We start from the raw sequence: 47,044 nt of genomic DNA, 5'->3' as shown, positions 1-47,044 counted from the left end.
CACGACTGAGCCCGGCCACCGCCACGACGTCCCACTCCAGGCCCTTGGCGGCGTGGGGGGGGGGGGGCGGCCCCCCCCCCCCCCCCCCCACCCCCGCGCCCCCCCCCCCCCCCCGCGCCGCGGCCGCCGCGGGGGGGGGGGGGGGGCGCGCCCCCTCCCCCCGCCCCCCCCCACCGCTGTCACCACTGTGCCGGAGGCGGGGGCGGCGACACGGGCGGCCGGTCGTCGCAGGTGATGGTGTTGGGCAGCAGCCACGGCGCGAGCCACCCGCCGTCGTTACCGCCGAGGTCGGTCAGTGTGAACTCCGAACCGGCCGGGGTGAAGTGGAACGATCCGCAGTTGTTGACGCCGACCGCGCCCACGTTGCGAGCGTCCACGTTGGCGAACGAGGCGGACCCGGCAGCGCGGGCGCTGAGCACCGAGGTGCCGGTGCCGTCGACCCGGACGTCCCGGAACCGGGCGTCGGAGATCGAGTAGAGGTCCTTCACCGGCCAGTCGCTGACCAGCATGATCGCGTTGTACGTGTTGTCCAGGTACGCGTCGCCGGTCACCTCGATGGGCGCCTCGATGCTGCGATCCAGGGCGAAGACCCAGATCGCGCCCAGCCCGATGTTCCAGTTCAGCTCGTACGTGCCGGCGCGGGCCGTGGTGTTGTTCGTGAAGCGCAGGTGCCCGGTGAACGGCTCCGCGCCGAAGCGGGCCCCGGCGTGCAGGCCGCTGCCCTCGCGTACCGGGTCGGCGACCAGGTTGTGCGAGACGGTGGTGTCGGTGCCGCCGTAGATGGCGATGCCGTTGGCAAGGGTCGGTGACTGCACGGTGTTGTGGTCGAACGTGTTCCGTACGTTGGCCGTCTTCTCCGACCACATCGCCAGGCCGTCGTCGCCGGTGTTGCGGACGAAGTTGTGCGACACGAGGGAGTCGGTCACGCCGGTGTGGAAGTTGAGCGCGTCGGCGATCTGGTCGACGATGATGTTGTTGGTGACGCGGACGTTGCGCATCGGGCCGTCGAACCACAGACCTGCCTTGGTGTGGTGCAGGTAGAGCCCGTCGATCGTGGAGTCGCTCATCGCACCACCGATCGCGTTGACCTGGTCGGTGTCGATGCGTTCCCGCACGTCGCCCTCGATGGCGAAGCCGGAGAGGTGCACGTTGCGGCTGCCGCCGTCGGCGGCGTCCCGCCCATAGAACCCGACCCCGGTGTGCACGGAGCCGTCCGGCGCGGGAGTCGGCAGGGCGACCTCGCGGCCCTTGATCGTGGTGTACCAGTTGCCGGCGCCCTCGATGGTCACGTCGTCGACGATGATGTGCCGGTTGACCTGGTAGGTGCCCGGCGGGATGTAGACCTTGAGGTGGGCGCGCCGAGCGAAGGCGATGGCCCGGTCCAGCGCGTCGGCGGAGTCCCGCCGGCCGGTGGGGTCGGCGCCGAAGGCGAGCACGTTCGCCGCGAGCAGTCGGACGTGCGGCGGTGCCACCAACTCGGAGTCGAGCAGGTCGATGACCGTCCAGGCGGCGGCGCTGCCGGGCGGCGCGGTGAGCCGGACCTTGTCGCCGGCCCGGTAGGTACGCCCGAGCAGCAGCCGCTGCTCGTCGTAGAAGTGGGTGGGCCGGAACGGCTTGTTGATGCTCGGGTACGGCGTGGTGGCCGACGGCACGCACTGGCACTCGGTGATCCACCAGTCCGGGTGCAGCAGCCCGGCCTGCGGGTCGTTGGTGAACGGGTACTGGTTGTAGAGCCACGAGTACTGCGATGTGAGCGTCATGGTGCGCAGGTGCTTGCCGTTGACGGCGACCCGCAGCGGCGCGGTGATCCCGCCACCCTGCGGCGCGTCCGGGATGCTGTACCGCACGGTGATCCCGTTCGCCGCGCTGGGCAGGACGAATTCCACGTACTCCCCGGGGGTGAGCCGGACCGCCCGGCGGCCGGAAGCCTCCGCGGGCAGCGTGTAGGCGGTGCGGTCGGGCCCGATGATCTCGCCGTTGGTGCGGGCGTTCTCCGCTTCCTGCTCAAGGAAGTCGACGTCCGCGCCGCGTCCGGCGACCAGTGCCGGATCGAGGGCGGCCCGGGTGACCACCGGCTGCGCGCCGGCGGACGCGGGTGGACTGGCGACGGCCGCGGTGGGTCCGGCGACCAGCACGGCGAGACCGGCCGCGAGCGCGACGGCGGTGCCGCTGGGCCGGCCGGGGCGTCCCCGCGCCGGCGTGAGGCTGCGAAACATCGGTGACCCTCCTGGGTGGGTGGTGGTGGAGGTCCGCCCGGCGTCCCCCCGACGCCCGACATTGATCGTCATGATGCAGCACCAGACAGGGCGCTGCAAGACAACTATCGAACAACGAAAATAAACGACTATCAGGCCGCAAGAAATGGACGGTCGTCGAGTTGAGGTGCCGCGCGTCGCCTGCCCCCACCAGCTCACGCCCGGCGTAGGCTGATCCGCGTGGATCAAGAAGACCGGATTGCCCTCTTCCTCGACTACGAGAACCTCGCGTTGGGCGCGCGCGACCATCGTGGCGGCGCAGCCTTCGACTTCCGGCCCATCGCCGACGCGCTGGCCGAACGAGGTCGGGTGGTCGTCCGACGGGCGTACGCCGACTGGTCCTACTTCGACGAGGACCGCCGGATGCTCACCCGGTCCCACGTCGAGCTGATCGAGATCCCGCAGCGGATGGGCGCGTCCCGTAAGAACGCCGCGGACATCAAGATGGCCGTCGACGCGATCGAGTTGGCGTTCGAACGCGACTACATCTCCACCTTCGTGATCTGCAGTGGTGACAGCGACTTCACCCCGCTGGTGCACAAGCTGCGCGAGCTGAACAAGCGGGTCATCGGCGTCGGGGTCGAGGGGTCCACCTCGGGGCTGCTTCCCCCGGCGTGCGACGAGTTCCTGTACTACGACCGCTTGGAGGGCGTGGACATCCCGCCGGCCCGTGGTCGGCGCGCTCGTCCCGCCACCCGGCAGGCCGGCGCGGACCAGCGCCCACCCGAGCCCGAGCCGGAGCAGGAGCAGGAGCGTCGTACACAGGACGCGGAGCCCGATCGGGATGTGGACGCCCTCGCGGTGCTCGTCGCCCAGTCGGTCGCCGGGTTGCAGGGCAGCGCCAACGGTGAGGTCACCGCCTCCCGGCTCAAGCGGACCCTGTTGCGCAAGGACCCCACCTTCAGCGAGTCCGACTACGGCTTCCGCACCTTCGGCGAACTGCTGCGCCACCTCGCCGAGCGCAACGTGATCGAGCTGGCCGAGGGGCCGGCGAAGGGTGACCCCGAGGTCTCACTGCCCGAGCACGGCGACCGGGAGGTGGCGTTCGGTCTGCTCCGGGGCGTCGTGGCGGACCTCGGTAGTGGCGGCAACCCGGTGGCGTTGTCCGGGTTGAAGAACCAGGTGCGCCGGGCCCGCCCCGACTTCAGCGAGAAGAAGCTCGGCTACCGCAGCTTCCTACAGTTCTGCAAGGCCGCCGCCACCGCCGGCGTACTGGACCTGCGCTGGAGCCCCGAAGCCGACGACTACCTCCTGACAACCCAAACCTGACCGCCCCGCCGACCCGCGCCCCGCCGACCCGCGCCCCGCCGACCCGCGCCCCGCCGCGCCCCGCCCGCCTGAGCTGATCAAGAGGTTTCCGTCAGTGGGAACGCGATCCCTGACGCGAACTTCTTGATCAACAGGGTTGGGGATTGCCGGCGGGCTGCACGGTAGAGCTTCCTGATTCGCAACTCAGGAGCGGGAGAACCGCCCGTTATGGTTTCGAACCGCCAACGGTTGGCCCGAAATGCGCCTGGATTGTCGCCCTTGCCCCGGTCCGGGCATACCTGCGCCGTACCCTCCGCGCGGGAATTGCTATACGGTCGGCGAATGAAGGTGGAGGAGCACTGGTGGAACGGAGACACGACCCCGCGCGGGCGCCGGGACGTGTACATCCGTACTGACGGGCAGGGTTGGGAGGTCCGCGCCCAGATCGGTGGGGCGTCGGGTCGTGAGCGGGTGCAGCAGTGCCCAAGCCGGGCCTCGGCGGCCATCCTCGCCGACGCCTGGCGCGGCACCCACCCATCCTGGCGCGAGCTAAAGCAGCGCTGATCCGGCACCGGGCCGGGTCGGCAACGTTCCTGGGCTACAGCCCGGCGCGCCCGCCGACCGGGCCCGGCGCTCGGTTACCACTCCACAACTCGGCTGGCCGGCTCAACTACTCCTCATCAAGTGATGAAAAGTAGGTCCCGGGGCGCGGATTGAGCTACCTGATCAAGGGATGGCGGCGGATCTCCGTGTCCCCGCCCTCAGGTCGGGTACCCGGAGGGCTGCCGGTCGCGCCCGATGGAGGTCGCCCATGTCGCAGGGTCCCGATGAGGAGAACTCCAGGATCGACGAGGAGGTCCGAGAGGCCGAGCGTCGGCTCGCCAACCTCGGCGCCTCGTCGGACGACGCGCTGACCGACGACGACGCCCGCGCGCCGGACGGTGCTCCCACCGAGGAGAACGCCGATTAGGGCCTGCCCGGCGTCCTGCCGGACAGGCCCCATGATCGGCTCAGCGCTTCAGCGTGAAGGTGAAGTCGCCGGAGAGCTTGCCGCTCAACCGGAACGCCGAAACGACCTTGCCCTCCATGATCAGTCGGTCGATCTCGCCGCGCGACAGACGGCAACCCTCAGCGATCAGTCGGGTCGGCCGGACCGGGACCCGTGCCGCGTTGCGGACCGCGACGTCGATCACGTCGAGGTCCAGATGCTCCGATCCGCCGGTGTCGAGACGCCAGGCGTCGGTCCAGTCCAGGGCGAATCGATTCCGGTGCTGGACGGCCGGATCCTGGAGCAGTTCGGCGACCAGGCCGCCATTGTTGGCATGGAGCCGGTCCAGCAGTTCGGGTGGGATGGTGCGCACTGTCATCCGTTCCAGGACGGTGAGTTTCGCCGTCTCCCCACACTCGGTGCAGAGCACGAGAAGCCAGACGTCGAGGAGCTTGTGGTTGGCGTTGACACGGAACTTGCCGCTCGCCCGAAGGCGTTGGGACGGGCACGCGTGGCAACGGCGGTTGACGATCGGCAGGCAGGTGGGCACGACGGCCCAGTGAATGAGCACAGAGGTACACCGGTTTCAGTGAGAAGTCCGCAGCAAAAAGGAGCGCGGCGCACAGGCGCGACGCGCGACAGATCAGCTCTCGGGAGGTCTCACAGGGTGTACAACGGCACGTCCTTACCTAGACGACCTGGTTGCGCAGCACGGTAACGGCGCACGGCGGCGCCGCTCCACTGGTTTTACGCTTCAGGAGCCCGGGTGGCGGGACGAACGAACCGGTCAGGCCTTCGGGACCGGCAGGACCACGCCCTCGGCCGCCGACCGGTGGGCCAGCTCGATCAACTCGACAGTGTGGACGGAGTCCCGTGGGTCCACCGGCATCGGCGTGCCATCGCGCAGCGCAGCCGCCACCTGGGCGTAGAAGCTCTGGTACGCGCCGGGTTCGGTCGGCACCGGCCGCAGGTCACCGTCGACGCCGAGCAGGCCGTAGCGGTCCGGCGGAACCTCACCCCAGCCCGGCTGGTCCGGGCGGCCACCGTCGTGCAGCGCCGCCTCCTGCACGTCCAGCCCGTAGCTGGTGTAGCCGGCCCGGTCGCCCAGCACCCGCAGGCGCGGCCCGAGCTGAGCGGTCACCGCACCCATCCACAGGTGCGAGTGGACCCCGTTGGCGTGGGTCAACGCCACGAAGGCGTCGTCGTCGACGGCCGCGCCCGCGCGGCGACGGTCCACCTCCGCGTACACCCGCTCGACCTGGCCGAACAGCTGCACCGCCTGGTCGACGAGGTGGGCGCCGAGGTCGAAGAGTGCGCCGCCGGCTTCCTCCGGACCGGCAAGCTCCCGCCAGCCCGGCTTGATCGTCGGACGGAACCGCTCGAACCGGGACTCGAAGCGCAGCACCTGCCCCAACTCGCCCTGCTCGACCAGGCGGCGGACGGTCAGGAAGTCGCCGTCCCAGCGCCGGTTCTGGAAGACCGTCAGCGGCACCCCACGCTCGGTCGCCTCGTCGATCAGCGCGCGGCCCTCCGCGGCGGTCGGGGAGAGGGGCTTGTCGACGACGACCGGCAGGCCGGCGGCGAGCGCCGCGCGCGCCATCGGCACGTGCTGCCGGTTCGGCGTCGCCACCACGACCAGGTCCAGGGCGTCCGGGGTACGCCACACCTCGTCGGCGTCGTCGACCAGGCGGGCGTCCGGGAAGTGCTGCCGCGCCTGTTCGCGTCGCTGCGGATCACGGGTCACGATGGCGTCGAGCCGCAGCCCGGGGGTCGCGGCGATCAGCGGCGCGTGGAACACCCGGCCCGCCAGCCCGTACCCCAGCAGACCAACCCGCAGCGCCTTCGCCATGCCGTGCCCCCGTCTCCCTGGTCCGCGCCCTGACCTGGCGCCGGTACCGCTGAGAAGAATCTACGCCGGGCCCGATCTCGGCCCGGTGCCGGTCAGGTAACCGGGTCGGCGCGCAGGTAGGTGAGGACCGCGAGCACCCGCCGGTTGGTGTCGTCGCTGGGGGGCAGGTCGAGCTTCAGCAGGATGTTGCCGACGTGCTTGCCGACCGCCGCCTCGCTGACGTGCAACCGGCCGGCGATCGAGGCGTTGGACCGCCCTTCGGCGAGCAGCGCCAACACCTCGCGTTCCCGGGCGGACAGCGCGGCGAGCGGGTCGCGGGGGCGGTGCAGCAGTTGCCGGACCACGTCCGGGTCGATGGCGGTGCCGCCGTCGGCGACCCGGCGCAGCGTGTCGACGAACTCGGTGACCTCGGCGACCCGGTCCTTGAGCAGGTAGCCGACGCGTTGGCCGTCGCCGCTGTCCAGCAGCGCCGCCGCGTACCCGGTCTGCACGTACTGGCTGAGCACCACGACCGGGAGGTCAGGTCGCTCGGTGCGCAGCGTGACGGCCGCGCGCAGCCCGTCGTCGCGGCGGCCCGGCGGCATCCGGATATCGGTCAGCACCAGGTCCGGTTGGTGGTCGCGGGCCGCCGCCAGCAGGTCCGGTGCGGAGCCGACGGCCGCGCACACGGTGAAGTCGAAGCGGGTCAGCAGCGCGACCAGACCCTCCCGCAGCAGCACCTCGTCCTCGGCGAGCACCACCCGGGTCACCGACGACATGGCAGCTCCACCCGGACCACTGTAGGGCCGCCGGGCGGGCTGGACAGGAGCAGCCGGCCGTCCACCGCGGCGACCCGGTCGGCGAGCCCGGTCAGGCCGGTGCCCTGGGCCGGGTCGGCGCCGCCGTGGCCGTCGTCGGTCACCTCGACGACGAGGTCACCGCCGATCCGGGTGAGGCGTACGTCGGCGCGGGTCGCCTGCGCGTGCCGGGCCACGTTGCCCAGCGCCTCGGAGACCACGAAGTAGGCGGTGGTGTCCACGATCTCCGGCAGTTCGTCGTGCAGGTCGGCGTGCACGGCGACCGGGATGGTGGCGGCGTCGGCCAGCTCGCGCACGGCGCCGGCCAGGCCGAGGTCGGTGAGGCTCTGCGGGCGGATGCCGTGCACCAACTGCCGCAGCATCACCATCAGTCCCCGGGCCTGGTCGTGCGCCACGGCGAGGGGGCGGGACGCGGGGGAGTCCTCGGGTACGTCCAGCCGGGCCAGCCCGAGCTGAAGGGTGAGGCTGGTCAGCCGGGGCTGGGCGCCGTCGTGCAGGTCGCGCTCGATCCGACGGCGTTCGGCCTCGTACGCGCCGACCAGTCGGGTGCGGGAGCGGGTGACCTCGCGCAACGCCGCCGCGTCCACCGGGTGGGCCAGTAACCACCGGGCCACGGCTGCCTGGGCGGAGGCGAGCAGACCGACGGCGTACCAGAGAAGTGGGACCAGCAGCACCCCCACGATGGCGTACGGAATGGCTTCGCCGGTGCTGTCGATCGGCTGCCAGATCACCACCGGCTGGTTGGCGTCTCCGGCCAGCCAGGGGCTGGAGATCATTCCGAGGTCGAGCAGCACCAGCACCAGGAACACCCAGTAGGCGACCGGAGTGAACCCGCCCAGCCAGAACAGGTAGGCCACCTCCCGCCAGGTCGCGGCGTTGCGGTAGCGGGCGACCAGGCCCGGCCACGGCGACGAGGGCAGCGGGCGACCGTCGACGAGCCCGACCCGCCACCGCTCGACGACGGCCACCGGGAAGCTCACGAGCGGGGCCAACGCCAACAGGGTGAGGCTGCCGGTCGCCAGGAACAGCATCAGCGCGATGCTCGGTGGTCGGCCGTGCAGGCGGAGCCCGTTGGCGGCGGCCAGCAGGGGCGCGCCGATGACGAGCAGCCCGACGCCGAGCACGCCGGCGATCGGCACCGTGGTCACCAGGTAGGCCAGCGCGCGCCAAGGCCACGCGGAGATCAGCCAGCGGCGGCGGCGCAGCGCCTCGGCCAGGTGCGAAGGGTGTTCCGTGGTCATGCAGCAGACGCTAATCGGGGGCGACCGGGTGCCCCAGCCGTCCAGATCCCCTCTTCGGGGTATGCCCAGCACTACCAGCGAACGGGTGTGCGGAGCCCGGAAACGGGAAGAACGCGAGGTCACGCGACCCGCGTGACCTTTGCTGGCGGCGGCTGGAGAGACATGGGTGCCAGAACCTTCGTGGTGGTCGGCGGGACCAGCGGTCTCGGCCTCGCGGTGGCCCGACTGCTCGTCGACGAGCATCAGGTGGTGGTGTTCGGCAACGTGCCGGCCGAGGTCGCCGCCGCTACCGACGAGCTGGGTTGCGACGGCGCCGTCTGCGACATCTCCTCCTACGAGCAGGTCCGTGACGGGTTCGCCGAGGTGGTCGAGCGCTACGGCACGATCGACGGGGTGGCGGCCTGCGCCTCCATGTGGGCCGGCGGCGACCTGGGGGACCTGTCGGTGGAACACATCCGCCGGGCCGTGGAGATCAACGTTCTGGGCATCACGTACCTGCTGCGGGAGGCGGTGCAGCACCTGCACCGGCAGGGCCACGGCAACGTCGTCTACATCGGCGCGCTGGCGCTGTCGGCCCCCCGGCCCGGCATCCCCGTCTACAGGGCCACCAAGAGCTACGGCAACAGCCTTGTCGATTCGCTGGCCGAGGCCCAGCACAGCAACCGGGTCAAGGTGATGCAGCTGCACCCCGGGCCGATGCCGACCCGGCTACAGGAACGGGTGGGTGCCGAGTTCCTGGACGAGGTGTACGCCATGCCCGAACAGGTCGCCACCGAGGTCGTCCGGTTGCTGTTGCTCGAACCCGACGACCTCTACGTCTCCGGTGAGCGCGTGCTGCGCGCGGACGGGCGGTGGTGACGGCAGCAGCCGGACCCGCCGACCGTCCGGTCTCGGCCTGGGCGCCGCTGCGGACGGCGGTCTATCGCAACCTGTGGCTGGCCCTGCTCGCCGCCAACATCGGTACCTGGATGCAGACCGTCGGCGCGCAGTGGCTGCTGATCAACCACTCCAACGCCTCCACCCTCGTCGCGTTGGTGCAGACCGCCAGCCTGCTGCCGGTGCTGCTGCTGGCGTTGCCCGCCGGGGTGCTGGCCGACAGCTTCGACCGCCGGCACCTGCTGATCGCCGTGCAGCTGTTCCTGGTGGCGGTGGCGGTCGTGTTGACGCTGCTCACCCTGACCGACCGGATGCCGCCCGCGCTGCTGCTCACCCTCACCTTCGCGTTCGGTGTCGGGCAGGCGCTGACCCTGCCGGCCTGGGCGGCGGTGATCCCGGAGCTGGTGCCGCAGGAACAACTCCGGTCGGCGTCCGCGCTCGGGTCGATAAGCGTGAACGTGGCGAGGGCGGTCGGACCCGCCGTGGCCGGCGTGCTGATCGCCCGTACCGGCGTCGCCCCGGTCTTCGGCATCAACGCGGTCGCCTTCGCGATCTTCGCGTACGCGCTGTGGCGCTGGCGGCCCGGCAACGCCCGCGCGGTCGAGGTGCCGGAGCGGTTCACCGCCGCGTTGCGCGCCGGCAGCCGCTACGTACGCCACTCGCCGATCGTCCGCCGGCTGTTGCGCCGTGCGTTGGTCTTCGTGGTCCCGGCCAGCGCGCTGTGGGCGTTGCTGCCGTTGGTGGCGAGTCGGCGGCTGGGGCTGGGCTCCGGCGGGTACGGGGTGCTGTTGGCGGCCCTCGGCGTGGGCGCCATCGCGGGTGGCGTGCTGCTGGCCGTGATCCGCACCCGGCTGACGGCCAACCAGCTCCTGCTGATCGCCGGGGCGCTGTTCACAGTGGCGCTGACCGTCGTCGGCACCGTCCGGGCGGTGCCGCTGGTGCTGCTCGCCCTGCTGCCCGCCGGGATGGCCTGGGTGACGGTGCTGGCCAACGTCAACGCGGAGATGCAGCTCTTCCTGCCCAGTTGGGTACGGGCCCGGGGCCTGGCCGTCTACCAGGTGTGCTTCGCCGGTGGGCAGGCCGCCGGCGCGCTGCTGTGGGGTCTGGTGGCCGAGATGGCCGGGCTGCTCCCCGCGTACCTGGCGGCGGCGTCCCTGATGCTTCTCGGCACCCTGACGAGTCGGATCTGGCCGTTGCCGGACCTGCGCTCGGTCAACCGGGAACCGGCTGCCTACTGGCCGCAACTGCACCTGGCGCGGGAGCCGGACCCGGGGGTGGGGCCGGTGCTGGTGACGGTGCAGTACACGGTCCGGCCGGAGCGGACCCAACAATTCCTGGCGGCGATGGACCTGGTGCGTGGCGCGCGGCAGCGGACCGGCGCGATGCGGTGGGGGCTGTTCCGCCCGGCCGAGACGGTGGACCGGTTCGTCGAGGTGTACCTGGTGCCGTCCTGGGACGAGCACCTGCGCCAGCACGGCGGCCGGTTGACAGGTGAGGACCGCGCGGCCGAGCAGCGGGCCCGGGAGTTGACCGACGGCGAACCGGAGGTCCGACACCTGGTGCCCGCCGCGGCCGGCCCGACGCTCTCCGACGACCGCGAGGCGCTCTGACACCGCGCGGCACCCCTGAGCAGGGGCCGGCGCGGCCGCGTACGACGTACGGTCTCGTTGTTAGGATGGCCGCACCATGGCGAGTGAGCGCAAGGCGACCGCGGACCCGGCCCGCAGCCTGGCCCTTCTCTGGCGCACCCGGGAGCCGACCAGCCGCAGCGCCGGTCCGGCGCTCAGCGTCGATCGGATCGTCCGGGTCGCGATCGACATCGCCGACGCCGAGGGTCTCGACGCGCTGACCATGCGCCGGGTCGGTGAGGCGCTGGGGGTCGGCACAATGTCGGTCTACACCTACGTGCCGGGCAAGGCCGAACTCGTCGCCGTCATGATCGACACCGCGTACGGCGAGATGCCACGCCCCGCCGTCGAGGGCGACTGGCGTACGCGGTTGGAGCGGATCGCCCGTGACAATCTTGCGCTCTACCAGCGGCATCCCTGGATGCTGCGGGCCGAGACGACCCGACCGGTGCTCGGTCCGCACCTGATGGCCAAGTACGACTACGAGCTGAGCGCCATCGTCGACATCGGGCTCACCGACGTCGAGGTCGACGCCGTGCTCACCCTCGTGCTGGGCCACGTGAAGAGCGCCGCCCGGGCCGCCTCCGAAGTGGTCGACCTGGAGCGCGAGACCGGCATGACCGATGGCCAATGGTGGCAGTCGCACGCGCCCTGGCTGGAGACATTCCTGAAGCCCGACGCCTACCCGACCGCGTCCCGGGTCGGCACCGCGGCCGGCCAGCAGCACGGTGCCGCGTACGGCCCGGAGTACGCGTTCGAGTTCGGTCTGCAACGCGTCCTCGACGGGATCTCGGTGGTGGTCACCGAGCGGGCGGCCAACCGGTAGCCGCTAGCGCGGTGTTGCCCGTCGAGCCAGCCGGGCCAGCGAGCGCGCCGACGGGCTGCCTGGCTCGGCGTGATAGATCACCAGCGACTGGGTGGTGCCGCTGATCGTCAGCTTCTCGTAGCGCAGCGCCAACTCGCCCACCTCCGGGTGCTGGAACACCCGCACCCCACCGCCGGCGCGGGCCGTGACGTCGTGCCGGGCCCACAACCGCCGAAACCGCTCGCTGCCGGCCGTCAGCTCCCGCACCAGCTCGACGAGGTGGGGGTCGTCCACCTCGGGGCCGACCTGTGCGCGCAGGCCGGCCACCGCGTTGGCCGCGACAGCCGTCAGACCCGGGTAGAGCGCCGGCACGCTCGGGTCCAGGAAGACCGCGCGCAGGAGATTCACCCCGGCGGTGAAGATCGGCGCCAGCGCGGTCGCGGCGGGGTTGGCGAAGAGCACGTCCAGGTGTCGACCGTGCACGAAGGCCGGCGTCTCGGCCCACGAACCGACCAACTGCCGGATGCCCACCGGCACCCGCTCCGAGGGTCGCGCCGCCCGGCGGGCCGGCACCGGCCGGGCCAGGGCGTGCAGGTGTGCCGCCGCGTCCGCGTCCAGCCTCAACGCGCGGGCCAGCGCCTCGACCACCTGCGTCGACGGGTGCCTGTCACGCCCCTGCTCCAACCGCAGGTAGTAGTCGGCGCTGATGCCGGCGAGCAGGGCGGCCTCCTCGCGCCGCAGGCCGGGGACCCGCCGACGGCCGTGCGCGGGCAAGCCGACGTCACCCGGCCCGATCAGCTCACGCCGGGCACGCAGGTATTCGCCCAGCGGGCCGGCCACGCTCACCCGCCCATCGTAGGAGCCGCCACCGACCGCCCATCCTGGTCCTGCCACTACCAGGAAAAACAGGGAACCGGCTAACGCCTGCCGCCCGGGTGACAGTGTCGGAGTAAGCGTGATCGAGAGACGGGACAGCAATGACAGAGCGCCTCACGACCCCCTTCGGTTTCGCCTCCACCGCCGACGAGGTCATCGCCGGGGTGGACCTCAGCGGCAAGCGGGCCATCGTCACCGGCGGTGCCGCCGGCATCGGCATCGAGACGGCCCGTTCGCTCGCCGCTGCCGGCGCCGAGGTCGTGCTCGGGGTCCGCCGGGTCGCGGCGGGTGAGCAGGCCGCCGCGGACATCGCGGCCAGCATCGGCGCGGAGCGGGTCACCGTCCGCGCGCTGGACCTGGCCGACCAGGATTCGGTACGCCAGTTCGTCGCCGGCTGGGACCAGCCGCTGCACATCCTGGTCAACAACGCCGGGATCATGGCGCTGCCCGAGTTGGAGCGCACCGCCGAGGGCTGGGAGATGCAGTTCGCCACCAACTTCATGGGGCACTTCGCGTTGACCGTCGGCCTGCACGACGCCCTCGCCGCGGCCGGCGGCGCCCGAGTCGTGTCGGTCAGCTCCAGCGGCAACCTCTTCTCCCCGGTGATCTTCGACGACCTGCACTTCGCGTTCCGGCCGTACGACCCGCTGCTGGCCTACGGGCAGTCCAAGAGCGCCGAGGCCCTGCTCGCCGTGGAAGCCACCCGCCGCTGGTCCGGCGAGGGCATTTACGCCAACGCGCTGAACCCGGGCGCCATCGCCACCGGGTTGCAGAAGCACACCGGTGGGCTGAAGTCGCCCAGGGAGATGCACAAGACCCCGCAGCAGGGCGCGGCGACCTCCGTGCTGCTCGCGGCGTCCCCCCTGCTGGACGGTGTCGGCGGTCGCTACTTCGAGGACTGCGCAGAGGCCCCGGTCGTCACCGAGCGGCCCGCCGACTACAGCGGCGTGGCCGCGTACGCGGTCGACCCGGGCAACGCCGCTCGGCTCTGGGACGTGGCGTCGGACCTGATGTCGTAGCGCGGCGTCGCCGCTGGCCGGCCCGGCTCGGCGGAACCACGCCGGGCCTGGCAGTCCGGGTGGTACGACTGGGGCGGCGGTGGCAGCTGCGGGCCGGGGAAGGATGGCGATGGCGGGCGGGCTTCCGGGACGGCTGCTGCTCCGGCGGGAGAACCCGGGCAGGGCGTCGTTCCTGGCCCTGGGCGTCATCGGCCCCGCGCTGTTCCTGACCGCCCAGCTGCTGCTCATCGTCCTGGTCGACGGGATGCCCGGCCTGCGGGGATACGCGCGACAGATCAGCGGACGGGACGGGTCCGACCAGCGGCGGCACGGGGAGCGGCCCGATGCCTGAGAGAGAGCCGGACCACGGCGACCAACCGCGCAGACCCGACGTGGTGGAGTTGCGGGTGCACGGCGTGTCCGGGGGCGACCCCACAGTCATCCTCGACCGCCCGGGAGTCCGGCAGGTCGCCGGCGACGACCGCGGCGGCTTCCACCGCCCCGACCGGTCGGAGGGCACCGACCCGGGCGGGGTGACGCTGGAGGCGTACCGCTGGGGGGACCTGCCCGCGGGCACCGTGGCCCGGACCCTCTCCATGGTCTTCCTGCTGCCGTTCATGTTCAGCAACGTGGCCGTGTGGATGCGACCCACCGGCCGCCGCCGTGCCGTCGGGGTCACCATGCTGTGCCGGCTCCTCGCGCTCAACCTCACGGTGCTGTACGTGGTGTCCATCGCCGGGGTCGCGCTCGACCTGTTCGCCTGGCGGTGTCTCGGTGCGGTCCGCTGCCGTGGGCCCTTCGACACGATGGCCGGGCTCGACGGCCGGCACGTCGGGCAGCGGTTGGCCGTGCTGGCGCTCCTGCCGATCGCCGCCATCGCGTTCCTCATGCTCATCGGCACACGTCGGTCCCCTCCGGTCGGCAACGGGGTGTGGGCCGTGGAACCGCTGGTGCAGCGGCTGCGAGCGATCCACGTCGCCGCCGCGCTCGCCGTACTCGATCTCATGTTGCTGGTGGCCCGTCACACCGGTGGCGCGACGCTCGGGACGACGTTGCTGCTGACGCTCAGCGTGGTGGTGCTGCTGGTCTGCGTCGGTCTGCTCGCCGCCCCCGGGCTGGCCGACCGGGCCGCGATGGCGCGAACCGCGGAATGGACCGCCCGCACCACAGGCGTCCTGGCCGTCGGTCTGAGCGTGGCGACCCTCGTCCTCGTCGTGCGCGACGACCATGGCTGGCCGTCGTCGACCGGGATGCCCGGCTACGGCGGGATCGCGGCCGGGGCCCTGTTCGGTCAGATGACCCTGCTGGTGGTGCTCAGCGGGCTGGTGCTGTGGCACCGTGGCCGTGCGGGCGGACGGTCCACGCTGCGGCGTGGCCTGGGCGCGGCGGTCGTCGCCGCCTTCGCGGTCGGCCTGGCCGGCGGGCTCTCCGCCGGCCTCGTCTACCAGATCGGGCAGTTGCTCGGCGGTTACTCCGGCGACGGCGGGCCGCCGTTGCCGTACCGCTGGACGCTCCTGGCCTTCTTCCTGCACGTGGTCGCGGCGGTGCTGGTGTGCGGCGCCCTGACCGTCCTGTCGCGGCGACGACGACGCGTTGCGGCAACGGCGATCACCCGTCTCGACTTCCCGGTGGTTCCGCCGGAGGCGGCGGGGCGGCTGCGGCTGACGATGACGACCATCGCCCGGGCGAGGTTCACCGAGTGGCTGGGTCTGATCGCGACCACGTACGCGGTGCTCGCGCTGATCGGACTGATCACGAGCCTGCTGGGGCGTACCGGGCGTGAGCCGGAGGAGTTGGCGCGACAGGCGTTCGGGCTGCCGCCACGAGTCGTCGAGATGGGGCTCACCGGAAGCACCTACCTCCTCGCGGGACTGCTCCTCACACTGTTGGCCGGGGGTGTGTTCGCCTATCGGACCGCGTGGTTCCGCCGGCACGTCGGCATTCTGTGGGACCTGGGCACCTTCTGGCCCCGGGCCGCGCACCCGTTCGCCCCGCCGAGCTACGCCGACCGGGCCGTGCCGGAGCTGGCCGACCGGATCAGCCAACTGGCCGAGCGGCACGCCGGGGTGTTGCTCTGCGGGCACAGCCACGGGTCCGCGCTGCTGGCGCTGGCGGTGCTGCGGCTGCCTCCGCGCGTACGCCGACGGGTCGCGCTGCTCACCTACGGTTCACCGCTGGACCGCCTGTACGCCCGGCTCTTTCCGGCCTACCTCAACGAGCAGGTGCTGCGGGAGGTGGGGGAGCGGGTCGAGTGGCGGTGGCTCAACCTCTGGCGGGAGACCGACCCGGTCGGCGGCTGGGTGTTCGCCGCACACCGACCCGGTGATCCAGCTCCGGACCCGGCCGATCCGGCGGGCCAGGTCGACAGGCGGTTGCGGGACCCTGCACACCTGCTGCCGGCACCGGGAGAGCGGTCCGCGCCGCCGCTGCGGGGGCATCATCCGGGCGAGACCGACCCCGAGTTCCGGGCTGCGGTGCGCGAACTCACCGAGCGCCTTCGCGACGCCAATTGAGGGTTACCGGCCACAGGGGGCAGCGACGCCGGTCAACGATCCATCTCAGGAATCCGGTCGGACTCCGCCACCGTCGCGCGGACCTTGCGCAGGGTGGCGTCGGGGGCCCGGATCGCGGCCCGCCAACGGTCCAACGTCCGGGTGAGCACCCGGACGACGAACTGCAACTGGTTGACCTGCTCGCGGAGCGTGCCCAGCTCGGACCGGGCGCTGAACGCCTCGACCTCCAACTGGGTGATCCGTGTCTGCAACGGCTGAACCAGCGTGAGGGCGGCCTCGGTGAGCGTGTCGGCGGCATCGGCCTTGAACTTGCCCCGCTGCACCACGACTGTGGCGATCGCGGCAAGGCCGGTGCCCCCGCCGAGGATGCCGAGCACGCTGAGCGCCACCTGCACCCAGTGCGGTGCAGCTGGCGCGGGTGCGGTAATCACGTGACACCTGCCTGCAACTGTTCGTAGGTCACAAATTCGCATGCTCGCGCCAGGCGACGTAGGTCGATCGCTATCTGCGCGGCCCGCCAGAGCGACCCCACCGTCACCGCCATCACGAACGACGTCGCGACGATGGAGTTTCGGCCCGACATGACCAACAGGGCCACCGCGTACATGCCGGTGATCGTGCCGAGTACCAGCACCGAGGCGAGTTCGAGACCGAGCCCGGTGGAGAGTCGGCCGGGCCACAGGATGCCCAGTAGTCCGCCCACGCCCACCGCGACCAGACCCAGCTCCCAGGCGACCTGGATGGGCTCCGGCATCGACGTCTGAACGGACGTCGGCCGGACGTTGAGGGTCATCATCAGAACGCCGCAGAGAGGTGCTGCGGCCAGGACAGCGATCTCGTACGGCTGGTGGCGGGATCGGATACGAAGGTTTCCCACGGCAACTCCTTGGTCGAGGACCGGCGTCCGGCAGCGCCCGGCGGGTCGGTGCCGTTCGGTGGGTCGCGGCCGTGGAGCCGCGAACCGTGCGGCGGAGCCCGGTGGTGCGTTGCCTGTGGACGGTCGGTGAGCGAGAAGATGGAGCGACTCGACGTCGTTGGCTGCCGGTATCTGCCTGTGTATCACCGATGACCGGTTGGCGTCCACCTGCGTAACGTCGCGTTCCCGCAGGTCAAGGGGCATTGCATGATGGTTTTTGGGCGGTGGGAAGGGTGAAGCGTGGCGACCCGGCCGCACTGTCGCCCGGTGACAGGGAGTGTCAGATATCTTCCCCAGGGTGACGATCGTGGGCCGGGTCGCCTGTCGATCAGCGAGCGAGCAGGGCGCGCAGCGCCCGGAGCACCTCGGCCGGGGCCTCCTCCGCCATGAAGTGCCCGCAGCTGACCGTCTGGTGGTCCAGATCCGGCGCCCAGGCCCGCCACACCGCCGCCGCGTCGTAGCCCAGTGCCGCACCCCAGTCCTGCTGGAGCACCGCCACCGGCATCCGCAACTGGTTGCCGGCCGTCCGGTCGACGGCGTCGTGGGCCACGTCGATCCCGGCCGACGCCCGGTAGTCGGCGACGATCGAGGGGACGGCGTCGCGGGACGCGCGCAGGTACGCGGCACGCACCTCAGTCGGCAGAGCCTCCGGATCACGGGTCCAGACGTCCAGGAAGTGACCGAAGAAGGCGTCCGGGCTGCCGGCGATCAGCTCTTCGGGCAGGCCGGGCGGCTGCGCCATCAGATAGAGGTGAAACGCCACAGCGGCGCTGGCGCCGTGCAACACGTCCCACATGTCCAGCGTGGGTAGCACGTCGAGCAGGGCCAGGTGACTGATCGCCGCCGGATGGTCGAGGCCGGCCCGGAACGCGACCAGGGCGCCCCGGTCGTGCCCGGCCAAGGCGAACCGCTCGTGACCGAGCGCGCCGGCCAGCGCCACGATGTCGGCGGCCATGGTGCGCTTGGCGTACCTGGTGCCATCGGTGTCGAGGGGCTTGTCGCTGTCGCCGTAGCCGCGCAGGTCCGGACAGATGACCGTGTGGTCGGCGGCCAGGTCGGCGGCGACGTGCCGCCACATGAGGTGAGTCTGCGGAAAGCCGTGCAGCAGCACGATCGCCGGCCCGGAACCGCCCACGGCGGCGTTGAGCGTCACACCGTCGGCGACGGTGACGCGTCGGTAGTCGAATCCGTTGATCTTCGGGTCCACGGGGAACCTTCCTGGTGAGCAGTCCCGGCGGGGGCGGTGGCCCGTCGCCGTCGTACCTCACCGAGCCTGCCCGGCGGTGATCAGCAGCCGGTCAGCGTCGGATCAGTGCCGGCCGGGCCACGGGCCTAGATTGGTGCCATGACCAGGCAGCTGACGGCGCCCGTCGCGGTGACCTTCGGTGTACTCGGGCCGGTGATCGCCGCGACCGAGCGCGGCCCGGTCGCCCTGCGGGGACACCGGCAGCGCCTGGTGCTGGGCCGGCTGTTGATCGCCCACGGTCGGGTGGTGCCGGTGGATCGTCTCGTCGACGACCTGTGGGAGGTCGCACCGGACGGCGCTGTGGGCGCGATCCGGACCTTCGTCGCCGACCTGCGCCGGGCCCTGGAGCCCGATCGGCCACCCCGGCAGCCGCCCCGGATCCTGGTCACCGAGCCACCCGGGTACGCGCTGAAGGCCGCCCCGGACGCGGTGGACGCCGGACAGTTCGAGGCGGCCGTGGGTGAGGCGGCCCGGCTGCTGGCGGCCGGGCGTCCCGCGCCGGCCCTGGCCGCGCTGGAGTCGGCGCTCGGGCTCTGGCGCGGGCCCGCGTACGCCGACTGCGCCAACGAGTCCTGGGCGGTCGCGGAGATCAACCGGCTGGACGAGCTGCGGATGCTCGCCGTCGAGCGGCGGGCTGAGGCGCTCCTGGCGCTGGGCCGACCGGACGAGGCCGCCGCTGACCTGCCGGCACACCTGGCCAGCCATCCGCTGCGCGAGGACGCGTGGCGGCTGCTCGCGACGGCCCGGTACCGCGCCGGCCGGCAGGGCGACGCGCTGGCCGCACTGCGGGAGGCCCGCCACGTCCTGGTGACCGAGCTGGGGGTGGACCCGGGGCCCGAGCTGCGACGGCTGGAAACCGACATCCTCGCCCAGGCGCCGCACCTCGCCCCGCCCCTCGACCGGGCCGCCACCCCCGGCCCCGGGGAACCCGCGCGACCCGTCGAGACGGAGCAGCGCCCGTTCGTCGGCCGCGACGCGGAGCTGGAGCGGCTGCGGCACGCCGCCGAGGCCGCGTCCCGCCGCCGCCAGCCCACGCTCGCCCTGCTCAGCGGCGACCCGGGTGCCGGCAAGACAGCGCTCGCCGAGGCCCTGACCCGGCAACTCGCCGCCGAGGGCTGGACCACGGCGTGGGGACGCAGCCCGGAGTACGAGGGTGCCCCACCGGCGTGGCCGTGGACCCAGATCACCGACACGCTCGCCGGGACCGCCACCGGGCCGGCCGCCGTCGCTGCCGACCCGGAAGGTGGCTCGGCTGACGGTTCGGCCGACCCCGCCACCGTGCGGTTCCGTCGACACCGCGCGGTGGCCTCGTTGATCGCGGCGGCCGCCGACCGGGAGCCGGTCCTGCTGGTCCTCGACGACCTGCACCGCGCCGACGGCGACACCCTGGACCTGCTGACCGCACTGCTCACCGGCCCGCAGCCGGCCAGCGGGCCGGTGCTGATCCTCGGCACCTACCGGGCCACCGAGATCAGCACGGCGCTGACCGCCACGCTGGCCCGCGCCGCGGGGCTGGAGCCGGTCCGGGAGTACCTTGCCGGCCTGCCCGCGTCGGCGACCGGCGAGCTGGCCGGCGCCATCGTCGGGACGGAACTGGACCAGGCCACCGCCCGGTCGATCCACCGGCGCAGTGGCGGTAACCCGTTCTTCGTCCGCGAGCTGGCCCAGCTGTACGCGAGCACGGGGCAGGCGGGGCTGGCAGCCGTGCCGCCCGGGGTACGTGACGTGATCCGGCACCGGTTGGCGCAGCTACCCGCCTCGACCCGTACCGTGCTGCGGCAGGCGGCCGTGCTCGGTCGGGACCTCGACCCGGACGTGCTGGGCGCGTTGGCCGGTGACCCCACGGCAGCGCTGGACGCCGTGGACCGCGCCCTGGCGGCCGGGTTCCTCAGCGAGCGGGAGTCCGACGGGCGGCTGCGCTTCACCCACATCCTGGTCCGCGACACGCTCTACGCCGACCTGTCAGCGCCGCGCCGCGCCGCCTGGCACGCGGCCGTCGCCGAGGTGCTGCGACAGCGGGAACCCGTCGAGCCGGCGGCCCTCGCATACCACCTGCTGCGCGCCGGCGGGCCGGTCCACGCCGCCGAGGCGTCGACGTACGCCCAGGTGGCGGCCGAGCGGGCCGAGCGGGGCGGCAACCCGCACGAGGCGGCCCGCCTGTGGGGCCAGGCGATCGACGCGTACGACAGTGCCGGCGGGGCCGAGCCGCGTGGGCGGGTGACCGCGCTGCTCGGCCTGGGGCGGGCGCTGGCCGTGACGGGCCGGCTGGCCGAGGCGCGGCTACGGCGTGCCGAGGCGATCACCGTCGCCGAGTCCACCGGCGACCCCCTGCTGATCCAGGAGGCGCTGGCGGGCTTCGACGTGCCCGCCAGTTGGACGCGCAACGACGACGACCTGCTCTCCGGGCACATCGTCCGGGCAGCCGAACACGCCCTGACCGCGCTCGGCCCGATCGGCTCGGCGCAGCGCAGCCGGCTGCTGAGCACCCTCGCGCTGGAGCTGCGCGGCACCACCACCGATCGTGGCCGCCGCGCCGCCGCCGAGGCCGAGACGATCGCCCGCGACATCGGCGATCCCGCTCTGGTGGCGTTCGCGCTCAACGCCCGCTTCATGCACGCCTTCCACAGCGTTGGCCTGGCTGACGCACGGGCGCGGATCGGCGTGGAACTGGTCGAGCTGGCCGCCCGGCACCATCTGGTGACCTTCGAGGTGCTCGGCCACCTCGTCCTGGTCCAGGCCAACTGCGCGCTGGCCGACCGGCCCGCCGCCGACGCGCACGCCCGCGCCGCCGACCGCCTCGCCGAGGCGTACGAGCTGCCGTTGGTCGGTGTCTTCACCCGCTGGTACGCCGCGCTGCGGCTGGCGTTGGGCGGCGATCGGGACGCCGCGGCAACCGCGTACCGTGCTGCCGCCGAACAGCTGCCCGCCGACGGTATGCCGGGCCTGGCCCAGGGGTTGCTGCCGCTCGCCCTGCTCGGCCTGCGTCTGGCCGACGCCGTCAGCGACGCCCCGCCGGCAGGTGACCCTCGGCTGGCCGCTGTACTGCGGCCGATTCCCGGGCCGGACGACGAGGACTGGGAGCGGCTGGACTGGGGCCCGCATGAGCAGTGGGTGCGTCCCCTGCTGCTCGCCGCCGCCGACGACCCCGGTGCTGCCACAGCGGCGTTGCGGGCCCTGCCGGACGGGCCGCACGACCTGCTTCGGGAGGTGCGGCTGTGCCTCACCGCGCGGGCGGCGCTGGCCGTCGGCGATCGTCCCACGATGGAACGCGTCGCCCGCGCGCTCCGCCCGGCCGCCACCGAACTGGCTGCCGGCAGCGGGGTGGTCACCGTCGGCCCGGTGGCCGCGCACCTCGCCGATCTGGCCGCTGCGCTGGGCCGCGACGAGGAAGCCGCCGAGCATCGCCGTACCGCCCGGGTGCTCCTGGCGCGCGTCCGCGCCGACGACCCATCCTGAGCGCCGAGGCGGGTGTGCCTGGCCAACGCGTTCTGGCTCCCCGGTGACTTGCCGGTTTCGGCCGGAACCAGCCGTGGGGTGCGGTCAGATGGAACCACCGGCGCGTCCACCGTCGGCCATGATCGGAGGGGGTACGCGTGGAGGCGCTCATCCTGATCGTGGCACTCGGCGCCACCGTCCTCGTCGGCACCACCCTCGGTGGCCGGTACCGGGTCGCCCCGCCGGTCCTGCTCATCGCGTTGGGTGTGCTGCTCGGGCTCACGCCGCCGCTGTCCGAGGTCACCCTGGAACCCGACCTGGTCCTGCTGATCTTCCTGCCGGCGATCCTGTACCGGGAGAGCCTCACCATCAGCCTTCGGGAGATCCGGGCCAACCTGCCGGTGATCGGGCTGCTCGCCGTGGTGCTGGTGGTGCTCACCATGGTCACCGTGTCGTTCGCCGCGCAGGCGTTCGGGGTGAACCCCGCAGCCGCCTGGGTGCTCGGCGCGGTCCTCGCGCCGACCGACGCGGCTGCGGTCACCGGCCTGGCCAAGCGGCTGCCCCGGAAGCTGCTCACCACACTGCACGCGGAGAGCCTGATCAACGACGGCACGGCGCTGGTGATCTTCGCTGTGGCCGTGGGGCTGCTCAGCCACAGCGCCGAACCCGGTGTGCTGGGCATAGGCGAGGAGTTCGTCGGCGCCAGCGTCGGCGGTGTGGTCGCCGGCCTGCTGGTGGGGGCCGCAGTGGTGCTGATCCGCAAACGGCTCGACGATCCGTTGCGGGAGGGCGCGCTCAGCGTGCTGACCCCGTTCGGTGCCTTCCTGCTCGCCGACTCGGTGCACGCCAGCGGTGTGCTGGCGGTGGTGGTCGCCGGCCTGGTGCTTGCCTACGCCGGCCCACGGGTGATCCGCGCCCGGTCCCGGGTCCTGGCGTACGCGTTCTGGGACCTGTCCACCTTCCTGATCAACGGCGGGTTGTTCGTCCTGCTCGGCACGCAGATTCCCCGCGCGGTCCGGGGGATCACCAGCACCTCGCCCCAACGGGCTCTGGTGATCGTGCTGGTGGTCACCCTGGTCGTGATCGGCACCCGGCTGCTCTTCGTCTACCTCACCGCACAGATCGCGAGGCTGCGGCGTCGCCGCATCATGGACCCGAGCCAGGGGCCGTCGAGCTGGCGGGTCGGAACCGTCGCGGGCTGGTCCGGCTTCCGGGGCGCGGTGTCGCTCGCCGCAGCCCTGGCCGTCCCGACGGTGATGGTCGACGGTCGGCCGGTGGTCGAACGCGACCTGATCATCTTCGTCACCGCGCTGGTGATCGTGCTGATCATGCTGCTTCAGGGCACCACCCTGCCGTTGGTGGTGCGCTGGGCCGGGCTCACCAGCGACCCGGAACGCGTCGACGAGGCCCGCAACGCCCGGCGGCGGGCCACCGAGGTGGGCCTGGCCGCCCTACCGCAGGTCGCCGCGGAGGTCGGTGCCCAGGACGACTCGGTGCGCCGGCTGGAGGCCGAGTACCGGCGGCATCTGAAGGACCTCAACGAGAGCGGCGGGAGCACCGCCGAGGAGCGCCGGTTGGAACACCGACTGCGCCTCGGCGTCCTCGCCCACAAGAGGCGGGAGGTCACCCGACTGCGCGACAGCCGGGAGATCGACGACCTGGTGCTCCAGGAACTCCAGTCCGCGCTGGACAACGAGGAGATCCGGCTGTTGGGCCGCGGACCCACCGAGTGACCGAGTGCTCAGAGCACCTGGTCGAGGAACCGGCGCAGCCGCGGGTGCTCGGCCCGTTCGAAGATCGCCTCGGGTGGGCCGGCCTCCAGCACCACGCCCCGGTCCATGAAGGCGACGGTGTCGGCGACCTGCCGGGCGAAGCCCATCTCGTGGGTCACGACCACCATGGTCATGCCGGCGGCGGACAGGTCGGCCATCACCCCGAGGACGCCCTTGACCAGCTCCGGGTCGAGCGCCGACGTCGCCTCGTCGAAGAGCATCACCTCGGGGCGCAGTGCCAGCGCGCGGGCGATCGCCACCCGCTGCTGTTGACCACCGGAGAGCTGCGCCGGCCGGGAATCCGCCTTGCCGGCCAGCCCCACCAGCTCCAACTGGGCCCGGGCCACGGCCTCCGCCTCGTCAGTGTCGAGCTTGCGCAGCCGGCGCAGCGCCAGCGTGACGTTGCGCAGCACGCTCATGTGCGGGAAGAGGTTGAACTGCTGGAACACCATGCCGACCCGCTGCCGCAGCGCGTCCGGGTCGTCGCCCAGCACGCTGCGCCCGTCCAGCAGCACGTCGCCCCGGTCCGGTTCGATCAGCCGGTTGATGGTGCGCAGCAGCGTGGACTTGCCCGACCCGGACGGGCCGATGACGCAGGCCGTCGCGCCCCGCGGCACCGAGAGGTCGACGCCGCGCAGCACCCGGTTCGGCCCGAAGGCGAGGTGCACGTCGCGTACGTCGAGGCTGACCGAGGTGGTCGTTTCGGTGGTGGTCATCGCCGGTCTCCCTGGGTGGCGGTGGGCAACAGGGGCTCGTCGTCCTCGTCGTCAGGTGCGGTGGCCGGCCGGCCGTTGCGCAGCCGCCGGTCGATCCAGTTGACGACGTGTGTCAGCGGGACTGTCAACGCCAGGTAGAAGAGCCCCGCCAGCAGCAGCGCCGACTCGTTGCCGGTGGTGGCCGCGTAGTCCTGCCCGATCCGGAACAGCTCCCGCTGGCTGGCCACCAGGCCGAGGAAGTAGACCAGGCTGGAGTCCTTGATCAGCGCGATGAGCTGGTTGACCCAGGCCGGCAGCACCCGCCGGATGCCCTGCGGAATGATCACCAGCCGCATCGCGTCGGCCCAGGAGAAGCCGAGCGCCCGGGCGCCCTCCAACTGGGCGGCCTCCACCGACTGGATGCCCGAGCGGAAGATCTCCCCGATGTACGCGGCGGCGATGAGCGACAGCGCCAGAATGCCCAACGGGTAGGGATCCGGCCCCCAGACCTGCATGCCCAGCGGGGCCAGCCCGACCCCGATCAGCAGGATCGTCGCCGCGGCCGGAAGCCCCCGGAACACGTCGGTGTAGACCCGCGCCGGCCAGCGCAGCCAGCGGCTGCGGGAAATCCCGGCGACGGCCAGCAACAGGCCCAGCACCGAGCCGAGCAGGGCGGCGGAGACCGCCAGGATCAGCGTGTTGGGCAACCCGACGGTCAGCATCTCGGGCAGCGCCTCGCGCATCGCGTCCCAGTCGAAGAAGGTCTCCCACAGGGTGCTCAACGGATCCATCGGTTGCTCCTCCTACCGCCCCGCTCGCTCGTCACCGGCTCAGGACGCGGCCGACGCGGACGCCGACGGCGCGACCTTGACCGCGCCGCTGCCCGGGGCGAAGTCCGCCGGGATCGGACGGCCCGGGTAGTACTGGGCCTGCAACCGGGTCCAGGTGCCGTCGGCGATGACCTCGTCGAGGGCCTTGTTCAGCGCCTCGCGCAGCTTGTCGTTCCCCTTGGCCACCGCGTACGCGGTTGGTGCCGGGCTGAGCTGCTTGGCCGCCACGGTGATCTTGCCCTTGCTGTCGGCGGCCGACTTCTCACCGATCTCCGCCGGGGCGATCCAGGCGTCGGCGGTGCCCGCCTTGAGCTGGTTGATCGCGCCGTTGTAGTCCGGCACCCGCACCGGGTTGAGCTGCTTGCCGGTGGCGTAGTCGTCCTGGACGGTGCCCTGCACCACCACGACCCGCTTGCCAGCGAGCTGGTCGAAGCTGGTGATCGGCGAGCCGGTCGGGACGTCCAGGCCGAAGTAGCCGAAGTCGTAGCCGTTGCCGAAGTCCACAGTCTTCTTGCGGGCCTCGGTGATGGTGATCGAGGAGCTGCCGACGTCGAACTTGCGGTTGTTGACCTGGCTGAGCAGCGCGGAGAAGTCGGTGCCGACGAACTCGACAGTGAGGGAGAGCTTGCCGGCCACGGCGGTCAGCAGGTCGTTGTCGAAGCCGGTGAACTTGCCGTCCTCGAGGTACACGTTCGGCGGGGCGTCGGTCAGCGTTCCGGCGCGCAGCACTCCCGACTTGGCCAGGCCGTACGGGTTGGCGTCGGCGTCGGAGGAGCTGTCGTCTCCGCAGGCGGTGAGGGCGGTGGCGGCAAGGATCGTGACAGCGCCCAGGGCGGCGGCGCGGGTCAGGGCAGGAAGGAATCGCACTGGTGTCTCCGAAGGGTGGTGTCTCGGCGCGCACGGACGTGCGCCACCGACGGCGCGCCCGATGGGCGTACCGGTGGGAAAGGAGCTCGGGAAGGGGGTGCTAGAGCGCGGTGCCGCGACGACAGGCGGCGCTGCACATTCGCATCATGTCCACGTGCCGTCGCCGGATCAGTGCGGGCGAGGGTCGACCGGTGCGGGAGTCCGCGACGTCGGTCGGTGGGGTGGTGCTGAGGATGATGCGCATGGTTCTCCCGGGTCTGTGCTGACCTGGGTGCCAGGCCACGCTTGCACCGACGTCCTGCCGGTGCCTGGTCTTCACCCGGGGCACCCCACCGCGGAGGAGGGTTGCCGGCCAGCGAGCCGGGGCTTCGCGCTGGCGCTCATGACCTGCGCCGAGGCTAGCAGCAGGAAGGGGTGGATCGTCCAGTCGGTATGACCACGCTCACTGTGCGCGACGGACTGCCGGCTCGCAGGTCAGCCGGCATGCACGTGCGGTCGACGGTGTGGGTCGGGCTCCTGGCGGCGCAGGATCTCCCGGGTCACCGAGGCGATGGCACCCTGTCCGAACGCCAGGTAGCGCAGGAAGTTGCGGGTCGGGCCACCCTCGGACCACTCGAAGTAGATGTGAGGGCGTCGACGGCTGCGGTCGCGGATTTCCAGCAACAGGGCGGCGAGCGCGGTGGGCACCGACGAGCTGGCCAGGCTGAGCACCGGGAAGCGGCCGTCGACCACCCCGCCGCTGACCAGCAGCTCGGTCTCGAAGTCGGACGGGTCGGTGACAGTGACCTCGACGAAGATGACGTCGCTGTCGTCGGGAAATTCGTTGTCCGCCATGGTCTGCGCCAGCTTGGCGCGGTACTCCGCCTCGTCGCGCCGGTCGGGTTCGTGCGCGATGAGGCGGATCCGTCGTCCGGCGCGTTCGTCGATCATCCGAGCGGCGGTGTCGTCCAGCTCGATGTGGTCGACGCGCAGCTCGTAGGCCCGCATCAGCCGGGACAGCACCGACACCAGGATGATCCCGCCGATGAAACAGCCCGCGATCTTGACGCCGTCCGGGCGTTCCACCACGTTCGCCGACGTGGTGTAGACGAAGATCACCGCGATGACGCCGAACGCGATGGTACGGCCGCGTTGACGCTGCCGGCGCGCCGCGAGCGTCACCGCCGTCGCGGCCGAGGTGATCAACACCAGGACCCCGGTGGCGTACGCGCCGCCCTGCGCGTCCACGCTGGCCTCGAAGACGATCGTGATCAGAAACGCCACGGCGGTGAAGACCAGCACCAGCGGCCGGACGGCTCGCGCCCAGGTCGGCGCCATGCCGTAACGGGGCAGGTAGCGCGGCACGAGGTTGAGCAGACCAGCCATCGCCGATGCACCGGCGAACCAGAGGATTCCGATCGTGGACAGGTCGTAGATGGTGCCGAACACCTCGCCGAGGTGGGCGTGCGCCAGGTAGGCCAACGCGCGCCCGTTCGCCGGTCCACCCGGCCGGAAGGCCTCCGGTGGGATGAGCACCGTGGTCGTCACGCTGCTGGTGATCAGGAAGACGCTCATGATCACCGCTGCGGTGGTGAGCAGCCGGCGCGCGCCACGGATCCGGCCCAGCGGTCGTGCCTCCGAGTCCTGCGGGTCACCCCGTACGCTCGGCATGACCGCCACCCCGGTCTCGAAGCCGGACAGACCCAACGCCAGCTTCGGAAAGACCAACAGCGACAGCCCGACCACCAGCCACGGATCGCCGTGCCCGGTGGTCAGCATCGTGGTCCAGTCGCCGACCGCGCTCGGATGCGTCGCCACCCGCCACAGCGCGTCGGCCACCACCACCGCGTTCAACGTCAGGTAGACCGCGACCAGGACGACGGCGATCCCGATGGCCTCGGTGAATCCCTTGAGGAACACCGCGCCCAACAGCGACACCAGCAGCAGCGTGACCAGTACCTCGTGACCCTTGAGCCCGCTCGGCCAGAACGGGTTCTCGTCGATGTGCGCCGTCGCGTCAGCGGCCGAGAGGGTGATGGTGATGATGAAGTCGGTGGCCACGAAACCGAGCAGCACCAGCACCAGCAACTTGCCCGGCCAGTAGCTCAGCAGGCGTACCAGCATCGCGATCGAGCCCTCACCGTGTGGGCTCTCCACCGCCACCCGCCGGTAGACCGGCAGCGCCCCCAGCAGTGTCACCAGCACCAGCACCAGGGTCGCCACCGGTGAGAGCGCCCCGGCGGCCAGCGCCGCGATGCCCGGCTGGTAACCCAGCGTGGAGAAGTAGTCGACCCCGGTCAGGCACATCACCTTCCACCACGGGTGGTGCCGGCGCTCCGGCGGGCGCCCGTGCGGTCCCGGGTGCTGCACGGCCTGGTCCGAGCCGGCTTTGAGCAGCCACCCCCGCAACCGGCCGGTGCGTCTGTCGACCTTCACCGGCGCGTCCCCCGTCATCCCGCCCACGGTCACCGTGAGTATCCGCCCGGCGGGCCGGCCCCGTCCGCTGGTGCGCGGAACCCAACCGACGCCACTGCGGGTTTCAGGGCCCAGGACAGAGGGGAAGCAGCGCCCCGGGCTGGTCGGGACGGCACCGGGGGAGGGGACAGGGCATGGTCGGCGGCCGTCGCTTCCGCCCGGGTGGTGGCTTCGGCCGCCAACTCGACGAGTACGAGACGAGGGTCGGTGTGCCGCCGCCCACGGAGTCACCCGCCGCCGCGTCCCACGGCGGCCTGGTGGACAGCGCGGTCTACATCCGGGGGCACCGGTTCGCCTCGCCGTCCGGCCTCGCCGAGACGTACCGCTGCCTCCAGGAGCAGGACGGCGCAATGGCCTGGATCGGGTTGTACCGCCCCGACATCGAGCAGATCACCTCGCTGGCCCGGGAGTTTCGGCTGCACGACCTGGCGGTCGAGGACGCGATCAACGCCCACCAGCGGCCCAAGCTGGAGCGCTACGGGCACACCCTGTTCGTGGTGCTGCGTGCCGCCCGCTACGACGACCTCCGGGAGGAGGTCGAGTTCTCCGAGTTGCACCTGTTCATCGGCCCGGGGTTCGTCGTCACCGTCCGACACGGTGAGGCGCCCGACCTGGCCGCGGTGCGGCGGCGGCTGGAGACCGAGGCGCAGATGCTCGCCCGGGGGCCGGAGGCGGTCCTGTACGCGATCCTCGACCAGGTCGTCGACGGGTACGCGCCGGTGGTGGCCGGACTGGAGAACGACATCGACGAGATCGAGACCCAGGTGTTCGGTGGCGACCCGAACGCCAGCCGCCGCATCTACGGGCTCAGCCGCGAGGTCATCCAGTTCCAGCGGGCTGCCCGCCCGCTGCTGAGCGTGCTCGACGCGTTGGCCGACGGCGCCGGCAGCGCCAGCGCCGACGAGGAGCTGCGCCGCTACCTGCGCGACGTGACCGACCACCTGACCCAGGTGGTGGAGCGGGTGGACGGTTTCCGGCACCTGTTGCAGAACATCCTCACCGTCAACGCCACCCTCGTCTCGCAGCAGCAGAACGAGGAGATGCGCAGCCTCACCGCGGCCAGCTACAGCCAGAACGAGGAGCTGAAGAAGGTCTCCTCCTGGGCGGCGATCCTCTTTGCTCCCACGCTCATCGGCACCGTGTACGGCATGAACTTCGTCCACATGCCGGAGCTGAACTGGCGCTTCGGTTACCTCTTCGCGCTGCTGTTGATGCTGCTGGTCTGCGGCACCCTCTATGTGATCTTCAAGCGGCGCGGCTGGCTCTGACCCGCGCGGGCGGGTTCACTCGATGCCGCGCAGGATGTGCCGTTCGTCCTCGACGTCGTCGTCGCCGGCACTGATCCGGCCGAGCAGTACGGCGGCCGCCCAGATCGTCAGTGGCGTGGCCGCTCCGGTCATTCCCCCGCCGGTCCGGTCTTCCCGGGTCTGGCTCCGCTCCGTGCGCGGTGGCCTGCGCTGAGCCTGCATGGGCCCTGCCTCTCCTCGTCGAGCCGCCGTGGGTGGCGCGGGGTGACCCCGCGCCACACCGGCCGGGCGGACCACCTGTGAGCAGCCCACCACCGGTACGACAGCCACTCGAACCTTCCCACGCCCGGCCGCATCCGCACCGCTTGTTTTCGGGTTTCCGACTGCCGCCCGCCAAACCGGACATTACGCCTCGATGGTCGAGGTGCGGTCACGGCAGCGGGTGGGCGACTCCTCGCGCGTGGTCGGTGAGCGCCGCGCCGACCACTGTCGCGCTCAGCGGCAACACCTCCAGACAGCGGCGCACCGCGGCGGCCATCAGCGTGTTCGGCACCCGCATGGAGAGCGTGCAGTGCGGCACCCACCGCCCCGGCCGGTAGTGCTCGGCGAGGGCGATGCCGGCGGCGGCGAGCCGGTCGTGCACCAGCCGGTGATGAGCGAGCAACTCCGGGGTGGGCGCCGGCCCGAGCCAGAGCACCCGACCGACGAACTGGCCGGCATGCTGGAAGTCGAGCCGCAGCGGGGCGGCCACCACAGTCCCCTGTAGCGCCTCGGCGACCTGCTCCGGGTCGAAACGGGGCGCCACCATGAGCGAGACGTGCGGACGGTGGCGCTGCTCCAGCAGCGAGCGCATGCTCTGCACCCCCTCGGCCTCCAGCGCGTCCCAGAGCACCCGGATCCGGCGGGTGGCGTCCGGGTCCAGGTACAACTCCACCGCGGCGACCATTCGATCACCGTAGCGGCCGAGGTTTGCGCGCCATGGGTTGGCGGTACCTGTTCGGAAACCGACCTGGAAGGCGTACCCGTGAACGTGAGTGACCTGCTGACCGAGGCGTACGACAGGCTGCCCGACCTCGTCCGCGCGGCGGTCGACGGCCTCAGCCCCGAGCAACTGCGCCACCAGCCCGGGCCGGGCGCCAACTCGGTCGGCTGGCTGGTCTGGCACCTCACCCGGGTGCAGGACCACCACGTCGCCGACCTGCTCGACGCCGAGCAGATCTGGGTGAGCGGCGACTGGGCGGGTCGGTTCGGGCTCGCCGCCGACCCCGACAACACCGGCTACGGGCACTCGCCCGCTCAGGTCGCCGCCGTGCGGCCGGAGAGCGCGCAGGCGCTGATCGACTACTACGAGGCGGTCGCGGCGCGTACCGGAAGCCTGCTGGCCGGCCTGGGCCCGGCGGACCTGGACCGCGTGGTCGACGAGGCGTGGGACCCGCCGGTCACCCTCGGCGTCCGGTTGGTCAGCATCGTCGACGACGACCTGCAACACGTGGGCCAGGCCGCCTACGTGCGCGGCCTCATCCAGGCCGACTGACCACCGGGCTCACGGCACGATCACCGCCCGGCCCTCAAGGGTCCCGTCGCGCAACTGGCGGTACGCGTCCAGCGCGTCGTCCAGCGCGAAGGTGGTGGTCTTCGGACGGACCAGGCCCCGGGCACCCAGGTCGAGCACCTCCACCAGCTCGGGGCGGCTGCCCCAGTACGTGGTCGCGATACTCACCTCGTAGGGCACGGAGAAGAACGACACCCCCACGGTGCCGCCGCCGATCCCCACGATGGTCAGGTCGCCCACGGTGCGGGCCGCCGCCACGCCGAGCGCCAGGGTGGTGTCCGTGCCGACGAAGTCCAGCACCACGTCGGCGCCCCGCCCGTCGGTGGCGTCCCGGATCTCCTCGGCGGCGGTCGGGCCGGAGGTCACGGTGCGCTCGGCGCCGCACTCCTCGGCCAGCCGCAGCGCCTCGGCCCGGGTGTCCACGGCGATCACTCGGGCGGCTGTGGTGGCTTTGAGGATCTGCACACCCACATGCCCCAGCCCGCCGACCCCGATCACCACGGCCGTGCTGCCCGGTGGCAGCTTCGGCCAGGAGCGCCGGACGGCGTGGTACGGGGTGAGCCCTGCGTCGGTGAGCGGTGCGGCCTGTGCCGGGTCCAGACCCTCCGGAAGAGGCACGACGTGCCGCGCGTCCGGGACCAGCTCGAACTCGGCCATGCCGCCGTCCAGTCCAAGGCCGCCGCCCCCGCTCGGTACGGGCGCAGCGGACTGGTTCTCGCAGTACGGGTCGATCCCGACCCGGCATCGGGCGCAGGTGCCGCAGCCCCACGCGCCGAAGACGGCGACCGGTTGGCCGACCGACAGCCCGGTCACCCCGGCACCGAGGGCGTGCACCCAGCCGGCGTTCTCGTGCCCGAGAGTGAAAGGTGGGTTCCAGGGCATCGTGCCGGGCTCGAACTCGTCCATCAGGTGCAGGTCGGAATGGCAGGCGCCGGCACCGCCGATCCGGACCACCACCTGACCTGGCCCCGGCGTCGGATCGGGAACCTCAACCAACTCCGGTTCCGACTTCCACTCCCGCAATCGCAGCGCGCGCATAACCGGTGCTCCCGTCCGCTCGGCTGAACCACTGGGCTGCCCACCTCGTCCCGGAGCAAACGGGCCGACGCCGCAGCAGATCTGGCACCTCACCTGTTTCGGGTGAACCGGGCTCACCCCGACGCGGGTGATCCTGCGGGGAACCGTGGGGAGGGGAGCCGATGGGCGCGACGGCGGAGCAGTACCTGCGACGGCTGGACACCGGTCGGCGGCCCGACCTGCCGGAGACCACAGCGGGAACGCTGCGGCTGGACGTGCGCGACGACGGCAGCACCGATCACTGGTACCTCACAGTCGCCGACCAGCAGGTTCAGGTGGCACGGTCGGCCGACGACGCCGACCTGGTCGTCAGCGCGGACCGTCGGGTGTTCGACCGGATGGTCAACGGGCAGCTGCACCCCGGCGCGGCTCTGCTGCGCAACGACCTCGCCCTTCACGGCGACATGCGACTGCTGATGCTGCTGCGGCGGATCTTCGCGGGGCCGAGCGGCGCCCGGCATCCCCGGGAGCTCGGCCGCGCTGCCCTTGCCGCTCGGCCCTCGGACCGGAGCGCGGCGGGTGCCCAGGCCTCAGACCGTCGCCCGGTGCACGCTTGGGAGGGACGGTCGTGAGGCAGGAACTGCTCCACGTGATCGCCGGTAACGTGTTCGCGATCTCCGACGCTCAGGGCGACATCGAGGCCGACCCGCGGTCACCCGTCGGGCTCTTCGCGTACGACACCCGTTTCCTGTCCCACTGGGTGCTCAGGATCGACGGCGAACGGATCAACGCGCTTTCCCGCGACGACCTGACGTACTTCGAGACGCGGTTCGTCCTGGTCCCCGGCGCGGCCAGCCACTACGTCGACGCCGACGTGTCGATCATCCGCCACCGCTCGATCCACGACTGTCTGCACGAGAGCATCACGGTGCTCAACCACTCGTCGGAGCCGGCCGACTTCACGATACGAGTGGAGATGGGCAGCGACTTCACCGACATCGCCGAGATCGGGCACCTCCGCCAGCGGGCCGTCGAGGTCGCTGCGGACTCGACGAACCAGCAGCTCGTGCTGCGGTACCAACGGCAGCGCTTCGTCCGCCAGACCACAGTGCGGAGCACCGAACCGGTCGAGGTGGACGAGGGAGGAATGACGTTCCGGGTCCGGATCGCCCCGGAGGGGCAGTGGGAGACCGACCTGCACATCTCCATGACCATGGGCGGTGCGGAGGGGCAGGACGTCCGCGACTCCCTGGAGTCCCACCAGCGGGCCGTGCGTACCGGGATGCGCGAGAGCCTGGCGAACTGGATGGACCAGGCGCCGCAACTGGTGGCCGAACGCGCCGGACTGGAGGAGATGTACCGGGGCAGCCTGGCCGACCTGGCGGCACTGCGGTACCAGCCGCTGTCGTACGACGCCCGTGTGCCGATCGCCGGTCTGCCGTGGGCGATGTGGTTGTGCGGACGGCACAGCATCATCACGTGCCTGGAGACGCTGGCGTTCACCCCGCAACTGACCCCCGCGACGCTGCGGATGCTGGCCTTCATGCAGGGCGGCCATCTCGACGACGAACTGGACGAGGAACCAGGAAAGATCCTGGCCCACCTCCGGTACGGCGAGTCCGGCGCGTTCGGCGACCGGGCTAACGCGCTGTACTACGGATCGGCGGACACCAGCCCGCTCTTCGTCGTCCTGCTCGACGAGTACGAGCGGTGGTCCGGTGACGGGAACCTGGTACGCGAGTTGCGCCACCCGGCCCGGATGGCGCTGGACTGGATCGACGAGTACGGCGACATGACCGGAGACGGCTATGTGCGCTACCAGCGTCGAAACGAGCGCCACGGTGCCGTCAACCAGTGCTGGAAGGACTCCCCGGACGCAATCACCAGCGCCGACGACAGGCAACCCGCATTCCCCCGCGCCACCTGCGAGTTGCAGGGCTACGCGTACGACGCGAAGAGGCGGGGCGCCCGGCTGGCCCGGGAGTTCTGGGACGACCCCGCGTACGCCGACCGGCTGGAGCGGGAAGCCGCGGCGCTGAAGGACCGCTTCAACCGGGATTGGTGGCTGCCCCACCGGGACTACTACGCGTTGGCACTCGACCCGTACGGTGAGCCGGTCGACGCGTTGGCCTCCAACATGGGGCATCTGCTCTGGAGCGGGATAGTCCCGGACGACCGCGCGGAGACGGTCGCCGAGCACCTGGTCGGACCGCGCTTGTTCAGTGGTTGGGGGGTGCGCACCTTCGCCACCGGGCAGCGCCCGTACAACCCGGTGGGCGCCCACCTGGGGGCGGTGTGGCCGGGCGACAACGCTCTGATCGCCGCTGGTCTGCGCCGTTACGGCTGCGACACGCACGCGGCCACGATCGCGGGCGGCATCTTCGACCTGGCGCAGACTCTCGGCGGCGCGGTGCCGGAGGCGATCGCCGGGCACGAGCGCAGCCTGACGAAGTATCCGGTGCAGTTGCCAGGGGCCGCGCGCCCGCAGTCGTGGTCGTCCGGGGCACTGCTGATGCTGTTGAGCACCACCCTGGGGTTGCGACCCACCGGCGACAACCTGCTGGTGAACCCGGCCGTGCCCGAGGGGTTCGGTCGGCTGGAGCTGCTGGACATCCCGGGCCGCTGGGGCCACTCCGACGCCTACGCCAGGGACCGCACCACCGAGGTTCGGGCACGCACCCGACTCCGCTGAGGCTTGTCGGCGACCACCGCGCGACCCGCCCGCGCGGTGGTCGGGTCAGCCCATCGTCTTGGCGCCGTCGATCGACTCCCGCAGGATGTCGGCGTGCCCGGCGTGCTGGGCCGTCTCGGCGATCAGGTGCAGCAGCACCCGCCGGACCGTCCAACTCGCTCCCGGCTCGAACCAGGGCGCCTGCGGCAGCGGGTGCGCCGCGTCCAGGTCGAGAGTGGCGGTCAACTCGTCGGTCCGGGCGGCCACCTCCTGGAAGCGCTCGACCAGCCCGGCGAGGGTCTCGCCCGGCAACATCTGGAACTGACCGACCCAGTCGATCTCCTCGCGGTTCATCGCCTCCGCACCACCGGCGGCGAAGAGCATCCACCGGTGCTCGACGCCGGACACGTGCTTGATGAGGCCGCCGAGGCAGAGCCCGCTGACGGTGGGGTGGCTGGCCGCCTGCTCGTCGGTGAGCCCGTCGACCGTCTGCAGGAGGAAACCGCGGTGCCTGCGGAGTGTCTGCAGGAGATCGGCGCGCTCGCCGGTGAGCCGCTCAGTGCTGGTCATGCCGCCACCCTTCGTTGATGTCCACCCGGTGCCACCGTAGGGCGAGGCACCGACACTTCCCGGGCACGACACCTCCTCGACCGAAGACCCGCCAGCGGTTGCCGATCCGCGCCGATGGCGGTCCACTGAATGACATGGGTGTGATTAAGGTGGGCACGTCGTCCTGGGCGGACCAGTCCCTGCTGCGTTCCGGGTGGTACCCACGCTCGGCCAGCACGCCGGCCCGTCGACTGGGCTTCTACGCCAGCCAGTTCCCGATGGTCGAGGTGGACACGTCCTACTACGCCATCCCGGTGCCGGAGACGACCCAGGGCTGGGTGGACGCCACACCGGACGACTTCACCTTCGACGTCAAGGCGTTCAGCCTCTTCACCGGTCACCCGACACCGGTCGCCGTGCTGCCACGGGACCTGCGACCGGCCGGCGGCCCGAGCCGGATCCGCCGCCGGGACCTGCCGGAGCCGGCGTACGACGAGCTGTGGGCCCGGTTCCGCGCGGCCCTCGACCCGATCGCGGCGGCCGGCAAGCTCGGTGTGGTGATGTTGCAGTTCCCGCCGTGGCTGGTGCGTAGCCCCGCTGCCGAACGCCGGATCGTCGAGCTGGCGCAGCGCTGCCGCCCGTGGCGGGTCGGTGTGGAGCTGCGGCACGGCTCCTGGTTGGACGACGACGCGGCCGCGGACACTCTGGACCTGCTACGCGCCCACGACCTGTCCCTGGTCTGCGTCGACATGCCACAGGGGCACCCGTCGTCGGTGCCGCCGATCCTGACCATGACGGCGGAGCCGGCGATCGTCCGGTTCCACGGTCACAGCGACGCCTGGCGTGAAGGCGACAAGCAGGACAAGTTCCGGTACGCCTACGCCGAGGACGAGCTCCGACACTGGGCCGGGCTGCTGGCCGAGTTCGCCGACCTCTCCGACGAGCTGCACGTGCTGTTCAACAACTGCTGCGCCGGGCAGGCCCAGCGCGACGCCACCCGACTGGCGCAACTGCTCGCCGAGACGATGCTCGTCGAACAGGCCGTTCCGGCGACCGGCTGATCTCCGCACCGGTCACCTGGCCCGACGCCGGTCCGCTCAGGACCGGCGTCCCCGGCTGCGCAGGGCGTCCTGGGTCGACTCGCCGATGTCCGCGTCGTCGGGGAAGCTCCTGCCGCTGGGGGCGGGATCGGGTGGGGCACCGGGTCCGGCCATCGTCGTACGGGTCGGCTCGACCGAGCCGAAGCCGTGTCGTCCCGCCGGGTCCGACCGGCCCACCGGGGCACCCGCGCGTCGCTCTCCGCGCCGTCCCGCGGGCACCGCGGTCTCCTCGCTGCCCTCGTCCATCGGTGAGTCGTCGCCGGTGCCCCAGGGCGCGTCGGCGTCGAAGTCGTCGCCGGTGCCCCACGGCTTGGTCGCCTCCGGCTCGAGCCGGTCGTTGTTCCCGCTGCGTCCCTCGTGCGCCGTCATGGCCACCCCGCTCGTCGGTCCGCCGCTACGGCGGACGATGTGCCGTCCTCGGGCCGGGACCGCCCGCCCGAGCGCGGCGTACGACATGTCGCCGGCACGCCCGCCGCCCGCGCGGGACCGGTCATCGCTCCGGTGCGCGAGCAGGCCGGTCAGCGCCCCGCCGTCGAGGTGGCGGCGGGACGCCGACCGGCCTGCCGTTCAGCGTCCGGCCATCGCCATCGGCCGCTTGCCGTTGCTCATTCCCGCCATCTTGATCATGCCCTTCGAGGCGCCCTTCATCCCACCGGCGCGACCGAGCATCCCGCGGAACACCTGGCCGGGCTTCTGCTGCTCACCCATGTACGCGGTGACCACGACCAGGGTCCCGGTCAGCGCCGGAATGGCCCACTGGAGCAGCTTCATCTGCCGCTGCGACGAGGCCACACTGGCCGGTGTCTGGTGGTTCGGCTCGGTGGCGCCGCTCACCGACGGACCGCCCGCCTTTTCCAGCCGCATGCCGACCAACCGGCTGTAACCGGTGACCGCCAGCGCGCCGATGGTCAACGCGGTCTTGATGGCGCTGGCCCGGCCCACGCCGGCCTGGGCCGCCACCCGTGGGCTCTCGGTCACCAGCTCGCCGACGGCGCCGGCCAGGTGGGCGCCGATCGCGGCCGCGTTGACTGGTGTCCACTTGGACCATCCGGCCGAGGCGACCGGGAGCCGCTGGGTCGAGTCGCTGATTTTCGCCGCTGCGCCGTTGACACCGAAGGCACCCATGAGGGAGCCGCCAAACCAGGCCGCCAGGCCCAGATCGTGCATCGAGCGCAGTGCGGTATGCCGTTCGGACATGTGATCCCCTTCCGCCGTGTCGGGCGGTGCGGCTTACCCGCCGGTCGAGCGGCTAACCCCGCCCCGGGCGGGCCGATCACCGCCGTGGCGGGCCGCTACCGGACATCAGCGGTGTCGGCGGTTCTACCTGCCCAGGGCAGGAGTCGTTCGCCCGGCGGCGGGTAGATCCCGAGCGACGCCGACGAGAGGGGAACGCGATGTCGCAGCCGGACGAGAGCCGGGAGAAGACCCCCAAAACAGACGCGGTGCTCATGCACCCCGACAACGACCCACACCGGAACACCGCAGAGGTCCCACCCCGCAAGGAGCATGCCGAGATCCAGGTGGAACGGGACGGGAAACTCGTGCCGCTGGACCAGGACGAGTGAGCCGACCGGCCGGTACGGCTCAGCGGGGCGGCAGGTCGCCGACGAAACCGGCGATCCGCCGCGCCAGCGGGGCGCTCGCGCGGACCCAGGTGAAGTGGTCCAGTGTCGCCCCGGCCTGCGCCACTGTGTAACGCTCCCGGGTCACCGGCGCGTCGACGAGCTTCGCGCAGAGGTGGTCCATTGTCTCGTGCGGGGTGAACTGGTCGTCGTCCACACTGACCGCCAGCACCGGGGTCCGCACCGCGCGGACCGCCGCCTCGCTGTCCGTACCGTCGAGCCGGGGGAAACGGCCGGTCCGCGCCGTGTACGCCCAGTCACGGACCACGCCGCGCGCCTGCCGGCCGCCGAAGCCCCAGCCGGGCCAGACCCCGAGCAGCGCCGCCGTCGCGGCGATCCCCTGGGTGAGAGGCAGCACGCCGAGGCCGCGCCGGCCCGGGTAGGTCCGCCAGTACGGGATGCCGACGGCGATGAGCGCCAGGCCGTCCACCTCGTCGGTCCCGTGCAGGGCGAGATGCAGCAGGCTGGCCTGCCCGCCGAGTGAGTGCCCGAGGAGCAGTCGGGTGCGCCCGTCCAGTCGCGGCTTGAGAGCGGCCAGGACGGCGCCGACGTCGTTGGCCAGCTCGGCGTAACCGTGCCGGTCCGCCCGACTCGGCGTGGGCGTGCTCGCCCCGGTGCCGCGCAGGTCGGCCACGACCACGGCGAGCCCGGCGGCGCGCAGCTCGGCGGCGAAGGGCCGGTAGTACCGGGCCCGGACCCCCATCGCCGGCCAGATCACCACCACCGGCGCGCCGGTCACCCCGGGCGGCTCCGGATAGACCTGCACACCCAGCCGGCCACCGTCGACGTCGACGAACTCCTGCGCGTATTCCGGGTCCCCGTTCACCGACCCAGCCTACGGCCTGACGTTACCGGCGGGTAGTAGCCGGCCGTGCGGCCCCACGACAGCGACGGGCAGACGTGCCGCGCGCTCGCTGGACGCGACGGAGGGCTCCGCCGATCGGCGGAGCCCTCCGAAGGACGCTGTGGTCAGGAGAGCGAGATCGCCCCGTTGCTGGCCCGGACGCAGGCCACCGCTCGGGCGCTGGTGGACGCCGCGCCGCTCAGGCACTGGCCGAGCACCTGGTGCCCGGTGGCGTTCGGGTGCCACGACTCCTGGCAGGTCTGGAAGTAGCTGACGCAGGTGTTGGCGATGCGCTGGATGGCGATCTTGTCCTTGCCGGCGAGGCTGGTGACGAAGGTGCCGGTCGCGCCGTCCTGGAGCCGGATCGGGGTGGCCAACGCGCCACTCGGGCTGCTGGTCTGCTCGCAGAGCCGGGCACCGTTGAAGGCCTGCTGCACGTTGAGGTACACCAGGTCGTCGGCGGGGAACTCGGCGGCCAGCGTGTCCCGGGTGGACTTCACGATGCCGCCCAGACCCTGGGAGAAGCGGTGCCCCGGCGCCAGGCTGGCCCGGTGGATCGGGCAACCGGCCGCGTACCGCTCGGCACCCAGGTCACGGAACTTGTCCCGGGTGTCGTCCCGGCTGTCCTCCTCGTGGAACTGCTGGTTCAGGTCCAGCGGCAGTGGGTTCGTGTAGTCCTGGAACACCACCCGGTGCTGCCCGTCCGCGTCCACCTGGTCGAGGGTGGTCAGGATCTGGCGTACGGCTGCGGTGGTCTCTGCGGTCGCGGCGCTGAGCTGCGCGGCGGTGGCCAGGTCGGCGTCGCTGCACGGCTTCTGCTCCACCGGCCCGTTCAGGTACGCCCAGAACTCCCACCAGCCGGTCCAGGCGTCGGCGATGAACCGGTTGGCGCACTTCTCAGCGACGCTGCCGAAGGTGAACGAGCTGTTGTTGGAGCCGAGGCCGATCAGCACCAGGTCGATGTCCTGGGTCTGCGCGACGGCGCGCAACTGGCTCAGCTGCGAGGCCACGGTACGACCGTTGGTCCGCGCCTGGGAGGCGTTGGCGATGTCGTGTGGCTGGCCACCGGAGCAGGCCAGGTTGAACCGGTTCTGGATGCCCGGCAGGTTGGCCTGGTTGAGCGAGGCGTTCGCCGAACGGTGGCAGAAGAACGCGTTGTTGTTCGCCGCCGTCCAGCCGGGGAAGCCCTGGCTGACTCCGTTGACGTCGACGACCGGGGTGTACGCCCCGGCGCCCTCGCCACTGATGAAGCTGTCCCCGAGTGCCACCGCGGCGGTGGGCAGCGCGGCAGCCGCGGGTGCGGGCAGCGCGACGGCGGTCGACAACGCGGCCATGGCGATCGTTAGTCCCGCGGCGAGCGCGGTACGCCGGAACCTGGGCATGGGGCCCCCAACCATCGAAAGATGAAAGATTCTCTGAGAGCGCGATCAGATCACCCCGGCGCGACAGGCGTCAATGGCCCGTAACAGATTCGTTCGATGAAAGACACGGGCGCGTAGGCATGACCCGCTACCGCGTTGAGTTGGCCCCGCGTGCCGGTAGGCGGTGTCTCTGCGTGGTTTCATGATCACCCGAACGCTGTTCGTTGGCTCACGTCCGGACGGCCACGCGCGGCGGGTCGCGTAGGTCCTCCGGTAGTTGTCCTAGCCTCGGGCTAGGCTCGCTGCGGCGCGCCACGCCGGCTGATGTCGCCGGTAACCGGCAGCACACCGCCGAGACCGGGGAGTACGACCAGTTGACCGCAGAGCCAGACACCCTGTACGGGGCCGATGACCTCACCCACCTTGAGGGGCTGGACGCTGTCCGCAAGCGGCCCGGCATGTACATCGGTTCCACCGACAGCCGTGGCGTGGGTCACCTCGTCAACGAGATCCTCGACAACTCCACCGACGAGGGTGTCGCCGGTCACGCCAGCCACGTCGAGGTGATCCTGCACGCCGACGGCTCGGTGCAGGTCGACGACGACGGCCGGGGCATCCCCACCGACGTGCACGCCAAGTCCGGCATCTCCGGCGTCGAGCTGGTGCTGACCCGGTTGCACGCCGGCGGCAAGTTCGGCGGCTCCGGCTACAAGACCTCCGGGGGCCTGCACGGCGTCGGCGCGTCGGCCGTCAACGCGCTGTCCCGTCGCTTCGACGTGACCGTCCGCCGGGCCGGCAAGATCCACGCGATGTCGTTCCGACACGGCGTCCCGGGCATCTTCGACGGCGACGGGCCGGAGGCCCCCTTCACCGCCGGCCCCGGGCTCCAGGTGACCGGGGCCATGAAGCGCGGCCAGCGCACCGGCACCTCGATCCGCTGGTGGCACGACGCCCGCTACTTCGAGACCGGCGCCGCGCTCGACGTCGACGCCGTCCGGATGAAGCTGCGCAACACCGCCTTCCTGGTCCCCGGCGTGACCTACCTGCTTCGCGACCTGACCGGTGAGGCGCCCGCGGAGGAGCGGTTCCACTACCCCAACGGGCTCAGCGACATGGTGGAGTTCCTCGCCCCGGCCGGCGACCGGCCGGTCTCCGGCACACTGCTGGTCAACGGCGAGGGCACCTACCGGGAGAACGCCGCCGACGCCAACGGCGTCATGCAGTCCAACGTGCAGCGGCGCGCCGAGGTCGAGGTGGCGTTCCGGTGGGGCACCGGTTACGAGCGCACCGTCGAGTGCTTCACCAACACCATTCGTAACGCGCACGGCGGCACCCACCGCAAGGGTTTCGAGCGGGCCCTCGTCCGCGCGCTCGCCGACGCGATCCGCAACACCCGCGGTCTGCTCAAGGCCAAGGAGGAGCCCCCCACCCTGGACGACGTCCTGGAGGGGATGACGGCGGTGGTGCACGTGCGGATCCCCGAGCCGCAGTTCACCTCGCAGACCAAGGACGAGCTCTCCACCACCGGCATCACCAAGGTTCTCCAGTCCCTGGTCGACGCGCACATCAAGGCATGGCTGGAGGACCGGCGCACCAAGGCCGAGGCGCGCACCGTCCTACAGAAGATCGTCGACGCCGCCCGGGTGCGGCTCACCCAGAAGCAACAGAAGGACGCCGCTCGGCGCAAGACCGCCCTGGAGGGCGCGTCCATGCCGCCGAAGCTCGTCGACTGCCGGGCCACCGGCATCGATCGCAGCGAGCTGTTCATCGTCGAGGGTGACAGCGCCCTGGGCACGAGCCGGATGGCCCGTTCCTCGGAATACCAGGCGCTGCTGCCGATCCGCGGCAAGATCCTCAACGTGCAGAAGGCCAACCTCCAGCAGGTTCTGGACAATGCCGAGTGCGCGGCCATCGTGCAGGTCCTCGGCGCCGGCTCGGGGCGCACCTTCGACCTCTCCGCGCTGCGCTACGGTCGTGTGCTGATCATGGCCGACGCCGACGTGGACGGCGCCCACATCCGTACGCTGCTGATCACTCTGTTCGCCCGGTACATGCGACCGCTGATCGAGGCCGGTCGGCTCTACGCGGCGATGCCACCCCTGCACAAGATCACCACCAAGGGGCGCAGTCCGCAGACCGTCTACACCTACACCCAGGCCGAGATGGAGACGACGGTCCGCAAGCTGGAGAAGGCCGGCAAGCAGATCGTCACGCCCATCCCACGGTTCAAGGGTCTCGGTGAGATGGACGCCGACGAGTTGTGGGACACCACGATGAACCCGGCCACGCGGGCCGTCCGCCGGATCACCCTCGACGACGTCGACGCCGCCGAACGCATCCTCGAACTGCTGATGGGCGAGAAGGTCGAGCCGCGCCGCAACTGGCTCATCGACTCCGCCGACCGCGTCGACCGGGATGCGATCGACGCATGAGCGCCCGTTCCGTTCCAGTTCCAGTTCCAGTGGAGAGCTGAGTCATGGCACGCCGTAAGGAAAACAAGGTCGACCTCTCCTCGTTCGACCAGGCCGGCGCGCGGGTGTTCGACAACCCGCTGGTCACCGAGGTCTCCGACTCCTACCTGGAGTACGCGTTCTCGGTCATCCACTCCCGCGCCCTGCCCGACGCCCGCGACGGCCTCAAGCCCGTGCACCGGCGCATCCTCTGGTCGATGTACGAGCAGGGCTACCGTCCGGATCGCGGGCACGTGAAATCTGCCCGAATTGTCGGCGATACAATGGGAAAGTATCATCCACACGGTGATACGGCGATTTACGACGCTATGGTCCGCCTCGCGCAGGACTTCTCGCTCAACGTGCCCCTCATCGACGGGCATGGAAATTTTGGATCTCCAGACGACGGCCCGGCTGCCAGCCGTTACACCGAAGCCCGAATGTCCCGCGAGGCCATGCTGCTCGTCGGTGAGCTGGGCGAGGACACCGTCGATGTCGAACCCAACTACGACGGGTCGCTGACCCAGCCGACAGTGCTGCCGGCGGCCTTCCCCAACCTGCTGGTCAACGGCGCGTCCGGGATCGCGGTCGGGATGGCCACCAACATGATCCCGCACAACCTGGCAGAGGTCGTCTCCGCGGCCCGCTGGCTGATCAACCACCCGGACGCCACTCTGGACAAACTCATGGAGTTCGTCCCCGGCCCCGACCTACCCACCGGTGGGGTGCTGCTCGGCCTGGACGAGGTGCGCCGGGCGTACGAGACCGGCCGCGGCGTGGTGCGGATGCGCGGCAAGGTGGAGATCGGCCCGATCGAGGGCAGCCGGGGCCGTCAGGCGATCACCGTTGTCGAGCTGCCCTACGGCGTCGGCGCGGAGAAGGTCATCGCCGCGATCACGAACGAGGTCACCAAGACCAAGCGGCTGACCGGCATCGCGGACGTCAAGGACCTCACCGACCGGGAGAGCGGCACCCGGCTCGTCGTGGAGTGCAAGGTCGGAGTCAACCCACAGGCGCTGCTCGCCGACCTCTACCGGTTGACCCCGCTGGAGCAGTCGTTCGGCGTCAACAACCTGGTCCTGGTCGACGGGCAGCCGCGCACGCTGGGCCTCAAGGCGCTGCTGGAGGTCTTCCTGGCCCACCGGTACGAGGTGGTCACCCGGCGCACCTCGTACCGTCGGCGTAAGCGTCAGGAACGGCTGCACCTGGTCGACGGCCTGCTGATCGCGCTGCTGGACATCGACGAGGTGGTCCGGCTGATCCGGGGCAGCGACGACGCGCAGGCTGCGAAGGACGGGCTGATGAGCCGGTTCGGCCTCTCCGACATCCAGGCCACGTACATCCTGGACACTCCGTTGCGCCGGCTGACCAAGTTCGACCGGATCGAGCTGGAGGCCGAGCAGGAGCGGCTGCGCTCCGAGATCGCCGAGCTGAGCAAGATCCTCGACGACGAGCGGGTGCTCAGAAAGGTCGTCTCCGACGAGCTGGCGGCCGTGGTCAAGCAGTTCAGCACCGAACGTCGCACGACGCTTGTCGACGGTGACCTCAAGGAGGTGTTGGCCGCGTCCGCGCCGGCCGGCCCGCTGGAGGTCGCCGACGACCCGTGCCAGGTGATCCTCTCCGCGACCGGGCTGGTCGCCCGGACCGCGGCCGAGTCGGAGGAGAGCTCCGAAGGGCGCCGACGCAACGGCCGGGTCAAGCACGACACGGTACGCGCCACAGTGCACTCCACCGCCCGTGGTCGGGTGCTGCTGTTGACCAGCGCCGGTCGGGCGTTCAAGGTCGACGTCCTGCCGCTGCCGGTGCTGCCCGAGCAGGCGGGCACCGTGTCACTGCGTGGCGGTATGTCCGCTGCCGAGCTGGTGCCGTTGGCGGCGGGGGAGACCGTCGTCGGCCTGGCCCCGCTCGGCGGGCAGGCGGAGGGCTCACCGGGGCTGGCGTTGGGCACCCGGCAGGGCGCGGTGAAGATCTGCTCGCCGGAGTGGCCGGTGCGCTCGGACGAGTTCGAGGTGATCGGTCTGCGCGACGGTGACGAGGTGGTCGGGGCGACCTGGCTGACCGACGGCACCGAAACGCTGACCTTCGTCACCTCGGAGGCGTCGCTGTTGCGCTTCCCCGCCGGGCTGGTGCGGCCGCAGGGCCTCAAGGGCGGCGGTATGGCCGGCATCAATCTGCCGGTCGGGGCGCGGGTCGCGTTCTTCGGCGCGGTGCGCACCGACGACCCGGGGCACGGCGAGCCGATGGTGGTCACCTCCACCGGCGCGACGGTCAAGGTGACGCCGTTCAAGGCGTACCCGGCAAAGGGCCGGGCGACCGGCGGCGTGCGCGCGCACCGCTTCCTCAAGGGTGAGACGGACGTGGCCGTCGCCTGGGTGGGCCCGCGACCGGTCGGCGCGACCGGCACCGGCGAGCCGGTCGAGTTGCCCGCTGCGGACCCACGCCGCGACGGAAGCGGCTTCGCGGTGATGCTCGGCCCAACGGTGGTAGGCCACCTGATCGAACGCGACTGACCCCTCACCCGTTGTCGTGCCGCCCCCGGGGCGTGCCCCGGCCCAAAGATCCGCACGACGTGGGGGAAGTTGCTGCTTCCGGGATGCCGCAGGCAGCAGTTTCCCTGAAGCTGCGCGGATCTTGACGGTCGAGCCGCCGAAGATCGTGCTCGATCCAGGAAGTAGTGGTTTCACCGACGCGGTGATGCCACTCGATCCTGGATCCAGCACGATCATGCGGAGTGGGGCGTCCGCTGGCGGGGTATGGTGGTGCCCTCTGTTGTCGGTGAGGGTCCGGGTGCACCGCGAAGCACCCCTCAACATGATTTCTTCTTTGTCCGGCGGAGTCGCCGGCGCGGCGTGAGCGCCGCCATCCGGGTCCGGCCGAGGCGTGAGTTACGTGCCGCCCGCCGTCCCCGGCCACACCGCTGTTGGGGTCACCTGATCGCCGCGCCGCTCTGGCCGCTGCACGGCGCGAACCTGGGCACCCTGTTGCGTACGTGCGACGCGGTCGGCGCCTGCCTCGCCGTGCCGCCGTTCCCTTGGGTGGACGAGGCCGTCGCCCGGGGCAACACGCTGCGCCAGCCGGGCTGCGTTCACCGGGTCGGCAGTCCGCTGCGCTGGCTGGCCGCCGAACGGGCCGCCGGTGCCCGGGTCCTCGGGGTGGAGTTGGCCGACGAGGCCGTCCGGCTCGGTGATCTGCCCGCCGCTCGGAGCCGTACCGTGGTGCTGTTGGGCCACGAGGCGACGGGCATCCCACCCGAGGCGCTCGACCAGCTGGACGCGGCGGTGGAGATTCCCATGGTCGGCCACGGCCACAGCCTGAACGTCGCGGTCGCCGGCTCTCTGGTCCTCTACAAACTAGCCGGCCTCCTCTAGGGCAGCCGCCAGTCGAGATGTGGCCGGGACGGACCGGGCTGCCCGATGCCAAGAACCGTGAGGTAGGTCCGGACAACCGGACCGGCCGCGTCCGGACCTACCTCGCGAGTCGCTGGTCGCTCGTGGCGGTCGGGCCACTCGCGATGCCTGTGCTGGGCGAGGTCAGCAGGTGCGGGAGTTGTAGGCGGCCCAGTAGGGGCCGCCGCCCTGAGGCGGGTAGAACCGGTAGTTTCCGTCGGGCGAACGCTGCAGGACGAACTGGTGCGAGCCGTACGGGCTCCGGGAACCCGTCGCCCCGCGGTACACCACGTACACCCATCCGTTCTGGCTGTCGTCCTGCACCAGCTTGTCGCCGGCCTTGGTCCAGCTGTTCCGGCCTGCGGAGCCATCCGCTGAGAGGCCCTTGTCGCGCTGGAAGTTCCTCGTCGCGGCATCGGTCTGGTCGCCGAAGACGCCGTCGATCCCGGACGAGGGCAGGTAGCCATTCGCCCAGAGGACCGTCTGCCACAGACAGGCGACGTTCGAGTTGCGGTGCGTGGTGACGTTTGTGACGCCTTCGTCATCGAAGTCGTCAGACACCGCGCCGGTGCCATGGACGTACGCCCTGCCCGTGTAGGAGCCGCTGGCTGCGGCCGGCGTGGCGATGGTGACGTTGACGCCGATGGCCAACGCTGCGCCGATGGCGGGTACCGCAGCTCTCTTGAGGACGCGGCGGATGGAGCGGTGCGACGACATGCATCTCCTTCGGTCGGGGATCATGGGGGGCAACCGACGCGCCAGCCGGCGGTGTCACGCCTGGCGCGACGAGGCGAGGCGCCTCGCGCCAGGCGTGGATGGATGGGGCGGTGAGGACGGTAGAACCGTCCTCACCCCCACCGGGGCCCCCCCGGCGAAGGTAGGGGGGGGGCCGGAAAACCCCCCCCACAAAAAAGCCATAATAATAAAAACCCCCGCCTGGACGGCGGGATGAGGGC

Annotated in this window: 43 protein-coding genes and 1 riboswitch; of the genes, 20 read left to right on the top strand and 23 right to left on the bottom strand. The window is 71.6% G+C overall.

The features are described 5' to 3' along the window. Nucleotides 1–179 precede the first annotated feature (179 nt). Nucleotides 180–2,216, bottom strand: a complete 2,037-nt coding sequence (locus tag AB0B48_RS06715) for a glycosyl hydrolase family 28-related protein (RefSeq protein ID WP_357196927.1) — start codon at nucleotides 2,214–2,216, stop codon at nucleotides 180–182. 219 nt (nucleotides 2,217–2,435) lie between these two features. Here AB0B48_RS06715 and AB0B48_RS06710 point away from each other — a divergent pair, with 219 nt between their 5' ends. The 3 genes from AB0B48_RS06710 to AB0B48_RS06700 all read left to right on the top strand — a co-directional run bounded on the left by AB0B48_RS06710 (nucleotide 2,436) and on the right by AB0B48_RS06700 (nucleotide 4,473). Next, on the top strand, nucleotides 2,436–3,524 hold the full coding sequence (locus AB0B48_RS06710) for a PIN domain-containing protein (RefSeq protein ID WP_357196924.1): 1,089 nt from the start codon (nucleotides 2,436–2,438) through the stop codon (nucleotides 3,522–3,524). Nucleotides 3,525–3,845: 321 nt separating this feature from the next. Beyond that, nucleotides 3,846–4,067, top strand: coding sequence for a hypothetical protein (locus AB0B48_RS06705; protein WP_030335934.1), 222 nt, complete (start codon nucleotides 3,846–3,848; stop codon nucleotides 4,065–4,067). A 247-nt stretch (nucleotides 4,068–4,314) separates the two neighbouring features. After that, on the top strand, nucleotides 4,315–4,473 hold the full coding sequence (locus tag AB0B48_RS06700) for a hypothetical protein (RefSeq protein WP_357196921.1): 159 nt from the start codon (nucleotides 4,315–4,317) through the stop codon (nucleotides 4,471–4,473). A gap of 40 nt (nucleotides 4,474–4,513) precedes the next feature. On the opposite strand, the gene AB0B48_RS06695 is transcribed toward AB0B48_RS06700, so the two are convergent. The 4 genes from AB0B48_RS06695 to AB0B48_RS06680 all read right to left on the bottom strand — a co-directional run bounded on the left by AB0B48_RS06695 (nucleotide 4,514) and on the right by AB0B48_RS06680 (nucleotide 8,378). Next, nucleotides 4,514–5,062 carry a DUF1062 domain-containing protein gene (locus AB0B48_RS06695; RefSeq protein ID WP_357196918.1) on the bottom strand — a complete coding sequence of 183 codons (549 nt, stop codon included), beginning with the start codon at nucleotides 5,060–5,062 and terminating at the stop codon, nucleotides 4,514–4,516. A gap of 216 nt (nucleotides 5,063–5,278) precedes the next feature. Next, nucleotides 5,279–6,340 (bottom strand): Gfo/Idh/MocA family oxidoreductase, encoded by a 1,062-nt coding sequence (locus AB0B48_RS06690; protein WP_357196915.1) that lies wholly within the window; start codon nucleotides 6,338–6,340, stop codon nucleotides 5,279–5,281. 92 nt (nucleotides 6,341–6,432) lie between these two features. Then, nucleotides 6,433–7,098 carry a response regulator transcription factor gene (locus AB0B48_RS06685; RefSeq protein ID WP_355006826.1) on the bottom strand — a complete coding sequence of 222 codons (666 nt, stop codon included), beginning with the start codon at nucleotides 7,096–7,098 and terminating at the stop codon, nucleotides 6,433–6,435. After that, nucleotides 7,086–8,378 carry a sensor histidine kinase gene (locus tag AB0B48_RS06680; RefSeq protein ID WP_357196911.1) on the bottom strand — a complete coding sequence of 431 codons (1,293 nt, stop codon included), beginning with the start codon at nucleotides 8,376–8,378 and terminating at the stop codon, nucleotides 7,086–7,088. The genes AB0B48_RS06685 and AB0B48_RS06680 overlap by 13 nt, the downstream gene beginning before the upstream one ends. Before the next feature lie 162 nt (nucleotides 8,379–8,540). Between AB0B48_RS06680 and AB0B48_RS06675 the strand changes: the two genes are divergently transcribed. The 3 genes from AB0B48_RS06675 to AB0B48_RS06665 all read left to right on the top strand — a co-directional run bounded on the left by AB0B48_RS06675 (nucleotide 8,541) and on the right by AB0B48_RS06665 (nucleotide 11,708). After that, on the top strand, nucleotides 8,541–9,236 hold the full coding sequence (locus tag AB0B48_RS06675) for an SDR family oxidoreductase (protein WP_357196908.1): 696 nt from the start codon (nucleotides 8,541–8,543) through the stop codon (nucleotides 9,234–9,236). Then, complete coding sequence (locus AB0B48_RS06670; protein WP_357196905.1) at nucleotides 9,230–10,864, top strand: MFS transporter; 1,635 nt, start codon at nucleotides 9,230–9,232, stop codon at nucleotides 10,862–10,864. The genes AB0B48_RS06675 and AB0B48_RS06670 overlap by 7 nt, the downstream gene beginning before the upstream one ends. Before the next feature lie 76 nt (nucleotides 10,865–10,940). Further along, nucleotides 10,941–11,708: a TetR/AcrR family transcriptional regulator gene (locus AB0B48_RS06665; RefSeq protein WP_355006822.1), complete on the top strand. Its 768-nt coding sequence runs from the start codon at nucleotides 10,941–10,943 to the stop codon at nucleotides 11,706–11,708. A gap of 3 nt (nucleotides 11,709–11,711) precedes the next feature. Here the strand turns inward: AB0B48_RS06665 and AB0B48_RS06660 are convergent, their stop codons facing one another. Further along, the gene (locus AB0B48_RS06660) at nucleotides 11,712–12,533 is read right to left on the bottom strand and encodes a helix-turn-helix transcriptional regulator (protein ID WP_357196901.1); all 822 of its coding nucleotides are present in this window, start codon (nucleotides 12,531–12,533) and stop codon (nucleotides 11,712–11,714) included. A 131-nt stretch (nucleotides 12,534–12,664) separates the two neighbouring features. Here AB0B48_RS06660 and AB0B48_RS06655 point away from each other — a divergent pair, with 131 nt between their 5' ends. The 3 genes from AB0B48_RS06655 to AB0B48_RS06645 all read left to right on the top strand — a co-directional run bounded on the left by AB0B48_RS06655 (nucleotide 12,665) and on the right by AB0B48_RS06645 (nucleotide 16,074). Next, nucleotides 12,665–13,582 (top strand): SDR family NAD(P)-dependent oxidoreductase, encoded by a 918-nt coding sequence (locus AB0B48_RS06655; RefSeq protein ID WP_357196898.1) that lies wholly within the window; start codon nucleotides 12,665–12,667, stop codon nucleotides 13,580–13,582. Between the two features lie 109 nt (nucleotides 13,583–13,691). Beyond that, nucleotides 13,692–13,913: a hypothetical protein gene (locus AB0B48_RS06650; RefSeq protein ID WP_357196895.1), complete on the top strand. Its 222-nt coding sequence runs from the start codon at nucleotides 13,692–13,694 to the stop codon at nucleotides 13,911–13,913. After that, nucleotides 13,906–16,074, top strand: coding sequence for a hypothetical protein (locus AB0B48_RS06645; RefSeq protein WP_357196891.1), 2,169 nt, complete (start codon nucleotides 13,906–13,908; stop codon nucleotides 16,072–16,074). The genes AB0B48_RS06650 and AB0B48_RS06645 overlap by 8 nt, the downstream gene beginning before the upstream one ends. A gap of 32 nt (nucleotides 16,075–16,106) precedes the next feature. On the opposite strand, the gene AB0B48_RS06640 is transcribed toward AB0B48_RS06645, so the two are convergent. The 3 genes from AB0B48_RS06640 to AB0B48_RS06630 form a co-directional block, all read right to left on the bottom strand. After that, on the bottom strand, nucleotides 16,107–16,505 hold the full coding sequence (locus AB0B48_RS06640) for a hypothetical protein (RefSeq protein ID WP_355006817.1): 399 nt from the start codon (nucleotides 16,503–16,505) through the stop codon (nucleotides 16,107–16,109). After that, entirely contained in the window at nucleotides 16,502–16,951 is a 450-nt protein-coding gene (locus AB0B48_RS06635) for a hypothetical protein (RefSeq protein ID WP_357196887.1), read from the bottom strand. Before AB0B48_RS06635 ends, AB0B48_RS06640 begins: the two co-directional genes overlap by 4 nt. A gap of 367 nt (nucleotides 16,952–17,318) precedes the next feature. Beyond that, on the bottom strand, nucleotides 17,319–18,197 hold the full coding sequence (locus AB0B48_RS06630; RefSeq protein ID WP_357196884.1) for an alpha/beta hydrolase: 879 nt from the start codon (nucleotides 18,195–18,197) through the stop codon (nucleotides 17,319–17,321). 138 nt (nucleotides 18,198–18,335) lie between these two features. Between AB0B48_RS06630 and AB0B48_RS06625 the strand changes: the two genes are divergently transcribed. After that, nucleotides 18,336–21,692: a BTAD domain-containing putative transcriptional regulator gene (locus tag AB0B48_RS06625; protein WP_357196880.1), complete on the top strand. Its 3,357-nt coding sequence runs from the start codon at nucleotides 18,336–18,338 to the stop codon at nucleotides 21,690–21,692. Nucleotides 21,693–21,829: 137 nt separating this feature from the next. Next, nucleotides 21,830–23,404, top strand: a complete 1,575-nt coding sequence (locus tag AB0B48_RS06620) for a Na+/H+ antiporter (protein WP_357196877.1) — start codon at nucleotides 21,830–21,832, stop codon at nucleotides 23,402–23,404. An 8-nt stretch (nucleotides 23,405–23,412) separates the two neighbouring features. On the opposite strand, the gene AB0B48_RS06615 is transcribed toward AB0B48_RS06620, so the two are convergent. The 5 genes from AB0B48_RS06615 to AB0B48_RS06595 form a co-directional block, all read right to left on the bottom strand. Beyond that, nucleotides 23,413–24,159, bottom strand: coding sequence for an amino acid ABC transporter ATP-binding protein (locus tag AB0B48_RS06615; protein ID WP_355006812.1), 747 nt, complete (start codon nucleotides 24,157–24,159; stop codon nucleotides 23,413–23,415). Beyond that, on the bottom strand, nucleotides 24,156–24,929 hold the full coding sequence (locus AB0B48_RS06610) for an amino acid ABC transporter permease (protein WP_357196873.1): 774 nt from the start codon (nucleotides 24,927–24,929) through the stop codon (nucleotides 24,156–24,158). The genes AB0B48_RS06615 and AB0B48_RS06610 overlap by 4 nt, the downstream gene beginning before the upstream one ends. Nucleotides 24,930–24,968: 39 nt before the next feature. Next, entirely contained in the window at nucleotides 24,969–25,835 is an 867-nt protein-coding gene (locus AB0B48_RS06605) for an ABC transporter substrate-binding protein (RefSeq protein ID WP_357196870.1), read from the bottom strand. A 100-nt stretch (nucleotides 25,836–25,935) separates the two neighbouring features. After that, nucleotides 25,936–26,079: a hypothetical protein gene (locus AB0B48_RS06600; protein ID WP_355006809.1), complete on the bottom strand. Its 144-nt coding sequence runs from the start codon at nucleotides 26,077–26,079 to the stop codon at nucleotides 25,936–25,938. Between the two features lie 32 nt (nucleotides 26,080–26,111). Then, nucleotides 26,112–26,223, bottom strand: a riboswitch (SAM riboswitch). Nucleotides 26,224–26,309: 86 nt separating this feature from the next. Continuing rightward, on the bottom strand, nucleotides 26,310–28,268 hold the full coding sequence (locus tag AB0B48_RS06595) for an amino acid transporter (protein ID WP_357196866.1): 1,959 nt from the start codon (nucleotides 28,266–28,268) through the stop codon (nucleotides 26,310–26,312). A gap of 155 nt (nucleotides 28,269–28,423) precedes the next feature. Here AB0B48_RS06595 and corA point away from each other — a divergent pair, with 155 nt between their 5' ends. After that, complete coding sequence (corA, locus tag AB0B48_RS06590) at nucleotides 28,424–29,557, top strand: magnesium/cobalt transporter CorA (RefSeq protein WP_357196863.1); 1,134 nt, start codon at nucleotides 28,424–28,426, stop codon at nucleotides 29,555–29,557. A 15-nt stretch (nucleotides 29,558–29,572) separates the two neighbouring features. Here the strand turns inward: corA and AB0B48_RS06585 are convergent, their stop codons facing one another. Both AB0B48_RS06585 and AB0B48_RS06580 read right to left on the bottom strand, forming a co-directional pair. Next, the gene (locus AB0B48_RS06585; RefSeq protein WP_357196860.1) at nucleotides 29,573–29,758 is read right to left on the bottom strand and encodes a hypothetical protein; all 186 of its coding nucleotides are present in this window, start codon (nucleotides 29,756–29,758) and stop codon (nucleotides 29,573–29,575) included. 208 nt (nucleotides 29,759–29,966) lie between these two features. Beyond that, on the bottom strand, nucleotides 29,967–30,482 hold the full coding sequence (locus AB0B48_RS06580) for a 2'-5' RNA ligase family protein (RefSeq protein WP_357196857.1): 516 nt from the start codon (nucleotides 30,480–30,482) through the stop codon (nucleotides 29,967–29,969). A gap of 78 nt (nucleotides 30,483–30,560) precedes the next feature. Here AB0B48_RS06580 and AB0B48_RS06575 point away from each other — a divergent pair, with 78 nt between their 5' ends. After that, nucleotides 30,561–31,070, top strand: a complete 510-nt coding sequence (locus AB0B48_RS06575; protein ID WP_357196854.1) for a DUF664 domain-containing protein — start codon at nucleotides 30,561–30,563, stop codon at nucleotides 31,068–31,070. A 9-nt stretch (nucleotides 31,071–31,079) separates the two neighbouring features. Here the strand turns inward: AB0B48_RS06575 and AB0B48_RS06570 are convergent, their stop codons facing one another. Next, complete coding sequence (locus tag AB0B48_RS06570; protein WP_357196852.1) at nucleotides 31,080–32,126, bottom strand: NAD(P)-dependent alcohol dehydrogenase; 1,047 nt, start codon at nucleotides 32,124–32,126, stop codon at nucleotides 31,080–31,082. 161 nt (nucleotides 32,127–32,287) lie between these two features. On the opposite strand from AB0B48_RS06570, the gene AB0B48_RS06565 reads away from it, so the two are divergent. Next, entirely contained in the window at nucleotides 32,288–32,737 is a 450-nt protein-coding gene (locus AB0B48_RS06565) for an SCP2 sterol-binding domain-containing protein (protein ID WP_357196848.1), read from the top strand. After that, nucleotides 32,734–34,797 carry a glycogen debranching N-terminal domain-containing protein gene (locus tag AB0B48_RS06560; protein ID WP_357196845.1) on the top strand — a complete coding sequence of 688 codons (2,064 nt, stop codon included), beginning with the start codon at nucleotides 32,734–32,736 and terminating at the stop codon, nucleotides 34,795–34,797. The genes AB0B48_RS06565 and AB0B48_RS06560 overlap by 4 nt, the downstream gene beginning before the upstream one ends. A gap of 45 nt (nucleotides 34,798–34,842) precedes the next feature. Here the strand turns inward: AB0B48_RS06560 and AB0B48_RS06555 are convergent, their stop codons facing one another. Further along, complete coding sequence (locus tag AB0B48_RS06555) at nucleotides 34,843–35,346, bottom strand: DinB family protein (RefSeq protein ID WP_357196842.1); 504 nt, start codon at nucleotides 35,344–35,346, stop codon at nucleotides 34,843–34,845. A gap of 134 nt (nucleotides 35,347–35,480) precedes the next feature. Here AB0B48_RS06555 and AB0B48_RS06550 point away from each other — a divergent pair, with 134 nt between their 5' ends. Further along, nucleotides 35,481–36,386 (top strand): DUF72 domain-containing protein, encoded by a 906-nt coding sequence (locus AB0B48_RS06550; protein WP_357196839.1) that lies wholly within the window; start codon nucleotides 35,481–35,483, stop codon nucleotides 36,384–36,386. A gap of 36 nt (nucleotides 36,387–36,422) precedes the next feature. Here the strand turns inward: AB0B48_RS06550 and AB0B48_RS06545 are convergent, their stop codons facing one another. Both AB0B48_RS06545 and AB0B48_RS06540 read right to left on the bottom strand, forming a co-directional pair. Beyond that, the gene (locus AB0B48_RS06545) at nucleotides 36,423–36,794 is read right to left on the bottom strand and encodes a hypothetical protein (protein WP_357196836.1); all 372 of its coding nucleotides are present in this window, start codon (nucleotides 36,792–36,794) and stop codon (nucleotides 36,423–36,425) included. A 198-nt stretch (nucleotides 36,795–36,992) separates the two neighbouring features. Further along, nucleotides 36,993–37,622 (bottom strand): hypothetical protein, encoded by a 630-nt coding sequence (locus AB0B48_RS06540; protein ID WP_357196833.1) that lies wholly within the window; start codon nucleotides 37,620–37,622, stop codon nucleotides 36,993–36,995. Nucleotides 37,623–37,819: 197 nt separating this feature from the next. Here AB0B48_RS06540 and AB0B48_RS06535 point away from each other — a divergent pair, with 197 nt between their 5' ends. After that, on the top strand, nucleotides 37,820–37,990 hold the full coding sequence (locus tag AB0B48_RS06535) for a hypothetical protein (protein WP_355006797.1): 171 nt from the start codon (nucleotides 37,820–37,822) through the stop codon (nucleotides 37,988–37,990). 19 nt (nucleotides 37,991–38,009) lie between these two features. Here the strand turns inward: AB0B48_RS06535 and AB0B48_RS06530 are convergent, their stop codons facing one another. Both AB0B48_RS06530 and AB0B48_RS06525 read right to left on the bottom strand, forming a co-directional pair. After that, nucleotides 38,010–38,873 carry an alpha/beta fold hydrolase gene (locus tag AB0B48_RS06530; protein WP_357196828.1) on the bottom strand — a complete coding sequence of 288 codons (864 nt, stop codon included), beginning with the start codon at nucleotides 38,871–38,873 and terminating at the stop codon, nucleotides 38,010–38,012. 143 nt (nucleotides 38,874–39,016) lie between these two features. Further along, a complete protein-coding gene (locus AB0B48_RS06525; protein ID WP_357196825.1) occupies nucleotides 39,017–40,273 on the bottom strand; it encodes a hypothetical protein in 1,257 nt (418 codons plus the stop codon). Nucleotides 40,274–40,554: 281 nt separating this feature from the next. On the opposite strand from AB0B48_RS06525, the gene AB0B48_RS06520 reads away from it, so the two are divergent. The 3 genes from AB0B48_RS06520 to AB0B48_RS06510 all read left to right on the top strand — a co-directional run bounded on the left by AB0B48_RS06520 (nucleotide 40,555) and on the right by AB0B48_RS06510 (nucleotide 46,070). Further along, nucleotides 40,555–42,684: a DNA topoisomerase IV subunit B gene (locus AB0B48_RS06520; RefSeq protein WP_357196930.1), complete on the top strand. Its 2,130-nt coding sequence runs from the start codon at nucleotides 40,555–40,557 to the stop codon at nucleotides 42,682–42,684. Between the two features lie 44 nt (nucleotides 42,685–42,728). Then, entirely contained in the window at nucleotides 42,729–45,212 is a 2,484-nt protein-coding gene (locus AB0B48_RS06515; protein ID WP_357196822.1) for a DNA topoisomerase IV subunit A, read from the top strand. 339 nt (nucleotides 45,213–45,551) lie between these two features. After that, nucleotides 45,552–46,070 (top strand): TrmH family RNA methyltransferase, encoded by a 519-nt coding sequence (locus AB0B48_RS06510; protein ID WP_357196819.1) that lies wholly within the window; start codon nucleotides 45,552–45,554, stop codon nucleotides 46,068–46,070. A gap of 162 nt (nucleotides 46,071–46,232) precedes the next feature. Here AB0B48_RS06510 and AB0B48_RS06505 read toward each other — a convergent pair whose 3' ends face one another. Next, nucleotides 46,233–46,805 (bottom strand): peptidoglycan-binding domain-containing protein, encoded by a 573-nt coding sequence (locus tag AB0B48_RS06505; RefSeq protein WP_357196816.1) that lies wholly within the window; start codon nucleotides 46,803–46,805, stop codon nucleotides 46,233–46,235. Nucleotides 46,806–47,044 lie beyond the last annotated feature (239 nt).

It is taken from the genome of Micromonospora sp. NPDC049089, assembly GCF_040648775.1.
Classification (GTDB): domain Bacteria; phylum Actinomycetota; class Actinomycetes; order Mycobacteriales; family Micromonosporaceae; genus Micromonospora.
The sequence above is the reverse complement of the archived record's forward strand: the minus strand, read 5'-3'. Positions and strand labels throughout refer to the sequence as shown.

Bases quoted from the DNA above. Each gene is read 5' to 3' on its own strand.
- AB0B48_RS06540 (WP_357196833.1), bottom strand. From the start codon at position 37,622: ATGTCCGAACGGCATACCGCACTGCGCTCGATGCACGATCTGGGCCTG.
- corA (WP_357196863.1), top strand. From the start codon at position 28,424: ATGGTCGGCGGCCGTCGCTTCCGCCCGGGTGGTGGCTTCGGCCGCCAA.
- AB0B48_RS06565 (WP_357196848.1), top strand. From the start codon at position 32,288: ATGGGCGCGACGGCGGAGCAGTACCTGCGACGGCTGGACACCGGTCGG.
- AB0B48_RS06545 (WP_357196836.1), bottom strand. From the start codon at position 36,794: ATGACGGCGCACGAGGGACGCAGCGGGAACAACGACCGGCTCGAGCCG.
- AB0B48_RS06650 (WP_357196895.1), top strand. From the start codon at position 13,692: ATGGCGGGCGGGCTTCCGGGACGGCTGCTGCTCCGGCGGGAGAACCCG.
- AB0B48_RS06615 (WP_355006812.1), bottom strand. From the start codon at position 24,159: ATGACCACCACCGAAACGACCACCTCGGTCAGCCTCGACGTACGCGAC.
- AB0B48_RS06595 (WP_357196866.1), bottom strand. From the start codon at position 28,268: ATGACGGGGGACGCGCCGGTGAAGGTCGACAGACGCACCGGCCGGTTG.
- AB0B48_RS06555 (WP_357196842.1), bottom strand. From the start codon at position 35,346: ATGACCAGCACTGAGCGGCTCACCGGCGAGCGCGCCGATCTCCTGCAG.
- AB0B48_RS06580 (WP_357196857.1), bottom strand. From the start codon at position 30,482: ATGGTCGCCGCGGTGGAGTTGTACCTGGACCCGGACGCCACCCGCCGG.
- AB0B48_RS06705 (WP_030335934.1), top strand. From the start codon at position 3,846: ATGAAGGTGGAGGAGCACTGGTGGAACGGAGACACGACCCCGCGCGGG.
- AB0B48_RS06665 (WP_355006822.1), top strand. From the start codon at position 10,941: ATGGCGAGTGAGCGCAAGGCGACCGCGGACCCGGCCCGCAGCCTGGCC.
- AB0B48_RS06585 (WP_357196860.1), bottom strand. From the start codon at position 29,758: ATGCAGGCTCAGCGCAGGCCACCGCGCACGGAGCGGAGCCAGACCCGG.
- AB0B48_RS06645 (WP_357196891.1), top strand. From the start codon at position 13,906: ATGCCTGAGAGAGAGCCGGACCACGGCGACCAACCGCGCAGACCCGAC.
- AB0B48_RS06600 (WP_355006809.1), bottom strand. From the start codon at position 26,079: ATGCGCATCATCCTCAGCACCACCCCACCGACCGACGTCGCGGACTCC.
- AB0B48_RS06685 (WP_355006826.1), bottom strand. From the start codon at position 7,098: ATGTCGTCGGTGACCCGGGTGGTGCTCGCCGAGGACGAGGTGCTGCTG.
- AB0B48_RS06610 (WP_357196873.1), bottom strand. From the start codon at position 24,929: ATGGATCCGTTGAGCACCCTGTGGGAGACCTTCTTCGACTGGGACGCG.
- AB0B48_RS06505 (WP_357196816.1), bottom strand. From the start codon at position 46,805: ATGTCGTCGCACCGCTCCATCCGCCGCGTCCTCAAGAGAGCTGCGGTA.
- AB0B48_RS06690 (WP_357196915.1), bottom strand. From the start codon at position 6,340: ATGGCGAAGGCGCTGCGGGTTGGTCTGCTGGGGTACGGGCTGGCGGGC.
- AB0B48_RS06525 (WP_357196825.1), bottom strand. From the start codon at position 40,273: ATGCCCAGGTTCCGGCGTACCGCGCTCGCCGCGGGACTAACGATCGCC.
- AB0B48_RS06715 (WP_357196927.1), bottom strand. From the start codon at position 2,216: ATGTTTCGCAGCCTCACGCCGGCGCGGGGACGCCCCGGCCGGCCCAGC.
- AB0B48_RS06680 (WP_357196911.1), bottom strand. From the start codon at position 8,378: ATGACCACGGAACACCCTTCGCACCTGGCCGAGGCGCTGCGCCGCCGC.
- AB0B48_RS06625 (WP_357196880.1), top strand. From the start codon at position 18,336: ATGACCAGGCAGCTGACGGCGCCCGTCGCGGTGACCTTCGGTGTACTC.
- AB0B48_RS06675 (WP_357196908.1), top strand. From the start codon at position 8,541: ATGGGTGCCAGAACCTTCGTGGTGGTCGGCGGGACCAGCGGTCTCGGC.
- AB0B48_RS06535 (WP_355006797.1), top strand. From the start codon at position 37,820: ATGTCGCAGCCGGACGAGAGCCGGGAGAAGACCCCCAAAACAGACGCG.
- AB0B48_RS06550 (WP_357196839.1), top strand. From the start codon at position 35,481: ATGGGTGTGATTAAGGTGGGCACGTCGTCCTGGGCGGACCAGTCCCTG.
- AB0B48_RS06700 (WP_357196921.1), top strand. From the start codon at position 4,315: ATGTCGCAGGGTCCCGATGAGGAGAACTCCAGGATCGACGAGGAGGTC.
- AB0B48_RS06655 (WP_357196898.1), top strand. From the start codon at position 12,665: ATGACAGAGCGCCTCACGACCCCCTTCGGTTTCGCCTCCACCGCCGAC.
- AB0B48_RS06515 (WP_357196822.1), top strand. From the start codon at position 42,729: ATGGCACGCCGTAAGGAAAACAAGGTCGACCTCTCCTCGTTCGACCAG.
- AB0B48_RS06570 (WP_357196852.1), bottom strand. From the start codon at position 32,126: ATGCGCGCGCTGCGATTGCGGGAGTGGAAGTCGGAACCGGAGTTGGTT.